This window comes from Streptohalobacillus salinus (assembly GCF_003201605.1).
In the GTDB taxonomy this organism is placed as follows: Bacteria; Bacillota; Bacilli; order Bacillales; family Amphibacillaceae; genus Streptohalobacillus; species Streptohalobacillus salinus.
Map to the genome: position 1 here is coordinate 89,475 of NZ_QJJR01000002.1, position 57,671 is coordinate 147,145.

At 38.2% G+C, this 57,671-nt stretch carries 66 protein-coding genes (2 of these 66 cut by a window edge); 1 reads left to right on the forward strand and 65 read right to left on the reverse strand.

The window, feature by feature from the left end; genetic code table 11:
- The 61 genes from DES38_RS01835 to smc form a co-directional block, all read right to left on the reverse strand.
- On the reverse strand, positions 1–325 hold the start of the coding sequence (locus DES38_RS01835) for a phosphatidate cytidylyltransferase (RefSeq protein ID WP_110250379.1). The gene continues 461 nt to the left of window position 1, outside the view; only the first 325 of its 786 coding nucleotides appear in the window; its start codon is at positions 323–325; its stop codon lies beyond the left edge, outside the window.
- A 4-nt stretch (positions 326–329) separates the two neighbouring features.
- Complete coding sequence (locus DES38_RS01840) at positions 330–1,109, reverse strand: undecaprenyl pyrophosphate synthase (RefSeq protein ID WP_110250380.1); 780 nt, start codon at positions 1,107–1,109, stop codon at positions 330–332.
- A gap of 216 nt (positions 1,110–1,325) precedes the next feature.
- Complete coding sequence (gene frr / locus DES38_RS01845; protein WP_110250381.1) at positions 1,326–1,883, reverse strand: ribosome recycling factor; 558 nt, start codon at positions 1,881–1,883, stop codon at positions 1,326–1,328.
- A 2-nt stretch (positions 1,884–1,885) separates the two neighbouring features.
- Positions 1,886–2,608 (reverse strand): UMP kinase, encoded by a 723-nt coding sequence (pyrH, locus tag DES38_RS01850; protein ID WP_110250382.1) that lies wholly within the window; start codon positions 2,606–2,608, stop codon positions 1,886–1,888.
- A 137-nt stretch (positions 2,609–2,745) separates the two neighbouring features.
- Positions 2,746–3,630, reverse strand: coding sequence for a translation elongation factor Ts (gene tsf / locus DES38_RS01855; protein WP_110250383.1), 885 nt, complete (start codon positions 3,628–3,630; stop codon positions 2,746–2,748).
- A gap of 90 nt (positions 3,631–3,720) precedes the next feature.
- Positions 3,721–4,458 carry a 30S ribosomal protein S2 gene (gene rpsB / locus DES38_RS01860; RefSeq protein ID WP_110250384.1) on the reverse strand — a complete coding sequence of 246 codons (738 nt, stop codon included), beginning with the start codon at positions 4,456–4,458 and terminating at the stop codon, positions 3,721–3,723.
- Between the two features lie 205 nt (positions 4,459–4,663).
- On the reverse strand, positions 4,664–5,200 hold the full coding sequence (locus DES38_RS01865) for a DUF6115 domain-containing protein (protein WP_110250385.1): 537 nt from the start codon (positions 5,198–5,200) through the stop codon (positions 4,664–4,666).
- A gap of 11 nt (positions 5,201–5,211) precedes the next feature.
- Complete coding sequence (locus DES38_RS01870) at positions 5,212–5,514, reverse strand: hypothetical protein (protein WP_110250386.1); 303 nt, start codon at positions 5,512–5,514, stop codon at positions 5,212–5,214.
- A 14-nt stretch (positions 5,515–5,528) separates the two neighbouring features.
- Positions 5,529–6,899 carry a flagellar assembly protein A gene (locus DES38_RS01875; protein ID WP_110250387.1) on the reverse strand — a complete coding sequence of 457 codons (1,371 nt, stop codon included), beginning with the start codon at positions 6,897–6,899 and terminating at the stop codon, positions 5,529–5,531.
- 34 nt (positions 6,900–6,933) lie between these two features.
- Positions 6,934–7,695, reverse strand: coding sequence for a FliA/WhiG family RNA polymerase sigma factor (locus tag DES38_RS01880; RefSeq protein ID WP_110250388.1), 762 nt, complete (start codon positions 7,693–7,695; stop codon positions 6,934–6,936).
- Positions 7,696–7,718: 23 nt separating this feature from the next.
- Positions 7,719–8,219: a chemotaxis protein CheD gene (locus DES38_RS01885; protein ID WP_110250389.1), complete on the reverse strand. Its 501-nt coding sequence runs from the start codon at positions 8,217–8,219 to the stop codon at positions 7,719–7,721.
- Positions 8,216–8,851, reverse strand: coding sequence for a chemotaxis protein CheC (locus DES38_RS01890; protein ID WP_110250390.1), 636 nt, complete (start codon positions 8,849–8,851; stop codon positions 8,216–8,218). Before DES38_RS01890 ends, DES38_RS01885 begins: the two co-directional genes overlap by 4 nt.
- 10 nt (positions 8,852–8,861) lie before the next feature.
- Positions 8,862–9,326: a chemotaxis protein CheW gene (locus DES38_RS01895; RefSeq protein ID WP_110250391.1), complete on the reverse strand. Its 465-nt coding sequence runs from the start codon at positions 9,324–9,326 to the stop codon at positions 8,862–8,864.
- A gap of 13 nt (positions 9,327–9,339) precedes the next feature.
- Complete coding sequence (locus tag DES38_RS01900; protein WP_110250392.1) at positions 9,340–11,343, reverse strand: chemotaxis protein CheA; 2,004 nt, start codon at positions 11,341–11,343, stop codon at positions 9,340–9,342.
- A gap of 1 nt (position 11,344) precedes the next feature.
- Entirely contained in the window at positions 11,345–12,430 is a 1,086-nt protein-coding gene (locus DES38_RS01905; RefSeq protein WP_110250393.1) for a protein-glutamate methylesterase/protein-glutamine glutaminase, read from the reverse strand.
- A gap of 6 nt (positions 12,431–12,436) precedes the next feature.
- Positions 12,437–13,303, reverse strand: coding sequence for a MinD/ParA family protein (locus DES38_RS01910; protein WP_245881941.1), 867 nt, complete (start codon positions 13,301–13,303; stop codon positions 12,437–12,439).
- Positions 13,290–14,435 (reverse strand): flagellar biosynthesis GTPase FlhF, encoded by a 1,146-nt coding sequence (gene flhF, locus DES38_RS01915; RefSeq protein WP_110250394.1) that lies wholly within the window; start codon positions 14,433–14,435, stop codon positions 13,290–13,292. Before flhF ends, DES38_RS01910 begins: the two co-directional genes overlap by 14 nt.
- Entirely contained in the window at positions 14,435–16,465 is a 2,031-nt protein-coding gene (gene flhA, locus DES38_RS01920; protein WP_110250395.1) for a flagellar biosynthesis protein FlhA, read from the reverse strand. The genes flhF and flhA overlap by 1 nt, the downstream gene beginning before the upstream one ends.
- Before the next feature lie 25 nt (positions 16,466–16,490).
- Positions 16,491–17,573 (reverse strand): flagellar biosynthesis protein FlhB, encoded by a 1,083-nt coding sequence (flhB, locus tag DES38_RS01925; protein WP_110250396.1) that lies wholly within the window; start codon positions 17,571–17,573, stop codon positions 16,491–16,493.
- Position 17,574: 1 nt separating this feature from the next.
- Positions 17,575–18,354: a flagellar biosynthetic protein FliR gene (fliR, locus tag DES38_RS01930; protein WP_110250397.1), complete on the reverse strand. Its 780-nt coding sequence runs from the start codon at positions 18,352–18,354 to the stop codon at positions 17,575–17,577.
- Positions 18,355–18,357: 3 nt separating this feature from the next.
- Positions 18,358–18,627: a flagellar biosynthesis protein FliQ gene (gene fliQ, locus DES38_RS01935; protein WP_110250398.1), complete on the reverse strand. Its 270-nt coding sequence runs from the start codon at positions 18,625–18,627 to the stop codon at positions 18,358–18,360.
- 15 nt (positions 18,628–18,642) lie between these two features.
- Positions 18,643–19,311, reverse strand: coding sequence for a flagellar type III secretion system pore protein FliP (gene fliP / locus DES38_RS01940; protein ID WP_110250399.1), 669 nt, complete (start codon positions 19,309–19,311; stop codon positions 18,643–18,645).
- On the reverse strand, positions 19,304–19,981 hold the full coding sequence (locus tag DES38_RS01945) for a flagellar biosynthetic protein FliO (protein ID WP_110250400.1): 678 nt from the start codon (positions 19,979–19,981) through the stop codon (positions 19,304–19,306). Before DES38_RS01945 ends, fliP begins: the two co-directional genes overlap by 8 nt.
- 1 nt (position 19,982) lies before the next feature.
- Positions 19,983–20,345: a response regulator gene (locus DES38_RS01950; protein WP_110250401.1), complete on the reverse strand. Its 363-nt coding sequence runs from the start codon at positions 20,343–20,345 to the stop codon at positions 19,983–19,985.
- A gap of 21 nt (positions 20,346–20,366) precedes the next feature.
- Positions 20,367–21,554 carry a flagellar motor switch phosphatase FliY gene (fliY, locus tag DES38_RS01955; protein WP_110250402.1) on the reverse strand — a complete coding sequence of 396 codons (1,188 nt, stop codon included), beginning with the start codon at positions 21,552–21,554 and terminating at the stop codon, positions 20,367–20,369.
- Positions 21,544–22,545, reverse strand: a complete 1,002-nt coding sequence (gene fliM, locus DES38_RS01960) for a flagellar motor switch protein FliM (RefSeq protein WP_110250403.1) — start codon at positions 22,543–22,545, stop codon at positions 21,544–21,546. The genes fliY and fliM overlap by 11 nt, the downstream gene beginning before the upstream one ends.
- A 28-nt stretch (positions 22,546–22,573) precedes the next feature.
- Positions 22,574–22,990 carry a flagellar basal body-associated FliL family protein gene (locus tag DES38_RS01965; RefSeq protein ID WP_110250404.1) on the reverse strand — a complete coding sequence of 139 codons (417 nt, stop codon included), beginning with the start codon at positions 22,988–22,990 and terminating at the stop codon, positions 22,574–22,576.
- Positions 22,980–23,201: a flagellar FlbD family protein gene (locus DES38_RS01970; protein WP_110250405.1), complete on the reverse strand. Its 222-nt coding sequence runs from the start codon at positions 23,199–23,201 to the stop codon at positions 22,980–22,982. Before DES38_RS01970 ends, DES38_RS01965 begins: the two co-directional genes overlap by 11 nt.
- A 42-nt stretch (positions 23,202–23,243) precedes the next feature.
- Entirely contained in the window at positions 23,244–24,128 is an 885-nt protein-coding gene (gene flgG / locus DES38_RS01975; RefSeq protein ID WP_110250406.1) for a flagellar basal body rod protein FlgG, read from the reverse strand.
- A gap of 76 nt (positions 24,129–24,204) precedes the next feature.
- Positions 24,205–24,576 (reverse strand): TIGR02530 family flagellar biosynthesis protein, encoded by a 372-nt coding sequence (locus DES38_RS01980; RefSeq protein WP_110250407.1) that lies wholly within the window; start codon positions 24,574–24,576, stop codon positions 24,205–24,207.
- An 18-nt stretch (positions 24,577–24,594) separates the two neighbouring features.
- Positions 24,595–25,041 (reverse strand): flagellar hook assembly protein FlgD, encoded by a 447-nt coding sequence (gene flgD / locus DES38_RS01985; protein WP_110250408.1) that lies wholly within the window; start codon positions 25,039–25,041, stop codon positions 24,595–24,597.
- A 4-nt stretch (positions 25,042–25,045) separates the two neighbouring features.
- Positions 25,046–26,311: a flagellar hook-length control protein FliK gene (locus tag DES38_RS01990; protein ID WP_110250409.1), complete on the reverse strand. Its 1,266-nt coding sequence runs from the start codon at positions 26,309–26,311 to the stop codon at positions 25,046–25,048.
- A gap of 38 nt (positions 26,312–26,349) precedes the next feature.
- Positions 26,350–26,925 (reverse strand): MotE family protein, encoded by a 576-nt coding sequence (locus tag DES38_RS01995; protein WP_110250410.1) that lies wholly within the window; start codon positions 26,923–26,925, stop codon positions 26,350–26,352.
- A gap of 4 nt (positions 26,926–26,929) precedes the next feature.
- Positions 26,930–27,376 (reverse strand): flagellar export protein FliJ, encoded by a 447-nt coding sequence (gene fliJ, locus DES38_RS02000; RefSeq protein ID WP_110250411.1) that lies wholly within the window; start codon positions 27,374–27,376, stop codon positions 26,930–26,932.
- Positions 27,377–27,381: 5 nt separating this feature from the next.
- The gene (fliI, locus tag DES38_RS02005) at positions 27,382–28,689 is read right to left on the reverse strand and encodes a flagellar protein export ATPase FliI (RefSeq protein WP_110250412.1); all 1,308 of its coding nucleotides are present in this window, start codon (positions 28,687–28,689) and stop codon (positions 27,382–27,384) included.
- A complete protein-coding gene (gene fliH, locus DES38_RS02010) occupies positions 28,679–29,458 on the reverse strand; it encodes a flagellar assembly protein FliH (protein ID WP_170114307.1) in 780 nt (259 codons plus the stop codon). The genes fliI and fliH overlap by 11 nt, the downstream gene beginning before the upstream one ends.
- Positions 29,451–30,461, reverse strand: a complete 1,011-nt coding sequence (fliG, locus tag DES38_RS02015) for a flagellar motor switch protein FliG (protein WP_110250414.1) — start codon at positions 30,459–30,461, stop codon at positions 29,451–29,453. The genes fliH and fliG overlap by 8 nt, the downstream gene beginning before the upstream one ends.
- An 11-nt stretch (positions 30,462–30,472) precedes the next feature.
- On the reverse strand, positions 30,473–32,077 hold the full coding sequence (gene fliF, locus DES38_RS02020; protein ID WP_110250415.1) for a flagellar basal-body MS-ring/collar protein FliF: 1,605 nt from the start codon (positions 32,075–32,077) through the stop codon (positions 30,473–30,475).
- A gap of 41 nt (positions 32,078–32,118) precedes the next feature.
- Positions 32,119–32,418 carry a flagellar hook-basal body complex protein FliE gene (fliE, locus tag DES38_RS02025; RefSeq protein WP_110250416.1) on the reverse strand — a complete coding sequence of 100 codons (300 nt, stop codon included), beginning with the start codon at positions 32,416–32,418 and terminating at the stop codon, positions 32,119–32,121.
- Positions 32,419–32,431: 13 nt separating this feature from the next.
- The gene (gene flgC, locus DES38_RS02030; protein WP_110250417.1) at positions 32,432–32,887 is read right to left on the reverse strand and encodes a flagellar basal body rod protein FlgC; all 456 of its coding nucleotides are present in this window, start codon (positions 32,885–32,887) and stop codon (positions 32,432–32,434) included.
- A 2-nt stretch (positions 32,888–32,889) separates the two neighbouring features.
- Entirely contained in the window at positions 32,890–33,282 is a 393-nt protein-coding gene (flgB, locus tag DES38_RS02035) for a flagellar basal body rod protein FlgB (protein WP_110250418.1), read from the reverse strand.
- A 525-nt stretch (positions 33,283–33,807) separates the two neighbouring features.
- Positions 33,808–34,596, reverse strand: coding sequence for a GTP-sensing pleiotropic transcriptional regulator CodY (codY, locus tag DES38_RS02040; RefSeq protein ID WP_110250419.1), 789 nt, complete (start codon positions 34,594–34,596; stop codon positions 33,808–33,810).
- Positions 34,597–34,615: 19 nt separating this feature from the next.
- Positions 34,616–36,001, reverse strand: a complete 1,386-nt coding sequence (hslU, locus tag DES38_RS02045; RefSeq protein ID WP_110250420.1) for an ATP-dependent protease ATPase subunit HslU — start codon at positions 35,999–36,001, stop codon at positions 34,616–34,618.
- A gap of 20 nt (positions 36,002–36,021) precedes the next feature.
- Positions 36,022–36,567, reverse strand: coding sequence for an ATP-dependent protease subunit HslV (gene hslV / locus DES38_RS02050; RefSeq protein ID WP_110250421.1), 546 nt, complete (start codon positions 36,565–36,567; stop codon positions 36,022–36,024).
- A gap of 5 nt (positions 36,568–36,572) precedes the next feature.
- Positions 36,573–37,493 carry a tyrosine recombinase XerC gene (gene xerC, locus DES38_RS02055; RefSeq protein WP_110250422.1) on the reverse strand — a complete coding sequence of 307 codons (921 nt, stop codon included), beginning with the start codon at positions 37,491–37,493 and terminating at the stop codon, positions 36,573–36,575.
- Positions 37,494–37,770: 277 nt separating this feature from the next.
- On the reverse strand, positions 37,771–39,849 hold the full coding sequence (gene topA, locus DES38_RS02060) for a type I DNA topoisomerase (protein WP_110250423.1): 2,079 nt from the start codon (positions 39,847–39,849) through the stop codon (positions 37,771–37,773).
- Positions 39,850–39,956: 107 nt separating this feature from the next.
- A complete protein-coding gene (gene dprA, locus DES38_RS02065) occupies positions 39,957–40,883 on the reverse strand; it encodes a DNA-processing protein DprA (RefSeq protein ID WP_110250424.1) in 927 nt (308 codons plus the stop codon).
- 233 nt (positions 40,884–41,116) lie between these two features.
- Positions 41,117–41,395, reverse strand: a complete 279-nt coding sequence (locus DES38_RS02070) for an EscU/YscU/HrcU family type III secretion system export apparatus switch protein (RefSeq protein WP_110250425.1) — start codon at positions 41,393–41,395, stop codon at positions 41,117–41,119.
- Positions 41,392–43,284: a hypothetical protein gene (locus DES38_RS02075; protein WP_110250426.1), complete on the reverse strand. Its 1,893-nt coding sequence runs from the start codon at positions 43,282–43,284 to the stop codon at positions 41,392–41,394. The genes DES38_RS02070 and DES38_RS02075 overlap by 4 nt, the downstream gene beginning before the upstream one ends.
- A 12-nt stretch (positions 43,285–43,296) precedes the next feature.
- Positions 43,297–44,061, reverse strand: a complete 765-nt coding sequence (locus DES38_RS02080) for a ribonuclease HII (RefSeq protein WP_110250427.1) — start codon at positions 44,059–44,061, stop codon at positions 43,297–43,299.
- A gap of 133 nt (positions 44,062–44,194) precedes the next feature.
- Complete coding sequence (gene ylqF, locus DES38_RS02085; RefSeq protein WP_110250428.1) at positions 44,195–45,064, reverse strand: ribosome biogenesis GTPase YlqF; 870 nt, start codon at positions 45,062–45,064, stop codon at positions 44,195–44,197.
- 12 nt (positions 45,065–45,076) lie between these two features.
- Entirely contained in the window at positions 45,077–45,616 is a 540-nt protein-coding gene (gene lepB, locus DES38_RS02090) for a signal peptidase I (protein WP_170114308.1), read from the reverse strand.
- 145 nt (positions 45,617–45,761) lie between these two features.
- On the reverse strand, positions 45,762–46,106 hold the full coding sequence (gene rplS, locus DES38_RS02095; RefSeq protein WP_110250430.1) for a 50S ribosomal protein L19: 345 nt from the start codon (positions 46,104–46,106) through the stop codon (positions 45,762–45,764).
- A gap of 130 nt (positions 46,107–46,236) precedes the next feature.
- On the reverse strand, positions 46,237–46,965 hold the full coding sequence (trmD, locus tag DES38_RS02100) for a tRNA (guanosine(37)-N1)-methyltransferase TrmD (RefSeq protein ID WP_110250431.1): 729 nt from the start codon (positions 46,963–46,965) through the stop codon (positions 46,237–46,239).
- Entirely contained in the window at positions 46,955–47,479 is a 525-nt protein-coding gene (gene rimM / locus DES38_RS02105; protein ID WP_110250432.1) for a ribosome maturation factor RimM, read from the reverse strand. Before rimM ends, trmD begins: the two co-directional genes overlap by 11 nt.
- A gap of 201 nt (positions 47,480–47,680) precedes the next feature.
- Positions 47,681–47,908 (reverse strand): KH domain-containing protein, encoded by a 228-nt coding sequence (locus DES38_RS02110; RefSeq protein ID WP_110250433.1) that lies wholly within the window; start codon positions 47,906–47,908, stop codon positions 47,681–47,683.
- A 14-nt stretch (positions 47,909–47,922) separates the two neighbouring features.
- Entirely contained in the window at positions 47,923–48,195 is a 273-nt protein-coding gene (gene rpsP / locus DES38_RS02115) for a 30S ribosomal protein S16 (RefSeq protein ID WP_110250434.1), read from the reverse strand.
- An 80-nt stretch (positions 48,196–48,275) separates the two neighbouring features.
- A complete protein-coding gene (gene ffh / locus DES38_RS02120) occupies positions 48,276–49,628 on the reverse strand; it encodes a signal recognition particle protein (protein WP_110250435.1) in 1,353 nt (450 codons plus the stop codon).
- Between the two features lie 12 nt (positions 49,629–49,640).
- Entirely contained in the window at positions 49,641–49,967 is a 327-nt protein-coding gene (locus DES38_RS02125; protein WP_110250612.1) for a putative DNA-binding protein, read from the reverse strand.
- Positions 49,968–50,043: 76 nt separating this feature from the next.
- A complete protein-coding gene (gene ftsY, locus DES38_RS02130) occupies positions 50,044–51,036 on the reverse strand; it encodes a signal recognition particle-docking protein FtsY (RefSeq protein WP_110250436.1) in 993 nt (330 codons plus the stop codon).
- 17 nt (positions 51,037–51,053) lie between these two features.
- The gene (gene smc / locus DES38_RS02135; RefSeq protein WP_110250437.1) at positions 51,054–54,620 is read right to left on the reverse strand and encodes a chromosome segregation protein SMC; all 3,567 of its coding nucleotides are present in this window, start codon (positions 54,618–54,620) and stop codon (positions 51,054–51,056) included.
- Between the two features lie 118 nt (positions 54,621–54,738).
- Between smc and DES38_RS02140 the strand changes: the two genes are divergently transcribed.
- On the forward strand, positions 54,739–54,963 hold the full coding sequence (locus DES38_RS02140; protein WP_110250438.1) for a DUF1128 domain-containing protein: 225 nt from the start codon (positions 54,739–54,741) through the stop codon (positions 54,961–54,963).
- A 54-nt stretch (positions 54,964–55,017) separates the two neighbouring features.
- On the opposite strand, the gene rnc is transcribed toward DES38_RS02140, so the two are convergent.
- The 4 genes from rnc to fabD form a co-directional block, all read right to left on the reverse strand.
- A complete protein-coding gene (gene rnc, locus DES38_RS02145; RefSeq protein ID WP_110250439.1) occupies positions 55,018–55,707 on the reverse strand; it encodes a ribonuclease III in 690 nt (229 codons plus the stop codon).
- Positions 55,708–55,810: 103 nt separating this feature from the next.
- Positions 55,811–56,044: an acyl carrier protein gene (locus tag DES38_RS02150; RefSeq protein ID WP_110250440.1), complete on the reverse strand. Its 234-nt coding sequence runs from the start codon at positions 56,042–56,044 to the stop codon at positions 55,811–55,813.
- A gap of 47 nt (positions 56,045–56,091) precedes the next feature.
- On the reverse strand, positions 56,092–56,826 hold the full coding sequence (fabG, locus tag DES38_RS02155) for a 3-oxoacyl-[acyl-carrier-protein] reductase (RefSeq protein ID WP_110250441.1): 735 nt from the start codon (positions 56,824–56,826) through the stop codon (positions 56,092–56,094).
- A gap of 1 nt (position 56,827) precedes the next feature.
- On the reverse strand, positions 56,828–57,671 hold the 3' portion of the coding sequence (fabD, locus tag DES38_RS02160; RefSeq protein ID WP_110250442.1) for an ACP S-malonyltransferase. It continues 95 nt past the right edge of the window; 844 of the gene's 939 nt are visible here — the last part of the coding sequence; its start codon lies off the right edge, out of view — the gene reads right to left on this strand; the stop codon is at positions 56,828–56,830.

Sequence of the window (57,671 nt, forward strand, 5' to 3'; positions counted from 1 at the left end):
TAAAACCAGCATCTTCAAAAGTGAATTTGTTTTTCACCAACACTGTATAGCTTAATAGTAATAAACTGACAAACAATAAAATCTCTTGTTGGTATTGCTTAATCCATTCAAAAGCATCAATCGATGGTACGAGTAGCACCCATAGTAACACCATTGAAAACATCATTGGTACTGGATAGTTTGTCATATCTCTCATTTTAAACAATTCATATAATCCAATTGCTGAAATAACAGCCATGATTGCGTAAAACGGCCATCCTCCAAAAATAACAAATGGGAAAAATAACAGAATTGCAGCGATTGCAGTAATAATTCTTGTTTTCATTATCTCATTCCTTTTTTGTTTCTTTTAACCCACCAAAACGCCGTTTTCTGAGCTGAAACGCATGTAGTGCTGCGCTAAATTCCGCTTCAGTAAATGCCGGCCAGTGGACGTCTGTAAACCAGAATTCAGTGTAAGCTAATTGCCACAATAAAAAATTGCTCAAGCGGATTTCTCCACTTGTTCGTATTAGCAAATCAGGATCTGGTAACTCCTTTGTAAATAAATGTGAATTAATAGTTGCTTCCTCGATTTCCGACGGTCTTAGGTTGCCGTTTTCCACTTGATGAGCAATCGATTGAACAGCGTTAACGATTTCTGAACGACTACCATAATTTAAAGCAATATTTAAAATCAGTCCTGTATTATTTGCTGTTTGATCAATCGCATATTGAACAGCTTTTTTCGTGTGTTTGGGTAGCGCATCAAAATGACCAATTGTTTTAACGCGGACATTTTCTTCTATTAGTTCTGGTAAATATACATTTAAAAACTCTTTGGGTAGTTTAAGTAAATATTCAACCTCGCTCTTTGGTCGTTTCCAATTCTCCGTAGAAAATGCATAAAGGGTTAATATTTCAATTCCTTCGCCACTTGCCATTTTTACAATGCGTCTTACATTATCCATTCCTTCTTTGTGACCGCGCATACGCGGGAGGCCTTGATCATTTGCCCAACGACCGTTACCATCCATGATGATTGCCACGTGTTTAGGCACAACTTCGATGGTTGCATCAGACTCATATGTTATTTTATTTCGTTTGAACGGCCATTTTATAAAAGACATATTGTTTTCCTCCACTTGTTCCGCTTCATAACGTTCTTATGTATTCATACCTTTTTACAGTTTATCATGTTATAGCTTTAGATTCACTATTAATAGTATAATTTTATCAAAACAATCTGATTAGAAACTTTCTCTTTGATCCCTTTATTAATGGCGATCTCTTTTAAAAAAGGAAACAGGTGTAGCATGTACGCTACACCTGTAATTAAACTAGAATCACACTTCTAAAATTTCTGCCTCTTTATCTTTGGTTAATTGATCAATCTTAGCAATAAATGAATCGGTTAATTCTTGCACTTCTTCTTGATAACCACGTAGATCATCTTCCGTTAAATCTCCATTTTTTTCATCTTTTTTCAAGTGATCATTTGCATCACGACGTACATTTCTTACTTGTACTTTTGCTTCTTCAGCAAATTTACCCACTACTTTAACCAATTCTTTCCGACGTTCTTCAGTTAATGCAGGTATCGCAATTCGAACAACATTTCCATCACTTGATGGTTGTAAACCTAAATCAGCTTTTTGAATCGCCTTTTCAATCTCTCCAATTGAAGATTTATCAAATGGCGAAATCATTAGCAAGCGTGCTTCAGGCACAGAAATTGTCGCTAATTGATTGAGTGGTGTAGCTGCTCCGTAGTAATCAACAAATACACTATTTAAAATTGCTGGGTTTGCACGACCGGCACGTACAGTAGCTAAATTCTTTGAATAAGATTGAACTGCTTGTTCCATTTTACTTTTAGCATCTTTAATGATTGCTTGTGACATCTTTATTTCCCCCTAATGATGGTACCGATATCTTCACCAGAAACGGCCCGTTTGATGTTTCCTTCTTCAGTAACTGAGAATACTAATAGAGGTATATCATTATCCATACATAGCGATGAGGCAGTTGTGTCCATGACGCCTAAGCCGTCATTTAACATTTTCATGTAAGTTATTTCTTCATATTTAACTGCAGAAAGATCCAGCTTTGGATCAGCAGAATAAACACCATCAACATTATTTTTAGCCATTAAAATGACTTCAGCATCAACCTCTGCAGCTCTTAATGCTGCGGTTGTATCAGTTGAAAAGTATGGATTACCTGTTCCAGCAGCAAAAATAACGACACGTTTTTTCTCCAAATGACGAATCGCTCTTCTTCTAATATATGGTTCAGCAACTTGGCGCATTTCAATCGATGTTTGAACGCGGGTCTCTACACCACAATTTTCAAGGCTATCTTGTAAAGCAAGTGAATTCATGACTGTCGCCAACATACCCATATAGTCTGCATTAGCTCGATCCATTCCCATTTCACTGCCTACTTTTCCTCTCCAAATGTTTCCGCCACCAACGACAACGGCAACTTCGACACCTAACTCGACGACTTCTTTTATTTGTTCAGCAATCGACTGAACAATTTTCGGTTCTAAACCGTAACCTTGTTCACCAGCCAATGCTTCACCACTAATTTTTAGTACAATGCGTTTATAACGTGCTGTGGTCATAATTACCTCCATTATGTAGAATTTAATTTAATTTTACACGACTTTTAATGATTAAACAATCCCATTCCATTGATTGCACCACTAAATTATTCATAGAAAAGGGAACACCATGTGCTCCCTTATCTTCTCATACCCTATTATTTTTTAACTTGATTCATAACTTCTTCAGCAAAGTTTTCTTGACGTTTTTCAATACCTTCGCCAACTTGGTAGCGTGTAAAGGCTTCGATTGTTGCGCCTTTTTCGCTTGCTAATTTTTTAACTTTTTGATCTGGGTCTTTAACGAAGCCTTGCTCTAATAAGCAAATTTCTTCGAAGAATTTACCTAAGCGGCCTTCAACCATTTTCTCAACGATGTTTTCTGGCTTTCCTTCGTTAAGTGCTTGTTGTTTTAATACTTCACGCTCTTTTTCAACTGTATCTGCATCAACCGCATCACGTGACACGAAACGTGGATTGATTGCAGCAATGTGCATAGCAATGTCTTTTGCGAAAGCTTCATCCGTTGTATCTTTCAGTACAGTTAAGACACCAATGTTCCCGCCCATGTGAATGTATGCACCAAATGCGTCATTATCAGTTTTAGCAGCAATTGCAAAACGACGTAGTGAAAGTTTTTCACCTATCTTTGCAATGTTATTGTTAATGAACGTTTCAACTGTTTCGCCTTCACCGTGCATAGGTTGTTGAAGTGCTTCTTCAACTGTAGCTGGTTTTTCAGCAAGGATGTGTGTAGCTAATTCCTTTAATAGTGATTTAAATTGGTCATTTTTAGTAACAAAGTCTGTTTCACAGTTCACTTCAATTAATACGGCATGGTTACCGTCAGTTAATGTGTATGCAGAACCTTCTGCTGCAATACGATCAGCTTTTTTAGCGGCTTTAGAAATACCTTTTTCACGTAGGTAATCAATTGCTTGATCCATGTCACCATCAGTTTCTTGTAATGCTTTTTTACAATCCATCATACCGGCACCTGTTTTTGCACGAAGTTCTTTTACCATAGTTGCTGTTACTGCCATCAATAATTCCTCCTTATAATAGATCTAACTCGTCATCTAATCCTTCAAAAAAGGTGATAAAAGGTTCCCCTCTTATCACCTTCGTAAACTTTACTCTTCTGAAGCTACTTCTTCTACCGCAGCTTCTTCTGCTGCCGCTTCTTCTTCGCCTTGTTTAACTTCTAAAATAGCATCTGCCATTTTTGATGTTAACAATTTAACCGCGCGGATTGCATCATCGTTAGCTGGGATCACGTAATCAATTTCATCAGGATCACAGTTCGTATCAACAATACCTACGATAGGAATATTTAATTTGTGTGCTTCCGCTACCGCAATACGCTCTTTACGAGGATCAACGATAAATAAAGCATCAGGGATTTTTTTCATTTCTTTGATACCGCCTAAGAATTTAACTAAACGGTCTTTTTCTTTAAGAAGACCAACAACTTCTTTCTTAGGAAGTACTTCGAATGTACCGTCTTCTTCCATACGCTCAATGTCTTTAAGACGATTGATACGCTTACGGATCGTACCGAAGTTTGTTAATGTCCCACCTAACCAACGTTGGTTAATGTAGTATTGACCTGAACGAATTGCTTCGTCTCTTACTGAGTCTTGTGCTTGTTTTTTCGTACCCACGAATAATACTGTACCGCCGTTTTCAGCAACTTCTTTTACAAAGTTATATGCTTCGTCAACTTTCTTTACAGTCTTCTGTAAGTCGATAATGTAGATGCCGTTTCTTTCCGTAAAGATGTATTTTTTCATCTTAGGGTTCCAACGACGTGTTTGGTGTCCAAAATGTACACCAGCTTCAAGTAGTTGTTTCATTGAAATAACTGCCATGATTAAATTCCTCCTAATTGGTTTTTCTTCCTCCGTTTGTTTCATACGTGTGAAAAGACTTCATCATTTGATCAAGCACCCTTTTCACCATCCACAAACGTGTGTATTTAACACCAAGAGCTACTATATCATATTTATTGTTCTTGCGCAAGCGTTTAACTTAACTAAATCAGGACAACTTACCTTTTTAGTCAACTTGCTTCTTTTATTTTTGAAACTTAATTGTAAGTTCGACTTCGGTTTTGCCACGATTAAGCGCTTTGGCAATCGTCGCCACCGATTCGCCACGCTGATAACGTTCCAATACTTCAGCTTGAAAGGACTTTTTAAATGTAGGACGTTCATTCATATCAACGGAATCACTCAATGGTTGATAATTTGATTCTGCTTCGGTATTATTTCCAACTTCTTTTTCAGACCCTTCACTTTTTCTCAGCTTTATCTTTTCTGGAACTGAAACAGGTGTCGTATCTGTTGCTATCGTCCTTACTGAGTCGGTCTCAACGTTCGCTTTTTTATTAGGCTGATTTATTCCTTTTCCCTTCAATTGTTCAATGAGTCGGTCATTTTCTTCCCGCATCTCAACTAAATACACAGCCAATAATTCCTCTATCTCTTTCTTTTCTTTCACCACTTCTGCTTGCTCCACTTGTAAGCGATCAATCAAACCACGATAATGTCGTAATATAATAAAGGTGAGTACATGTACAATGAAACTAAACAGTATTAAAAGATATTCCATATCCATCCCTCTCATCCATTAATATCAACACGATGACCTAAATAAGGATGATATTGTTTGATTTGTTTCTTTTTTTCTTGTTGCTCTTTGTCGCCTTGATGCTCATGCTGATTATCTTTATGCTCTTTATCTTTGAGCAAGCGGTCTTTTTCTAAATCATTAACAGAATGTTCCAACACTGCATTTTCAGCCTTCGCTTCTTTACTAATCATATTTTGCATAAATTGTCCGCGTTGTTGCATTTGTTCCTGGATTTTCCCCGCATCTTGTGTTCGCGGTAAGGCAACTTGCATTTCAACAGCTTTCCAACTCATATATAATCAGCTCCTTAAAGCGGTGTGATTTTTATTTCTCCGTCTTGAATATATACTTGTGTGAATTTATACTCTTTGTTTGTGGTTTGTTGATATTTACCGAAACATAAGTCGACATTTGGATATATGGTTCCTTTGGCAATTAATCGCGCACGGTTTTCATCGCCTAATTGAACATGAAGGCCCTCAATTTGTTCATTAATTTTTTCGAGTTTTCCTTCTGTTACCTGCATCGTGTTTTTTTGTTTTAGTAAAAATACCCGTTCTTTAGAAGATAAACCACCACCTACCTTAGCTTTCATTTCAAGCGCTTGACCTAATTTGCTAAGTTTAGTAATTTCTGCTTCTAAAGACTCCCTTGCTTGAATAAGTTTCCCCTCAAGTTGGTAAGCTTTACTGTCAATCCCAATTGCTACTTCTGTTCTCGTATCCATCTTATTACCGATATCCTTCGCTTCAATAGTAATTCCACCTGAACAGACACCACCAATAATGTTTCCCGATAAACAATACACATGTTCTTTCGCCGTGCACTCACTGTGCATGATTGAATTCTTCACATGAATGCTGCCACCTGCTTCTAATTTTGCTTGGTTAACATAACCAATGGTAATATCGCCGGCAGCTTCTATCGAGCCTTTCTTTAAACCAGCAATGCCTTCTGATATAACGACAGAACCGCCAGCTTGAATGTGCCCTGCTTCTACAAGTCCATATATCTGCACATCACCATCAGCTATGACCTGATACCCGGCAGGAACATTCCCACGAATGATTACAGATCCAGAAAAATGAACATTCCCTGTCTTCATTGATAGATCTTCACTCAATTCATATGTATCATAGACATTAATTTTACTACCACCCACACTTAGCTTCCCAATAGCTTCACTATAAAAAGATTGATCCTCTTCATCATAGTGAACGTTTTTTCCTGCCTTATATCGTACTGCTTTTCCCTTTTTAGCAGGTAGAGGTTTCCCAGTTACCGTATGACCCTCTTCTCCTTCAACCGGATCAATAATCACAGCAATCTTTTCACCTTCGGCAACCGATGGAATCTTTTTAACATCTCTAAAGCTACGGCGTTCTTCAACTGAAAAATAATCATCCTGATCACTGACAAAATCAATCTTTCCATCAATTCCGTTAACTGCTTCTTTCCCTAAAGCAATAGTCATTGGGAAGTTCAACGGTTCATAACTTGAAATGACTTTTTGAACCGCCTCCTCGTCGATGCCAAAGTTAACTTTTTCGTTTTTTAAAAATGTCAATAATTGCTCTTTTGTTATAGCGTCTGCATCGTATTCATCTCTCAATTGTAACGATGCTCGCATTAAATCCTCAGCGATTAATAACTCAAATATTTCTCCTAAGTCTGGCATAAGATCGGCTCCTTCATTCCTTTACATCACGTATTTAGGACTCAATATAACCACGTAATTTAAACACAGCTTGTTTATGAATTTGTGAAATGCGCGAGGTCGTAAGTGTAAGCACTTGACCAATTTCAGTAAAGGTTAATTCATCATGGTAGAATAAACTAACAACCAATTGCTCATTTTTATTTAACTGCTTTATAGCATTCGCCAAATCTTGATAATTTTCCTGCTTCAAAATCGAATCTTCGGGGGTTAATTGCTGATTATCAATTACCGAATGACCGATCCCTTCTTTAAAATCTTCATTTTGATCTTTTGCTTTTTCTTCAATCGAGAGCAAGTTAGAAAAGAGCTGATCTTTGACACTATCTTCAACGTCACTAACGGCAACATCTAAGTACTCAGCAATTTCCTTGACCGTTGGTTCCCGTTGTAACGTTTGCAATAAATGTTGTGCCGCCGTTTCAATTTTTTTGGTCCGATCACGTGATGATCGCGGCAACCAATCTTCTTTTCTTAGCCCATCAATAATTGCCCCCCTAATTCTAAAGGAAGCATATGTATCAAATTTTAAATCCCGTGCGGGTTCAAACTTTTTAATTGCATCATATAAACCTAAAAGCGCCAGGCTTTTAATATCATCACGTTGGACGCTTTTCGGTAAATGGACACTGACACGCTGAGTATGGTAGTCAACTAAATACATATAAAAAGAAACGAGCCGATTGGCTACGTCTGTTTCATGCGTCGTAATCCAATCCTGCCACAATTGTTCTACGTCGATGTTTTCTGTATCCATCCCAATCGCCTCGCTTTCTCACATTATATCTCTTTCGTTCCTTTGTTAACCGTACGAACACTGAGCATCGAATTTTCTGTTGAAAATTCAATTGTTCGTCCACTACTTCCATGGATATCTTCGCTTAGAATAGGAATACGTACTTCAGCTAAGAATGCTTTAACTGCTTCGACATTTCTAGCACCTACACGCAACATATCATTTGAAGAGCTGAAAGCGAACATTTGTGCGCCTCCAGCGATTTTTGCTTTCAAAGCAAATCTTCGAGCACCTTGTTTAATGAGTGTATCCACCAGAATGGGTAAAGATGTGTCAGCGTATTTATGCATATTTAAATTTTCTTGCTTAGCTGACTTTGAATCAGGTAACATGACGTGCGCCATTCCTGCAACTTTAATATTAGGGTCATAAATCACGACGCCAACACAAGACCCCAATCCTGATGTCCGTAAATGGTCAGCGTCCCTCGCAAACTGTAAGTCTGCGATGCCCACTTTTATAATATTGTAAGTCTCTGTTGTCATTGGTCACTAACACCCAGCTTACTAAATATTTTATCGAAGGAGTCTGGATCAGGCAATAAGAAAAAGTGCCCCTTTATCGGATCAGTATCATCACGGTGATCATCAATCATCGTATCAATTACAATTGCAGAGTCACTAACCTGTGATAATTCTAGTAATCCTTCAGCAAGAATTGCTCCAGCCATGTCAACCGTAAGGATAGGGATTGAGGGCTGCATAAGGATATTGATAAAATCTGAGAGTGCTGATAAATAAGATCCAGCAAGAATATTACCGATTTCTTGTAAAGCAGACAGCCCCATTTCATTGTTATCCTCATCTGTTACTGAAAAATCTTCAATTCCCGTCAACTGGCGAACAAAAGCATTCGCTTCCCTTGGTGAGAGAATGAAAAACATATTACCTGGTGCTTCACCTTCGATTCTAAAAAACACTGCAGTAATCAATTCTTCAGGACCACCGACAAGCTCCATCATCTCATCATAATTGACAACCCGTACCGAAGGTACGTACATATCTATTTTTTGGTTTAACATTTTAGAGAGAGCTGTCGCTGCATTTCCAGATCCAATGTTACCCACTTCTTTTAAAGTATCTAATTGAAATTGTGTTAATGATTCGAAATATGCCAAATCATTCCACCTACCTTGTTGTTTCTTTTGCTTTTTGTTTAAATAGATCCGTCGAAAGAATCTCGTCAATATCCAATAGAATAAGTAATCGTTCTTTATACTTACATACACCTTCAATGTAATCAATTTTCACTGACCCTACCGTCTCAGGTGCTGGTTCAATTGATTCTGTCGGAATATCTATGACATCATAAGCAGCATCGACAATTAAACCTACATCCATATCATTATGTTGAATAATAATGGTACGCGTTGCATCTGTATACTCTTTGACTTCAAAAGAGAACCGTTCTCTCAAATCAATGATTGGTGTGACAACACCTCGCAGGTTTAAAACACCCTTCACAAATACCGGTGCACCCGGGATACGAGTAATCGGCATCATTCGTTCAATTGCACCGACTAAGTCTACCGGCAATGCATATTCTTCATCATTTAGTTCAAAGACAATCGATTTTAAAAATTCGTTAGCCATGTTTTCTCTCCCCCTACTTAACTAGTGCATTTGTATCAACAATTAATGCGACTTGACCATCACCTAAGATGGTAGCACCAGAAATTGCAAATATATCGGTCAAATAATTTCCTAATGATTTCAAGACCACTTCTTGTTGACCTATAAAGCTATCCACAATTAAACCTGCCATCTTTTCACCTTGTCTGATGATGACCACAGATAAGAAATCATCTTCATCAACTTCACCAGGTACATCAAAGACCTCAGTAAGTGACACGAGCGGTACCACTTTCCCTCTGAAATCAATCACTTGACGGTTGTGTGCACGCATAATATCTTTTTTGTTTACAATCGCTGTTTCTATGATTGAAGACAACGGTACGGCAAATTTCTCATTTTTCACTTCAGTCAACATGACTGAAATAATCGATAAGGTAAGTGGTAACTGAATAAGGAACGTTGATCCTTCATTATAAGTTGAATCAATCGTAATCGAACCACCTAAAGACTCAATGGTGTTACGAACGACGTCAAGACCAACACCACGACCAGAAATATCTGAGATTGTATCTGCTGTAGAGAAGCCAGATTCCATGATCAATTGATACACTTCTTGATCACTATAAGCTTTAGATTCCTCTAAAGTTAAGACGCCATTGCTGATTGCTTTTTTCAAGACTTTTTCACGATCAATTCCAGCACCATCGTCTTTAATTTCAATAAATACGTGGTTACCTGAATGATAAGCATTAAGTTTTAAAATTCCTTGTTCAGGCTTACCTTTTTCTTTACGTACTGCTGGTGTTTCCACCCCATGATCCAATGCATTTCTAATCAAGTGAACGAGAGGATCACCGATTTCATCAATAACTGTACGATCAAGCTCCGTATCGGCGCCGAAGATTTGTAAATCTACATCTTTCTTCAAATCTTTCGTTAGTTGTCGCACCATGCGTGGGAAACGATTAAAGACTTGATCAATAGGTACCATGCGCATGTTTAAAATTATATTTTGCAAGTCACCAGAAATCCGAGACATATGCTCAACCGTTTCTTGTAATTCGTTATTTTTCAAACTTTGTGAGATTTGCTCTAAGCGCCCTCGATCAATAACAAGCTCCTCGAAGAGATTCATTAATGCGTCCAAACGATCGATATTTACCCGAATCGTTTTCGTGCTAATTTGAGATTTCTTCGCTTCTTGTTCTTCAGGTTTTTTCGTCTCAGTTTGCTTAATTTCTGCATCCGCATCAACCGTATCATCTGATTCGTAAGTATCGATTTTTAAGTCATTGACAATGACATCTTCAACTTCAGAAACCTTCATCACTTTTTGTTTTACTTCATCTGCTTCATCTTTTGTTACAAGAATAATGGTAAAATCAAACTCGAAGTTTTCATCTTCCAATTCCGTCACTGTCGGCGTAGATTTAATCACTTCGCCAATCTTTTCAAAGATCTCAAAAACCATATATACTCGTGCTGCTTTTAATAGACAAGTTTTTTGAAGCTGGACAGTAACTTCATAATTATGAAACCCTTTTTCGTGTGATTGCTGCAGAACGGTTAATTCAAATTGATCTAGTTCTGTTTCTGTCGATGTACTAGCAGCCGACTTTTCTTCTGCTACTGGTGCAGAAGTGTTTACAGGTGCTTCGCCTTTTTCCATTGACTCAAGTTGAGAAACAAGTGTTTTAACATCTTTTTTACCTTCTCCACCATCAATAATATCAAGTACCATTGCTTCCAGTGCATCAACGGCTTCAAAAATAACATCGACCATGGGTGAAGTCAATTTAACTTTTTCATTACGAATAGCATCTAAGACATTTTCCATTTTATGTGTTAAGTCAGCCAGATCTTGGTAGCCCATTGTCGCCGACATACCTTTAAGCGTATGCGCAGATCTAAAAATTTCATTAACAATCGCTATGTTGGCAGGATCTTTTTCAAGCTCCAACAAATGGTCATTTAAAGCTTGAATATGTTCTTTACTTTCTTCAATAAAAACGTCTAAGTATTCATTCATTTCCACTTTATTCACCTCGTGCTTTCAATTGGTTAACAATCTCAGTAGCAATATTCGGAAGTTCAACGACAGCATCAACAAGCTTTGTTTTTTCTGCAGCTTGCGGCATACCGTAAACAACACATGTTTCTTTCGCTTCAGAAATAACGATTGTGTTTGCTTTTTTCTTTTTCATTTCAATAATTCCATTTGAACCATCTGCACCCATCCCGGTCATTATAACCCCAATCAGTTGTTTTGATTTCAGTTCAGCAAGGGATTCAAATAACACATCCACTGCTGGTTGATGCCCATTCCGATTATCTTCTTTATTAATGTTTACACGTGGGCCTTTATACGTATCAACAATTCGGAACTGAAATCCACCTGGTGCAATATAAGCTGTGCCATTTACTAAATATTCTCCATCTTCAGCTTCTTTCACTGAAATCTCAGATAACTGATCTAAACGATTAGCTAAAGATTTAGTAAACCCAGCTGGCATGTGCTGAACAATGACTACGGGTGCGGGAAGATTTTTCGGTAAATGGGTCACTACTTGTTGCAATGCACGCGGTCCCCCTGTTGATGTGCCTATTCCTATTAATACATTTGATGATTGCGTCGATACGTGTGGGTATTCTTTATTTATAATAGGTTTTGGAATACGAACGACAGGGTTCTTAACAATTGGTTTTTTAATTTGATCCATCTTTACGACTGAAGCTTCTAAGACCTTACTTATTATTTCGTCTTCTTTCTCATGAATGTTTAGCGAAATGGACCCAGAAGGTTTTGGAATAAAGTTAACAGCACCTAATTCCATTGATTCTAAAGTCTTATCTGCCCCTTCTTTAGTTAAACTCGAAAGCATAATGACTGGTCTTGGAAAGTCCTTCATAATGTGCTTAAGTGCCGTAATCCCATCCATCACAGGCATTTCGATATCTAAGGTTACAACATCAGGATTAAACTCTCGGATTTTGTCTAGAGCATCTTGACCATGTCTTGCTGTAGCGATTACATTGATTTTGATGTGGTTTTCCAAGATGTTTGAAATCATTTTTCTCATAAATGCTGAATCATCAACTACAAGAACTTTTATATCGTTCATGGTCATCTACCTTTCTTTAATAAACGACTTAAGTTTAGAAATAAATGTCTGTCCCTTTTGTTTATTTAAATTGATATCACCAGCTAAATACTGATCCACAATTGATTTTAACTGTTTTGAGACATCCGCATAAGGGTTTAGTTCAATAAATGGTGTTTGTCTAATGACAGCCCTTGATACTAGTTTATCATAAGTTAAAATGCCTAGGGGAATGATTTTTTTATTTAAAAACTGATTGACTACTTTCTCAATGCGTTGCATCGCTTTCTTGCCTTCTTTTATTGTCTCAGCGCGATTCATCATCACAAAAAAAGGAAGTGAAGGATTTCTTAAGTGAACATGTTTTATCATTGCATAGGCATCCATCATCGCCGTTGGTTCTGGTGTGGTAACCACGAAACACTCATCAGCTGCTAATATATAAAACAAACTATCTTTTGTTGCCCCTGCACCCATGTCAAAAAAGATATAATCATAGTCGCGCATTAAACTCTCAAATTGATCCAAAAAATATGAAAACTTTGCTTCATCCATATGAAAAATTTGGCTTAGGCCCGATCCAGCTGCGATATACGCTAAGCCTTGCTCTGTTCGTTCAATAATTTGATCAATTTCTAGTTGTTGCTCATACATATCAACAATTGAATGTTGCGCTTGTAATCCTAACATAATATCAATGTTACCCATGCCTATATCTAGATCTACGACAAGAACCGATTTTTCTTGTTTAATTAATGACAAGGCAAAGTTCAAGGTAATATTCGACTTTCCTACGCCGCCTTTGCCACTAATTACAGCAATCGTTTTTGCTTTATCTAATTCTTCACCGTTCATGCGTTGCCTAAGCGCATTAGCTTGGTCAAGATTCATCATGCGTAGACCCCATAACGAGTGACGCGAGATAATCAGGTGCCGCGGAAGTAATATCATCTGGTACATCTTGACCGGTTGTGATGTAGCTCACACCAATTTGAGCATTGGCAACAAGTTGAACAATCGCTCCACTAGTATCTGTTTCGTCTTTCTTAGTGAAGATAAAACCTTTCAGTGGAATCGCCGTAAACTGCTGGTAGATTTGAAGTAAATCTTTGTTTTTCGCTGTTAAGCTCAGCACTAAATACGTTTCAATATCTGTGTTCAAATCAACCACTCGACTCAAATCTTCAACATATTTTGGATCTCTAAAATTACGGCCAGCGGTATCGACAAAAACTAAATCATATTGTTGGAATTTCAAACGAGCTTTCTGATAATCCTCAATGGTATAGGCTATCTCTAAGGGAATATCTAATATTTTCGCATATGTTTTCAACTGCTCAATTGCAGCAATACGATAGGTGTCCGTTGTAATCAATGCTACCTTTTTCTTATCGTTCAATAATGCATGGGCAGCTAGTTTAGCAATGGTTGTTGTTTTTCCTACACCGGTGGGGCCAACCAAATGGACAAATCGTTTTTCAAATGCCATTTCTCCCGATTTGGTTTGAGCAAACAACGTGGTCAGTCGTTCACGCACGATTGCTTTAACTTCTTGGTACATAAGGTCTTGGTCAGATTTTTCTTCTTCAATTTGCTTTAACCAATCATAGAGAAAAGCTTCATCAATATCTTGTTCCAATAACTCACGGTAAAGTGTTTCATAGGCTGGTGAAAAGGATGCTCTTTCGTCCGTTTTGTCTTCCATCATTTTACGGAGCGCACGCAATTCTTCAAGGACAATTTGTTGTTCTTTTTCAGGCTGATTTGTTTCGTCTTTAATGTAAGTTTTTAGTTGACTCAACTTGTCATCAGATGGATTTGCTTTAGGGGCTGGTTGTTGCCTTTTTAGTGATTGATCGGTTTCAAGTGCAGCCACCACTTCTACATTGCGCTTTTTAAAAAGACCCAAGAAGCCACCAGTAAAGACAACTTTACTGTTTAAAATGACAGCGTCACTGCCTAAGTCTTTACGTACCTTGTTCATTACTTCCGGCATTGTTGGTGCCATAAACTTTTTAACTTTCATTACGTATTCACCACCCCTGCACTTTGTACATCTAAGTTTGGTTCTAGCTCATTATACGATAGGACAACCACGTGTGGAAAGAATCGGTCCAATAACTGCTTTAAATACATTCGAATTGTTGGTGAACAAAGAATAATTGGAACTTCCTCTTGAAGTGACACTTGTTCAACCCGTTCTTTTACAGAATGAATAATCTTTTGTTGGTTGTCTGGGTCAAGCGCTAAATAATTGCCGTGTTCCGTTTGTTGAACGTGATCTGCAATTGTTTGTTCCACTTGACCAGCAACGGTAATGACCCGTAATGTCGGGTTACCATTTGTATATTGTTTAGTAATTTGTGAAGAGAGTGCTTGTCTAGCATATTCCCCTAACAACTCAGGATCATTCGTCATTTTGCCAAAATCAGCTAATGTTTCAAAAATAACCGGTAAATTACGTACCGATACTTGTTCTCTTAAGAGTTTTGCTAATACTTTTTGAATATCACCAATCGTCAAAGGATCTGGTGTGACTTCATCAACCAAAATTGGATAAGACTCTTTTAAATGGTCGATTAATTGTTTTGTTTCTTGGCGTCCAAGTAACAGATGGGCATGCTTCTTAATAATTTCTGTTATGTGTGTTGAAACAACAGAAGGTGGATCAACAACTGTATAACCATTCAATTCAGCATCATCTTTATCGTCTTCAGTTATCCACTTCGCTGGGAGACCAAAGGCCGGTTCAGTCGTTTCGATGCCATCTAAATCATCTGAATCAAGACCGCCCGTCATTGCTAAAAAGTGGTCTAACATTAATTCACCTTTAGCTACCTCGTTTCCTTTAATTTTGAGTTGGTAGGCATTTGGCGTTAATTGAATATTATCACGGATGCGAACAACTGGGATGACGATACCAAATTCAATGGCTAACTGACGACGAATCATAACGATGCGGTCCATCAAATCACCACCTTGATTTTGGTCAACAAGCGGAATCAATGCGTAACCAAATTCAAATTCGATGGGGTCCATACTAATTAAATCAACAACATTTTCTTGAGACTTAATTTGTTCGCTGGCTTGTTCTTCCTCTTCAGCCGTTTGATCAACGAATTCTTCCTTAACCGGACGTTCAAGCATGATTCCGCCCCCGATTAATATAGCTGCAATCGTTGTTGTCAAGATTGGGTCAATTGGTGTGAATCCAAAAAGAAAAATTGCACCACCGGCAAGATAAAGAAGCTTTGGATATTGGAGTAGCTGACCGGTCACGTCACTACTCAAATTCCCTTCAGAGGCTGCTCGGGTAACAATGATACCGGTCGCGGTTGAAATAAGCAAGGCTGGAATTTGACTGACAAGTCCATCCCCTACAGTTAATTGGATATACGTCGTGATTGCTTCATCAAAACCCATTCCGAGCTGTAACATACCAATAATTAACCCGAAAATGATGTTAATCATTACAATAATAATACCGGCGATAGCGTCCCCTTTTACGAACTTACTCGCACCATCCATTGCACCATAAAAGTCGGCTTCACGTTCGATTTTTTGTCGACGTTCTTTTGCTTGTTGTTCATTGATTAAACCTGCGTTCAAGTCGGCATCAATACTCATTTGTTTACCTGGCATCGCATCCAAGGTAAATCGTGCACCAACCTCTGACACACGTTCACTCCCTTTAGTAATAACCAAAAACTGAATAATGATCAAAATAACAAAGACGACAAAACCAACGAGTGCATTTCCACCAATTACGAAGGTACCAAATGTCTCAACCACGTTACCAGCTGATGCTGTTCCTAATATTGAACGTGTGGTTGACACGTTTAGTCCTAGCCGAAATAGCGTAAGGAGTAATAGTAAGGAAGGTAGAATGGAGAACTCTAATGGTTCAGATGTATTCATCGCTACTAAGATCACTACAAGTGAAATTGAGATATTCGCTAAGATAAGAATACTTAATATGAAATCTGGTAATGGGATAATCAACATAACAATGATGACTAAGACAAATAGTAAAACAGATAAATCTTTTGCTCTCATGACGTTCTCTCCTTACGAGCTTGTATCAAGCACGGCGCTCTACTTTGTAAACATACGCTAAAACTTCTGCGACGGCTTGATAAAAATCTTCATTAATTTCTTGGTTAATTTCAACTTCGGCATATAATGCTCTTGCTAAAGGGCGATTTTCTACAATCATAACATTGTTATGTTTAGCGATATCTCGAATTTTAAGTGCTACATAATCCACGCCTTTAGCAACAACATAGGGGGCACTTGATTTTGCTTCATCATATTTAACGGCAATCGCATAATGGGTCGGGTTTGTGATAATCACATCAGCCTCTGGAACTTCATTCATCATACGTTGCATCGCCATTTGACGTTGCTTCTCCTTCATCTTTGACTTGATGAGCGGATCCCCTTCAATATTTTTATATTCATCTTTAATGTCTTGTTTAGACATACGGATATTTTTTTCATAATCAAAACGTTGATAGGTAAAATCAACAAGAGAAACAATTAATAGGGCAATCGCAGCTGCAATACCGATTGTCACCGTTGTATTTCCGTAAAAACTTAAAGCCGCATCTAAATTGCCATGGGCAAGCATCATCATATCATCTTTATTCATCCACAATATTGAAAAAGTTACCGTTGCTACAACCGTAATTTTAAGTAGTGATTTCACCAATTCAACTAAAGCACGTGGTGAGAACAACCGTTTCAACCCCGCAATTGGATTGATTTTATCTAGTTTAAATTGCAAAGGTTCAGATGTAAATAAGAATCCGACTTGGATTAAATTAGAGGCGATCGCAGAAATCATTGCTACGCCTAAGATTGGCGCAACGGTTATACCAACATAAAAAACCACTTCAACAAAAATCGTATGAATTTGATCATAATTTAACGTCCATAGCGTATACTCACTAAACACTTTGCTAAACATACCGGTTAACCGCATTTTCCAGTAAGGACCTAAAAGCATGAACCCCATAAACATAAAAAATAATGTGATGGCCGTGTTTACATCTTGACTCTTAGCAACTTGTCCTTTTTTTCTAGTATCTTCACGTTTTTTTGGTGTTGCTTTTTCGGTTTTTTCACCGGAGAAAAACTGTAAATCTAAAACTAAATAAGACATTTTATATGCCTCCTAATAATCGCATAAACACTTGCATCATTTCTATCACATACCTGAACAGTCGTTTAACTAAGTCCATATAAATAACCATAAACATACTCAAGACAAATAATGAGACGAAAATCTTTAACGGAATTCCTACAACGAACACATTCAATTGCGGGACGGTTCTTGCAATTAAACCTAACGTAACATCAACTAGAAATAAAGTTCCTACGATTGGAATAGCCATTTGAAAAGCCATTAAAAAAAGTTGATTAAATGTTCGTAGAACCGTTAAAATGATTTGTTCATCACCTAAATTAATTAATTGATCAAGTTGAATTAAATCAAAACTATAGATCGCCCCTTGGATCAATAAATGATGGCCATCTACTGCTAAGAGAAAAAGTAAGGCGAATGTATAAAAATACTGTCCGATTACTGGCCCTTGAGCTCCCGTTTGTGGATCAATAACGTTTGCAATCGCAAACCCCATTTGAAAGTCAATAAAGCCCCCAGCAATTTGTATCGCTGCCATAATAATATAAGCAATTAAGCCAATAATTAAACCAACAACTGCCTCTTTAAAAACAAGAAAAACAAACGTTAGATCTAATGTAAGTTCAGGTAAATCCAAAGTGACAACAATGATTAGACTCATAAAACCTGCAATACCCAATTTATAAGGTGTTGGAATGTTACGATAAGAAAATATTGGAATCGTTACAAAGAATGCAACCATTCGGGCAAAGATGAGGAGAAAGCCAGGTAAGTAATTAGCATCGAATAGCGTTAGCATGGATTACCCAATCACTGTTGTTAAATTCGTAAGAATATTCGTTGTAAACTCAACCACGCGGGTAAGCATCCAAGGCCCAAAAAAAACAAGACCAAATAACACTGCAACAATCTTTGGAATAAATGCAAGTGTTTGTTCTTGGATTTGTGTTGTTGCTTGGAAAATACTCACTAACAAACCAACAACTAATGCTAATATTAGTAATGGTCCAGCAACCATTAACACGGTAATAATGCCTTGTTCAGCTAAAGATATAACAAATTCTCCACTCATCGTCTTCTCCTCTTTCTAACTAAAACTTGATAATAATGCTTCACTAATTAGATACCAACCATCAACTAAAACAAAAAGCAATACTTTAAAAGGCAATGAAATCATGACCGGTGGTAGCATCATCATCCCCATAGACATCAATACACTTGCAACTGTCATATCAATGACTAAGAACGGAATAAAAATCATAAAACCCATTGTAAAGGCGGTTTTTAATTCACTGATAGCAAAGGCTGGGACTAAAGCTGTTAAAGGAATATCTTCAATTTCTTCAATTGGCTCATGATCCACATAATTTAAAAATAAATTCAAATCTTTATGTCTCGTATGATCAGACATAAAATACTTAATCGGTGTACTTGCTCGTTCATACGCTTCATCAATCGTTATTTCCTCATCCAATAATGGCGTCAGTGCTTGTTCATTAATTTCTTGAAATGTAGGCGCCATAATAAAAAATGTCATAAACAGAGCAAGAGCAATCAAAATTTGATTTGGTGGCATTTGTTGTGTTGCTAGTGAGGTTCGTGTGAAACTCAACACAATGACCACTCGCGTAAAACTTGTCATTAATATCAACAAACCTGGGGCTAATGAAAAAACCGTTAAGAGTAACAATAATTGTACTGAATTAGATACGGACTCTGGATCTGTATTGGTAAATACATCAATAAATTCATTCATGACGATCATCTTTCTTTATCGAATTTCTCAAATCGGCTTGTTTCTGTTTCATGGTTTCAAGCTCACCTTTAAATAACGAAGCAAATGCACGATCTTCTTTCGGTTGCGACTTGCGCTCAGTTGTCGACGCCGCATTTTTATTGAAACTACTTTTGAAATGCTCGACAAAACTACTCATTGATTCATTCGATGGCTGGCGTTCTTGAAAACTTGCAATAACACCTGGATCAGTAACTTCTGTCAACAACTCAATTGTATTTGCCACACCGACCATATAAATTTTCCCACCAACACGAATCATTTGGATCGATTTATTTGATCCAAGAGGAATTCCCCCCATGTTTTCTAATTGATTCGTATGTTTTTGCGGTGCACTGAATTTCTGAATGAGTTTCAACAAACCATATACTAAAGCAACGATGAGTAGTAACGCTAGAATAACCCTTCCTGCAATTAACCACAAACTTTCACCCTCATCTTCGCTCTCTGGCATCACAGACTGAGGCGCTTCTTGTTCTGTTTCAGCTGGCTGGGAATCCGCTTGGTCTGTTTCGTTTGAATTCTCATATTGTTCGAGAACAGACCCTTCACCATCAGTCTCAGCTAATAAGACCGATGGATTAAGCATGTAGGTAAACATTAACACGAGGACAATAATTTTTTTCATCATTTTAACCTAGTGCTTTATTAATGGCCTCAAGTACGCGTTCTGCATTAAAAGGTTTCACAACAAAGTCTTTCGCCCCTGCCTGAATTGCATCAATAACCATCGCTTGTTGTCCCATTGCCGAACACATAATAACAATTGCATTAGGATTCATCGCTTTTATTTCTTTTAACGCTTGAATTCCATCTTTTTCAGGCATTGTTATATCCATTGTTACTAAGTCAGGTTTAAGTTCCTCATATTTTTCGACAGCAACTGAGCCATCTTGTGCCTCACCTACTACTTCAAATCCATTTTTAGTTAAAATATCTTTAATCATCATTCGCATAAATGCTGCATCGTCTACAATAAGAACTTTATTCGCCATTGGTAAAACCCTCCATTTAATCTACTTCAATTTTTTTAATCGATCGGTTTGACTAATTATTTCAGTAACTCTAACCCCGAAGTTTTCATCGATAACGACAACTTCACCTTGGGCAATTAATTTATTATTGACATGAATATCGACAGGTTCACCCGCTAATTTATCTAATTCTAAAATTGATCCTGAAGATAGCTCTAAAATATCTTTCACCGCACGTTTTGTGCGTCCTAACTCAACGGTTACTTGTAAAGGTATATCCAGCAACATATCTAAATTACGTTTTTCAGATTGAGGGAGGTCTACTTGCTCGAATGCACTAAAGCTTGCTTGTTGCGCTTGAGTGTTCTCCATCACTGGTTCTCCGATGTTGCGTGGTGCTTTAGTTGCTTGCGGTGCATAGTTCTGTTGTGGTGGTGCAGCTTGCGCTTGTGTACTCGCCTGCGGAGCAGATTGTCTTTGCTCAGCTTTTGGTGCCGGTTCCGGCTCTGGTTCGTTTGCTTCTGCTGGTCCATTGAGTAACTCATCAACCATTGCCTTGGCAAAATGGGTTGGCAAGAGTTGCATAATGTTTGAATCAATCAATGTTCCGATTTTTAGTTGAAACGAAACTTTAACGAGAACATCATCACCTGGAATATGTTTTTCACTCTCTGCACTATGAACATCTAACATCAGTGTTGAAGGTGGTGAGATATCAATGCGTTTAGAAAACATCGTCGACATGCTTGTCGCTGCTGTCCCCATCATTTGATTCATCGCCTCTTGTACCGCACTCATGTGTATTTCATTCAGTTCAGTGTTTTCAGTTGAACCATCACCACCAAGCATTAAATCCGCGATAATTGCGGCATCGTTTGCTTTGAGCACAAATAAGTTCACACCTTCAAATCCATCTGTATATTCTACTTCCACCCCCACATGTGGCTGCGGAAACTCTTCTTCTAATTCATTACGATCAATAATAGAGATTGTCGGTGTCGTAATGTCAACTTTTTGATTTAATAACGTTGCTAATGTTGTTGCAGAACTTCCAAATGATATGTTTCCAATTTCACCCAATGCGTCAAGTTCTAATTCCGATAAAACAACTTCGGTCTTTGTTGTTTGATTTTCAGTTGATGCCTGGTCCTCGGTATCAACATCTTCATCGTCTGTTCCGTTTAATAGTGCATCAATCTCATCTTGAGATAGCATTCCATCACTCATCATCTAAGGACCCCCCTTTAATTTCTTCAATGACTTGAACCGCTACTTTATTTTTTTGTTGTCCTGGTTGAACAAGATATAAAGGTTCTTCATCTGAACGCATGATGAGCGGATCTTCAATTGACTGATTTAATTTCAACACATCACCTTGTGTGAGTTCTAATAAGTCATTAACCGAAATTTTAGTCTCGCCTAACACAACACCTAATTCTAATATTGTAGAAGATAAATTATCTGTTAGTTTCTCATACTCACCTGGTTTACGCTCTTTTTGACCTTCATTTTGCATCCAATAGTGGACCGACAGTCTTGGAATAATCGGCTCCAATACAACGTGCGGAATACAAATGTTAATCATACCACTCGTTTCACCAATCGTTGTATTTAAAGACACGACGACAACTGTTTCATTTGGTGAAACTAGTTGTAAAAACTGTGGATTTACTTCAAATTCTTCAAGCAGAGGATCAATATCTGCTACTGATGACCACGCTTCTTGTAAATTATCTAATGACTTTTCGAACAAATTCGACATAATTGTTGATTCAATTTCAGTTAAATTTTCTATCTTATTCAAACTATTACCCTTTCCTCCCAGAATGCGATCGAGCATTGAATAGGCAATGTTTGGATTGATTTCGAAAATGATGCGTCCATCTAGTGGCTCCATACTAAAAATATTCAGCACGGTCATGGTCGGGATTGACCTGATAAACTCTTCATATGGTATTTGGTCAACAGATGCAACAGAAATGTGTACATATGTACGTAACTGTGCTGAAAAATAAGTCGTTAACATGCGTGCATAGTTTTCATTTATTCGAGAAATACTTCGAATCTGATCTTTAGAAAATCTTAATGCCCGTTTAAAGTCATAGACGCGTACTTTCTTCTCTTTTTCTTCTTCTTTCAATTGATTGGCATCCATTTCACCAGAAGATAATGCGGATAATAACGCATCTATTTCATTCTGGGATAAGACCTCATCAGCCATAAAAGTCACCTCCTACAAAGGAGCCATCCTACTGTACAATCTTACTTACAATATAGATGTCTGTAATCTCTCCTTCTTCCATTAACTTGTTCATTTCTTCTTTTAATGTGTTTTCAAAATCACTTAAATTATTTTGCAATGTCTCTGAATCCATTTCAACACTTTGCTTAATTAAAATGTTTCTGAATTGGAACATGCGCTTTTCAATTTCAACACGTGCTTCTTCACTATCAGTGATAATGTTAAATTGTATTTGCGCATAGCGTCTATCACTTAAATCAATGCTGTATGCTTCAGTCATATAAGAATATTCAATCTGTTCATCAAGTGTTGGTGGTTGGTCATCATCCGCTTGATTATAAAGAATATATATGATTGCAGCCATCCCTATGATTGAGACGATAACTAATCCAATAATAATTGATTTAAACACTTTACCTGCCATCTTCTTCACCTGCCTGCATGTGCCAAGATTTAAAACCAATCGCTTGATAAAATGCGGTTGATAATTGAATAACATCTGTTTCTGATTCTTGGACAAAATATTTCCTGCCATTGACTAAGGTAATGGTCGTATCGGGCAAGGATTCAATCTTTTCAATATACATTGCATTAATCGTAAATGTCGAACCTTTAAAGTTTGTAAGCTGGATCATTGTTAGTTAGGAGTAAGCTTTAATAAGCTTACTCCTTCCCCCCTATCGTTTTAGGTTAACAAGTTCTTGCAAGATTTCATCTGATGTTGTGATGATACGCGTATTAGCCTGGAAACCACGTTGAGAAACAATCATGTTGGTGAATTCTTCTGCTAAGTCAACGTTCGACATTTCAAGTGAGCCCGAGACAATTGTTGCCGTACCTTCTGTTTCGGGTTCAATCAATTCTGGTAAGCCAGAACCAGGTACGTCTTCAATCATACCGTCATTCACACTGGCACGGTACATGTTGTTCCCAATCTTCTCAAGTCCACCTGGATTAGAGAATTTCGCAACTTGAATCTGACCCGCTACTTCTGTTTGACCAGTTTCATCAATATAATTAACAACACCATTCCCTTGAATACTAAAACTTGCTGCGCCTTCAGGAATCCGAATAAGACCTGTAGCACCTCCGCTGTTTTCACCTAATAAGTATTGACCTTGAGCATTAACAACATAGCCGTTTTGGTCTAAATACATATTTCCAGCGCGCGAATAACTTAAGTTAACATCACCATTAAGATCAACATCAGTTGTTGCGCCAACAGCCGGATCTGCTGTAATATTGTTTCCAAAAACAAACATCCCATCACCTTCAAGCGCAAGATCGAGGACGCGGTTAGTCGTTTGGCGATTCCCTTGCGTGTGGATATTGTCAATTGCCCCAATCGAACTACCTAAACCTACTTGTTGGGCGTTGATCCCCCCGCGTACATCCGTCGGTGCAGATGCCCCTTGTACCGTTTGGCTCATCATATCTTGAAAAGTTACGCGTCCTTTTTTATAACCTGACGTATTGACGTTAGCAATATTATTACCAACAACATCTAATTGTGTTTGAAACCCTTTCATCCCTGCGATACCTGAATACATTGATCTTAACATTTAATATTCCTCCTAATCGTGTATGTTGTATCCATCAGTCAACAACATACCTAGGCTTCCCGGTCTGGGTCCAGCCTTAATCAATTAATATTGTTCCATTAATATTGGTGAAAATTCGTTCGGTTGCTTCTTTACGATCCATTGCGGTAATGACGGTCTGATTCTTAGCACTCACAACAAGTGCAGCTTCATCCGTTAAAACTAATGAGTCGGTGACACCTTTACCTTTAGCTAGGCTAACTTGTTCGGCAATTTGTTGCCATTTCATGTCCGTAATCTTAATGTTTCTTTCACTCAAACGCGCTTCTGCATGCTTTGAAATCGTTAAAGATTGCTGAGTGTCTTTTAGAATTTTCTCAAACGACTTATCTTGTTGTGCGACTTTATGTTCAAGTGTTCGTTTCGGGATCATGACGTGAGGTGGCAATTGATTTATCCGATAATCCATCATCATTTCCCCCAATATTTAATTGTTAGGTTCTTGAATCTTGAGTACTTCATCTGTGTAAATTTTTTGATTGTTCTCAAGTTCAATAACAGCGTAACCTTCTTTTTCACTAATGGCTACCACACTACTTTTATTTACCTCTTTAGGCTCTAACACCTCACCTGTTTCCTCATCAACCGCATAGTAGCTGACTTCTTTACCTATCAGGTGACTATACTGTATCACGGGTGACATCATTTGATTACTCACTAATTTGGTAATTGACTCATTCATGTTCATCATTTGCTCTAATGATGAAAAAGTACTCATCTGTGAAATGAACTCTTTATCATCCATTGGATCAAGTGGATCCTGATTCTTAATCTGAGCCATCAATAATTGTAAAAATTCATCTTTACCTAAATCACTGCTTGGCTGTCTTTTTTCTACATTGCTTAAATAATACGACGGATCAATTTTCAAAATGCGTTCACACCCTTTCGTTTAACAATACATCTTCAAAATTAAGTGTAGTTTCGGTATCGCCATCTTGCTGTTCATCAGTGTTTTCTTGATCTGACATCTGATCTTCTTGTTCTAACTCAGTTGACTGTGATTCAACAGTGGTTGGCACAACCGCAGCAGCTTCTTTTTCAACCACAACATTATGTGGTGAGAACATATGACGTAATTCCTTCATATTTGCTTCCAAAGCTTCTTTCGCTGCATCAGTGGTCGCAATTAATTTAACCATCATTTCACCATTAACTTCCGTTAGTTCAACATTAATTTGACCAAGGTTATGTGGCGTTAGTTGCATTTTTAATTGCATATTGCCTGCAAGTGTTTTACCAAAAATACTCTTTGCCATCACTTTTTCAAAAGCTTGAACTAAATCTTGATTTAATTGTTCTGAGTTTCCACTGGTATGCACGGTAAACTGTTCCAGCTGGTGATTTGATTGTCTTTGCATGAACGCTTGTCCAAAGCCTGATGATTCAACTGTTACATTACTGTTAGTAAATGACGTTAACCATTTCGATACATCCGTTGTAGTCACTTTACCTTCTGAGCGATACCCTTGCGATGCTAATTTTTGTTTCGCTTCAAAATTCGCCAGTAACTGTTTCAGCATATCTACACCCTTTGATTGATTCTGTTCATTAAACACCTGATTCACTTGCGATTTAGATAGTGTACTCAGTTCTTTTAAGGTAGCGAGTAGTGCCTTCATATCAACTGAATCTGTGTTTAAGTTCTCAACCGCTTGATTAACTTTAGCCTGTACACTTGCGTCAACACTTTCTCTGCTGTTAGTTTGCGTTGTAACCGGAAATTGTATCATCGCTACTTGTTTAAGTGCCATGGCCAATGGGTTACTTTCCGCTTCATTGTTTAATAATGCCTGTAGTTGGTCAGCTAAAAGCAACAAAGACTCATCAACTTCGCCAGTGTCTTTAGCTAGCATCTCTTCTAATTGCGTTAAAAGATCCTCACTATCTGTTGAATTTCCAACTGCCTCTTTCAGTTCAGCTAAAAGTGCTGCTAATTCTGTATCGGCACTTACATCCTGATTTCCTTTCAGGTGATTACTTAAAGGAGCCAACTCCTGATCCGTATCAGCTCCGCTGACAACAGATGAAAGCAATTGATTAAAACCAGTTGGCATCTCCTTGTTAGCGTTGGACATTCCTAAAACGTTTTTGCGAATGGATGGCATGTTCACTTGATTCGACATCATAAATAATCCCTGCATCTTTTTATTTCACCTCCCTTCAAATATGAAACCTAGCATTAATTGGCTAATAAATTCGTATACCGTCCAGCGTCTTCAGCTGGCATCGCACTTAATATGGCACTTCTTTGTTCTGGACTTAACTCTTGCAGCACCGCTAAGACGATATCCTGGTCAGTATTCATTAAAATATTAGCAGCACTAATCGCTTCCATCGTGGCATACGTCTCAGTCAGGGCCTGAATGCGTTCTTCTCTTGTCGCACGATCATCTAGGTTATTGAGATACTGATCGATTTCTGCGTTAAGTTGCTCTATTTGAGCGTTTAGATCTGCTATTTCTGCATCTTTACCACTTAATTCCTGTGATAAGCGGTCAATTTCTGTTTGATAGTTCTCAATTTGGCTTTGATAATCTGCTTCACGTTCAGCAAACGCTGCTTCTTGATCTGTCACGACTAAACTTTCTAAAACAGGAACGTTATTCATGAAGTTTTTTGTTTTTGAAATTGGTTCTAGCCCCAATAAAGATAATACAATATATATGATTGTAATTGATAGTATTAAGGGGACTAGAATTAATAACAACGTTTGTAATAAACGTTTCTTTTTCGGTGGTGCCTTTTTATTAGCCATTGTCTCACCTATTTCCGTGATTAAAATACTGTCGGTTGGATGCTTCATCCATCACTTGATTTTCTATATATTTTTGTTTTTCTTTAATTTGCTCTTGTTTTTTATCAATAATTGATTCGAATTTTTTTACTTCAACATGTTCTTCAGTTAATTTCGCTTGTTTATGCTCCATTACTGAACGCTTTTGATTCACTTCTGTTTGAACAGTCATAATCTCACGTTTAATTTGTTCAATATAAGCATAATGCGTTGCCAAGTTCGTCACTGTTCCATTAGTCTCTAAGTAATCATTGTAGCTTTTTTCGACTATTTCTTTCTTTTTCAGTAACTGATATAATTTTTCAGCGACAACCTCAAACGATTGAACCGACTCTTGATATGCAAGATGAGCTTCATTTTTTTTGTTCTCTTGGTGGTGTAATATTTTATGAAAAGCCCGAATACTGGTCATCACAATCAGCCCCCATATAATACCTCTTCCATTTGTTGAATGGCTTCTTCTCTCGTACATGTCTCATCAATGCCTTGCTTTAAAAAGGCAACAATTTTCGGATGTAGCTGAATGGCACGATCAACTTGTGGGCTTGAACCGCGTTTATAAGCGCCAATTTGAATGAGTTCATAATTCTCTTCATACGTAGAAATACATTCTCGCATCTCATTTGCTAATTTTTGTTCTTTTTCTGACGTTATTTGTGGCATCACTCGACTAATTGATTTTAATACATTCAAAGCAGGAAACTGGCCTCGCTCTGCAAGTTTACGATCTAAGACAAAGTGACCGTCTAAAATACCACGCGTCGTATCAGCAATGGGATCGTTCAGATCATCGCCATCGACAAGGACGGTATAAAATGCCGTGATCGTCCCTAAATGACTCGTTCCAGTTCGTTCGAGTAATTTGGGTAAAATCGCAAATACTGAAGGTGGATAACCTTTCGTTGTTGGTGGTTCACCCGTCGCAAGGCCTACTTCTCGCTGTGCCATCGCAACGCGGGTCACTGAATCCATCATTAAATTAACATTGTAGCCTTGGTCTCTAAAATACTCACTAATTGCTGTTGCAGTGTAAGCCCCTTTAATCCGCATCAATGCTGGTTGATCTGAGGTTGCAACGACTACAATTGAACGTTTTAGACCTTCTGGACCTAAATCTTTTTCAATAAACTCTCGAACTTCACGCCCACGCTCACCAACCATTGCAATAACATTAATATCAGCCGCACTGTTTCTGGCAATCATACCAAGCAATGTACTCTTGCCTACGCCACTGCCCGCAAAAATACCAATCCGCTGACCTTTACCAACCGTTAGTAAACTATCAATGGTCCGGACACCTAATTCAATCGGTTCTAAAATTCTCGGCCGTGTTAACGGATTAGGTGGGTTTTGTTCCGTATTACTGTTGACGAGCCCTTTTGGAAGCTCTGATAAATCTAACGGTTCACCGACTGCATCAATAACACTTCCTATTAAACGTTTTCCAACTTTAATCGTTAATGGACGCTGCGTTGCTTCAACTAAACTCCCTGGGCCAATATCATTGATTTGGGTGTAAGGCATTAAGATGACCACTTCGTCGTTAAATCCAACAACTTCAGCCATAATCGGCTTACCTACACTTGGATGAATATAACAAACATTCCCCATCTTCACATCTGGACCAATTGATTCAATCATTAGTCCAACAACGCGCTTAATTTTCCCGAAACGTTTATACGTGTCGCTTGTTGCTATTTTTTCTAGATACGCATCAATCTTCACGATGCATCTCCTCCATATATTCCATCAACGTTCGGTTGATTTTGTTTAGTTGAACATCAACTGAAACATCTAATTTACCGTTTGGTGTTTCAATAATACAGATACCTTCTTGTTGTGTTTCATCTGGGTGTACCGAAAGAGTTACACCTTCATCTAACATTCGTAGTAAATCATCAGTATGTGTATTCACCAGTTCAAAATCATCGACACTGACGTAGATGCGAATAATCGCTTGATTGTGACACTCTTTTATCGCTGCTTTCACAAGCTCTAGCGCTGCATCTTTTTCAATGAGTGATTGTTTTACAATTTTTTCAGCGACAGACATGGCTAACTTTAAAATGTCAGCCTCAGCTTGATCAATAATCACTTCACGTTCTTCTTCAGCTTGATGAATGATTGCAGTCGCTTTTCTAATCCGTTGGTTGAAATCTTGAAACGCCTGATTTTCACCCTCTTCATAGCCAAGTTGATACCCTTTTTTTCTTGCCTCTTCAATCCATGATTGCTTTTCTTCATCCCAAGCCGCTTGTTCTGCTTGAATTGTTTCTCTAGCGAGGGTCAACTCATTTTCTGCTTCAGTTTTTATTGACTGCAACTTTAGTTCTTGTTCCTGAATCGATTCAGCTAATTGTTGGTGCTTATGTTTAAGTTGCTCCTCTTTGGAAATTCCCTCACCAGAATCAGCGTGGGGAAAGGTCTGTTTTAACTCTTTGAATTTGATTGGTTTGATCCCTATTTTACGTGGTTCAAGAGAAGAATTAGACAATAATATCATCTCCTCCACCACGTGCAACAACAATTTCGCCTACTTCTTCTAAACGTCTAATTGCGGCAACGATTCGTGTCTGAGCTTCTTCAACATCTTTTAGTCGTACAGGACCCATGAATTCCATTTCTTCTTTGAATGTCTCCGCCATACGGTTAGACATGTTACTGAAGACAACTTCTTGGACCTCTTCACTCGCAACTTTAAGCGCTAAACGTAAATCGTCATTTTCAACTTCTCTAATAACACGTTGAATCGCACGGTTATCAAGGGTAACAATGTCTTCAAAGACAAACATGCGTTTCTTGATTTCTTCAGCAAGTTCAGGGTCTTGAATTTCTAACGCATCGAGAATCGTACGTTCTGTACTTCTGTCAACACCATTCAATACTTCTACAACCGCTTGAATACCACCTGTTTGAGTATAATCCTGTGTGGCTGTCGCCGAAAGCTTTTGTTCTAATATCCGTTCAACCTCATAAATAATTTCTGGTGAGGTTGAATCCATCAGCGCAATTCTTCGTGCAATATCGGCTTGCATTTCTTGTGGCAACTCTGAAAGTATTTGGCCCGCTTGCTCGTTATCTAAATAAGATAAGATTAATGCAATCGTCTGCGGGTGTTCACTTTGGATGAAATTTAAAATTTGTGCTGGGTCTGTTTTACGAGCGAAATCAAAAGGTTTCACTTGTAAACTTGATGTCAATCGGCCAATAATTTCTTGAGCTGCATCAGAACCAACGGCTTTTTCTAATACCGTTCTCGCATAACCAATTCCACCTTGTGCGATATAATCTTGCGCTAAGGCCAATTGATGAAATTGCTCTAAGATTTCTTCTTTTTGATTACCTTCAACTTTTTTAACAGAAGAAATTTCTAACGTGAGTTTTTCGATTTCTTCTGCTGTTAAATGCTTATATACCTGGGCTGAAACGTCGGGTCCGAGGGATATCAGCAATATAGCCGCCTTTTGACGCCCTGTCAGCTCTTGTTGTCTAGCCATATATGACCCTCCTACTCTTCTGAAATCCAGCTTCTAAGTAATTTAGCAAAGTCGTCTGGTTTATCAACTGCCATTTTTTCAAGCTGTTTACGTTTAATTGAACTTTCGGTATCTTCAGGTTCTTCAATGTCTGGAACTTCACGACTTGTTTGCTCAACTGTTTCTTCGGCTATTGTCAGTTCACTTTCAGCTTCTTTTCTGCGGCGCAGTAATAAGCCGATTGCAATAATTGCGCCAAGTAATAAACCACCTAATAGAAGGTAAGCCCATGTAGGCAGATTAAAGCCTTGACCTTGACCAAATTGTTGATTTTGTAACCCTTGGAATGTTTGGAAGACGACAGATGTGTTGTTGATAAGGTCTTCTGCATCGACATCCTGATTAATAGACGTGGTAATAATTGAATCGAGGATTGATTGTATACTTGCTTCTACATCCGCTTGTTCCGCTGCTGTTAATAACTCTGCTTCACCATCAGCATCTGCTCTTGTGTTATCTACAGCTACTTGGATACCTAAATCTCTTAATCGGTATGGACTTTCACTGATTTCTCGTTGAATACGATTTACCTCAAAATTAATTGAATCTTGCTCTAATGCGTAATCGCCATTGCCATCGCCATCCGCTAACGGGTAGTTTGTGACATCTTCATCACCGGCACCAACCGCACCTTCAGCTGCTCCTACGCCCGAGTATGTCTCTCTGATCGTTTCAACGCTGATAGGGATTCCTTCCATTGTTTCCGGATCCACTGGTTCAACTAATTGCTCCACACGATTTTCCTGCGTGAAATCAATATCTGCGGTTACAGAAGCTATCACTTTTTCAGGACCAATCATCGCTGACAACATTTGTTGAACACGACGCTGAATATCACGCTCGATGTCTTGCTTGATTTGTTGTTGGGTCGCATATACATTGCCAGTCGATAAATCATTTTCTTGATTTAAATCGTAATAATTAAAGTATTGATCCATAATGACGATATTATCAGTAGATAAGTTCGGTACAGATTTTGAAACCAAATGATACAAGGCCCGAATCTGTTCGTTTTCAAAATTGTAACCTGGTGTTAATGATAAATTAATTGCAGCAGTTGCTTCACCGACTTGATCTCGGATAAAGACCTGTTCTTCTGGCAAATTAATCATGACACTTGCACTATCTATTCCTGAAAAGCTCGTTAATAAATTCCCTAATTCAGATTGCATCGCATCAAGTCTGATCATCCCAAATTCATTATCAGTTACGCCCCAAGAAGTGTTCTCACTAAAAAATGAATAATCGATACTGCCCGAATTCGGAATGCCTTGTGCGGCTAGTTCCACGAGTAAAGATTCAGCTGATGCTTCAGGAACATATACGGTTGTTCCACCATTTGCTATTTCATGTTCGACTCCTCGCGCATCAAGCTCTAACTTAATTTGACCAGATTCTTGTGTCGTTAAATCTGTGTAGAGCGGAACCATATTCGAACGTGAAAAGAAAAGGCTACCTCCTATTACAATTACAAAAATAATTAGTAAGGAAGAAAGAAGCAGGCCGCGTTGTTTCTTTGACCGTGCTTGCCATATTTCTGTTATTTTTTGTCGGTATTGATTCATCTTTTCTTTCATTCTTTGCCTCCATACTATCTAACCTCAACGCGTGTAGATCTTTAGATTTGCATTCTCATCATTTCATTATAAGCATCGATGACTTTCCCTTGTACTTGCACCGCTAAGTTTAACGATACTGAAGCTTTTTGAGAAGTGATCATCACATCATGTAAATCATCAATTTCACCATTAACTAACATCTCTGTTTTTTGTTCAGAAGCTAGTTGCGCCTGATTGACCTCATTTAACGCCCCTTTTAATGTGTCGGCAAATGATGTGTTTGACGTTGCTTCAGTTGTAGGTTTTAAGAATGATTGTTGGGGTTGAATAGATTGAAGCATATTAAGTTGAATACTCATTTATGCGCCTCCTTTAACGTCCTATTTCTAGTGCTTTCATTAGCATGCCTTTTGTTGCATTTAGCGCAGTTACATTTGCTTCGTACGAGCGCGTCGTACTCATTAAGTCTACCATTTCTTGGAGTGGATCGACATTAGGCATTTGAACATAACCTTCTGCATCTGCATCTGGGTGATTAGGATTATAAACCGTTATGAACGGCGCATCATCTTCTTCGATGCTTGATACTTTAACCCCATTTAATCCCGTATGCTTACCTGTTCTAATTCGAGAAAGTTGATCTTTGAAAGAACTACCCTCTTCTTGAAAACGGACTGTTTTTCTCCGATATGGCTCAAACTCTCCATCGTCATTTATTCTTGCACGTGTGGTTTCTGCATTAGCGATGTTCGCTGATACCGTATCCATCCGCAACCGTTGCGCTGTCAAAGCAGAACTGCTTGTATTCATTGCATTAAAAATACTCATTATTATCTACCTCCTCTAATCACTGTTTGAAGGTTATTAAATTGACCATTGATCCGTTCTACTAACGCTTGATAGTAGATCTGATTCGTTGCCAAGTCAGACATTTCTTTATCAATATCGACATTGTTACCATTATGATTGTATTGTGTATCCTGTCTAACGGTAACCGGAAAACCCGTCGCTCGTTGCCCGAAATGAATGTGTCGAGGGTCTGTTCGTTTCGAAGTAAAACCTTTGCTTGTTTCGTTTTCAAGTAGTTGTTTAAACTGTACATCTTTTGCTTTGTAATTAGCCGTGTCAACATTTGCTATATTATTACTAATTGTTCGATTCTTTAAACTCGCATAATCCAAGCCATTTTGCACTTTATCAATTGACTGTCCAAAAAATGACATCTCTTGACCTCCTAACCTATTTCACCTAATTCATTTTATTCTTGTTCAATTGTAGTTTAAAAGCATGATTATGTCTATGTTTGAAAGCGTTTTCCTTATATCTTCCATCTTATTGGAAAATAGATAAATAAGTCTTATTTCCTATTGATTTAGCATCGATTTTAAAAGCATCAAATCATGATTTTTGACTTAGTTTATTTATTTTAACAATAAGTCTAGCATCAAGGGATTTCTCTATATATTATTAGAATTACCAACTTCTAGTTACTACCAGATATTTGATATAAATTATCAAATACTGCTAGCAAGACGCTTAAATAGTTCTTATGTACCTTTTTTACTCATTTAGTCATTATCACGTTTAAAATAAAGGATTGTGTGGGACATCCTAAATGTTTTATTCGTTTACAGAATCTTTGCTCTTTTCTGCTTTACGCTTATAACTTTAATTAGCTTTTATTTCTATTTTAAAAACAAAAAAATAACCCATGAATCCCACCTAAGGATCCACGGGTTATTTCTATGTTAATCGTTGTCCGTTGATTTTAATTTGTGCAATTCATTCAAGAATTTGTCATTAAGTACTTTAATGTAAGTCCCTTTCATCCCTAATGAGCGTGATTCGATCACACCTGCACTTTCGAGTTTACGGAGTGCATTAACAATTACTGAACGCGTAATCCCAACGCGATCTGCTATTTTGCTTGCCACAAGCAAGCCTTCTTTGCCATCCAGTTCATTAAAGATATGTTCTATTGCTTCTAGTTCACTATATGATAGTGAACTAATCGCCATTTGAACAACTGCTTTTGAACGCGCTTCTTTTTCGATTTCGCCAGCCTTTTCATGTAAGATTTCCATCCCAACAACGGTTGCACCATATTCAGCTAGCAACAGGTCATCATCACTAAAATCAGTATTTAAGCGGCTTAGGATTAACGTTCCTAAACGATCACCACCACCAACGATTGGCACAATGGTTGTTAATCCTTCTTTAAATAAATCTTTATTTTCGACAGGAAAGGCCGTATAAGGACTTTCGATATCAATATTTGCAGTGGTATCTTTTATGTTAAATAAACTATCTGTGTATTCCGTAGGAAATTGGCGTTCTTCTAGCATCGCTTTCATCCGCGAGTTTTCAATTTGTTGATTAATAGAAAAACCTAATAATTTACCTCGACGACTAACAACAAAAATATTGGCACTAATAATTTCCTGTAACGTAGATGCCATGTCATAAAAGTTCACCGATTTCCCAGTTGTCTTTTGTAAAATAGAATTAATTTTTCTAGCACGTTGTAATAATTCCATGTTCATCCTCCATTCATCATTATAAGATGTATTGACTTAAATCTTTATTTTTTGCAATTTTCTCTAATTTCTCATCAACATATTTTGGCGTAATATCAATCGTAGGCATCGTGATACTGTCCGCCTCATATGAAAGATCTTCTAATAACTTTTCTAAAATCGTATGCAATCGCCTTGCCCCAATATTATCCGTCTCCTGATTAACGTGATAAGCAATTTCGGCAATCCGCACAATTGCATCATCAGTAAAGTTAATCTGTAAATCTTCGGTACCTAGTAATGCTTGATATTGCTTAATTAATGCATTGGATGGTTCTTGCAATATTTTCACAAAATCATCGACGGTCAATTTCTCAAGTTCAACACGAACTGGAAATCGTCCTTGAAGTTCAGGAATTAAATCAGAAGGCTTTGCCATATGGAAAGCGCCAGCTGCAATAAATAGTATATGATCTGTTTTAACTGTGCCATATTTCGTCACAACCGTCGACCCCTCAATAATTGGTAGGATATCCCGTTGCACACCTTCTCTCGATACATTAGCTTCAGATTGGGTTTTTCCAGCGACTTTATCAATTTCATCAATAAAGACAATCCCCATTTGTTCAACACGATCAAGTGCAATCTGATTAACTTCATCACTATCGATAAGTTTACTTGCTTCTTCGTTTTTCAGGACTTCGCGAGCTTCTCGAACCGTTAATTTTCGTTTCTTCGTTTTCTTCGGCATCATACTGGAAAACATATCTTGCATGTTCATGCCCATTTGTTCCATCCCTGGCATCGCATCAAACATTGAGGCTTGTTGTTCTTCAACTTCAATGGTTACCAGGCGATCTTCTAATTCACCCAGTTCGAGTTGTTGCTTAATTTGCTTGCGTTTGGTTAACTTTTCTTCACTCGGCTCTTCAGGTTCCGGTTCCGTTTGATCTTGTTGATTGAAAATCATCTCAAATGGATTTTTAATCGTTGCCTGACTTTTTTTCTTTAACGGAACTAACAAATCGACCAATCGCTGATTTGCCATCGTTAATGCTTGATCTTCAACTTCAGTGATTTTCTCTTGTTTCACTATTCTTACTGATACCTCAACTAAGTCACGAATCATTGATTCAACATCACGTCCAACATAACCCACTTCCGTGAATTTTGTTGCCTCAACTTTAGTAAAGGGGGCACCGACTAACTTAGCCAATCGACGAGCGATTTCAGTCTTACCCACACCCGTTGGACCAATCATCAAAATATTTTTTGGCGCGATTTCATCACGAAATTCAACAGATAATTTCATTCGTCTCATCCGATTCCTTAAAGCAACTGCGACAGACTTTTTCGCTTGTTGTTGACCGATAATATAGTGATCGAGTTCAGCAACAATTTCTTTTGGTGATAAATTATTTTTCAAGTCTGTAAACCTCCACTTCTTTACTTCAATTCTTCGATTACTATTTGATCATTTGTGTACACACATATTTCACCAGCGATGGTTAGTGCATGTTCTGCAATCTCACGTGCTGATAATTCACTTGCGTAACGTTTTAAACTTCTCCCGGCGGCAAGTGCATAATTTCCACCTGAGCCTATGGCTAAGACATCGTCGTCAGGTTCAATCACTTCACCCGTGCCTGACACCAACAAAATAGTATTTTTGTCCATGACAATTAACATTGCTTCTAGCTGACGTAACGCTTTATCACTCCGCCACTGTTTCGCAAGTTCGACACTTGCTCTGGTTAAATTACCGTCATAAGTCTCAAGCATGGACTCAAATTTCTCGAATAATGTAAACGCATCCGCTACAGAGCCTGCGAAACCTGCTAACACTTGACCTCCAAATAAACGACGGACTTTCTTTGCTTTATGTTTCATTACTACTGCATTTCCCATCGTCACTTGACCATCACCACTCATGGCACACGTCTCGTTGTGCTTCACGGCGAAAATAGTTGTTGCATGAAATTGTTGTGTCATCTCATTCACCTCTTTTTATTACGTTTAGCTCGTGGATGACTGTTCATATAAACATCACGTAAGCGATCTTTTGTTACATGAGTGTATATTTGTGTTGAAGATAAATGCTCATGTCCTAAAAGTTCTTGTACCGACCTTAAGTCTGCTCCTTCATTTAATAAATGCGTCGCAAACGTGTGACGAAGTACATGTGGATGAATATGAATACTCACGGCTGCTTTTTCAACTAATTTATTTAAGATTAAGCGCATCCCTCGCGTTGTTAATGGATTCCCTCTTGCATTAAGAAAGACCGCTTGGTGTGATTCCTTTGCCTTTGCTAAAAGTTCCAATCTTCCTTTATCTATGTATCTTTTTAGCGCTTGTTCAGCAAATGAACCAAATGGGATATAGCGTTCTTTTCTTCCTTTACCTAACACTTTTACCGTATGAAGATAAAAATCAAAATCTATTAATTCCAATTGTTGACATTCACTCACCCGCATACCTGTTGCATAGAGTAGTTCGAGTAATGCTTGGTTTCTTTGACCCGTTGGCGTTTCTAAATCACTCACCAAAAACAACTTTGTGAGTTCTTCTTGGTATAAAAAGTGTGGTAATTTTTTATCTTGTTTTGGTAAGTGTGTAAGTAAAAATGGGTTTTCAGTGACCTTATTCTCTCGTTCTAGAAAACGATAAAACATACGCAATGTTGAAAGTTTTCTTGCGACCGTTCGTCTGTTAAGCTTTTCGTCATATAATTGCATTAAAAAAAGACGAACAACAGCCTCGTCAACGAGTGATAACTGATCGATACCTTCAGTTTCTAAAAAAATAAAAAACTGATCCAAGTCTTTTAAATAGTGTGTAAGCGTATGAATTGATGCGTTTTTTTCAACTTGTAAATATAATTTAAATGATTGTTTTTCTGAAGAAAAGCTACGCAAAACCTCACCTCTTTTATTTAACTTGGCGATTAAAACGTACCATATTAAACAAGATTTAGCAACTAATTTACCGAATTGCTTTAAAGTTCTGAATCCTTTCACAGTTTATTCTATCATACCATTTCTCTGTCAAGCAAATTCACTTACCAAACGGAAATTATAAACTGATTTCAAATGAATGTCAATAACTATCCTTAAAAGAGTGAAAGTGTTCACTTACTCAACGATTATCCATGCACAAAAAGAAGCATGGTACAAAATTGCACCATGCATCAGCTTATTTTTGCGGTTCTTCTTTATAGTCACAAGAAGAACATTGTATTTGTGTTCCTTTTTTAGATTTTTTCTCAACGAGCATTTCATTACATTTAGGACATGGACGTGAGATTGGCTTATCCCAAGATAAGAAATCGCACTCTGGGTAACGATCGCAACCATAGAAGGTTCGTTTCTTTTTCGATTTTCGCTCAACAATTTGTCCTTCTTTACACTTCGGACAATCGACACCAATTTCTTTTAAGATTGCCTTTGTGTTGCGGCATTCTGGAAAGTTGGAACACGCCATGAACTTACCATAACGGCCCATCTTATAAACCATCTCATGTCCGCATTTCTCACAAGTCTCTCCCGCCGGTTCATCCTTAATCTCCACTTTTTCCATCTCAGCTTCTGCATAGTCCAACCGCTTTTTAAAACCACTAAAGAAATCATCAATGATTTTAACCCATTCAACTTCACCTTCTTCTATCTTATCTAAATCACTTTCCATTTGGACAGTGAAATCGATGTTGATGACTTCAGGGAAGAATTCTTTAACAAGCTCAATCACAATTTCTCCAAGTTCGGTCGGCACAAATCGCTTATTATCCAACGTTACATAACCTCTTCGCTGGATGGTATCAAGTGTTGGCGCATAAGTTGATGGACGGCCGATTCCTTTTTCTTCCATCGTTTTGACCAATCGCGCCTCCGTATATCTCGGTGGTGGTTGGGTGAAGTGCTGATTCGGCTCAATCTTTGCTGATTTTACCGTCATGCCTTCTTCTAAGTCCGGTAACAATTTATCTTCTTCTTTTGTATTGTCATCGTTACCTTCAATATATACTTTCATAAATCCTTTAAACTTGATTTTAGAACCGTTCGCTCTAAATTGAACGCCATTTTGTATCATCTGTACCGTCATTGTATCAAGCACTGCTGGCGCCATTAAACTCGCAGTAAAACGATCCCAAATTAATTTGTATAAACGGTACTGATCCCTTGACAAAACGCTTTTTAATTTTGCAGGATCACGATATGCACTTGTCGGTCGAATCGCCTCATGGGCATCTTGAGCCTTTTCGTTCGTTTTCGTTTTACGAGGTGAACCCAAATATTCTTCACCGTACGTTGCTTTAATATAGCTCTGCCCTTCTTCTTGGGCAGTATTAGATAACCGCGTTGAATCCGTACGCATATAGGTGATAAGACCATTGATGCCCCCGTCTTTTTTCCCTAAATCAATACCCTCATATAACTGTTGAGCTACCATCATTGTTTTACGTGCTCTAAAATTCAATTTACGGGCCGCCTCTTGTTGTAGTGACGACGTCGTAAACGGTAATGATGGATTTCTTTTACGTTCCTTTTTCTTTACAGATTCAATATAAAACTCATCATTTTCTAAACGTTTCAATACCTTATCAACGTCAGCTTTTGTTGTTAGTTTTACCTTTTCATTGTTTATCCGGTAAAATGACCCTTCAAAACTCTCTTTATCTTTTTTAAAGAGACCATCGATAGACCAATATTCTTCAGGTGTAAATGCCTCAATTTCTCGTTCACGATCGATAATCATCTTAACCGCAACAGATTGTACCCGTCCTGCACTCAAGCCTTTTTTGACTTTCTTCCATAGTAAAGGACTTATGTTATAACCCACAAGTCGATCTAAAATTCGTCGACCTTGTTGCGCATCGACAAGATTCATATTGATATTTCGTGGTTGTTTAAATGCATCTTTGACTGCATCTTTTGTAATCTCATTAAAGACGACACGACATTCAGAAGTTTCATCGATGTTCAACGCATGGGCCAGGTGCCATGCTATTGCTTCCCCTTCACGGTCCGGGTCAGCCGCGAGATAAACTTTCTTAACTTTTTTAGCTGCTGATTTTAAATCCTTTAGTACAGGACCTTTACCTCGAATGGTAATGTAGCGTGGTTCAAAATTATTATCATAGTCGATGCCCATTTGACTTTTGGGGAGATCACGTACGTGACCCATCGATGCCTTTACTTTATATTTCTTTCCCAAGTAACGTTCAATAGTCTTTGCTTTTGCAGGTGATTCTACTATTACTAAATAATCTGCCATAAACTTCCCTCCAAGAGGTTTCATTTTAAAATTATAAATTTATCGAATAAATCTTCACTATTATTAAATACATTTTAGGCATTTGTCAAATTATTGTTGAAAAAACGTTAAGATTTTTTTCGAAAATCACTTGATTTTGTTGCAATTTCCGCCCAATTTAAGGCTTCGGCGTCCCATTCCTCAACAATATCATAGGTATTTCGTACCAACTTTGCGCCTGATTGTAATAGGGTATGACACCCTTCTGTATGAATATCTAGGATTGAACCAGGTACTGCCATCACAATCCGACCTTGTTCTAAAGCTTGATCAGCTGTAATCATCGTGCCGCTTTTTTGTTTTGCTTCAATTATCAATGTAGCAAAACTCAGCCCGCTTATCAATCGGTTCCGCTCTGGGAACATATATTTCTTGATGGGTTCATTGATGGGATATTCTGAAATTATTAAGTGTTTTTCTCCGAGGTGATGAAACAATTGAAGGTTTTCTTTCGGGTAGGGATGACTAAAACCACCTGCGATAATTGCTATTGTTTTGCCGCCATAGTAGCTAGCTAGACGATGGACATAACTATCTATCCCTTTTGCTAAACCAGAAACAAGAATAAAGTCTTGATTGATAAGCGGTTTCAATAAATAATAGACAATCGATTTAGCTGAAGCTGATGGTTCACGCGTGCCAATGACACTTAAGCGTGAGGGGTGATGAATTAGCATCGCATCGCCTTTCCCATACAGAATCACAGGTGGATCTGGTATCGTTCGGAAAACTGGCGGATAATCATCATCAAGATACGTCCATGTTTTATACGGACGTGCTGTTGTTAAAAATGCGTGAAGACGTTTTTGGTTTCTTAAAGCTTCTTTTATCGTGTTCAATTGTTTACAGGGTATCATTCGACTTAACCAAGCCGGTGGTGACATAAAGTCATCAAACGTAAATTTTTTTGTTTCGTTAATAAGTTGATGGAGCTGGTGACGATTCAATAAATGATCTTCATATAGATAAATAAGTAAGTCGCGCTCAGTTAGCATGACTAACACCCCTTTCTTTTAATAAAAGGGTAAAAAAAGTCAGGAGAATTGTCTAGTGCTTTTTATTTTCAAATACACCATGAATTCGTTTGCTTTCGGGTTGATCAGTTGCCTTTTTGGTTCATTTGCAGAAACATAGAGAAAACACCTTATTCTTTGTTATGTTTATTTTATTTTGTTTTTAAAAATTAATACCGTGCAATCCTCAACTAACGTGATGATTGCACGGTGATTTATTTTTGCTTGATTTGTTGGTCGACGCGGTATATAAAAGCAAATACCTCCGCAACTGCTTGATATAACTCTTCAGGAATTTTATCGTTTACATTAATATTGGCTAACATTTCGATCAAACTTTGGTCTTCTTGGATTGGTACATTGGCATCTTTTGCTCGTTTGATAATTTCTTCCGCTACATAACCTTTCCCCTTTGCTGTCACCATTGGGGCTTGATGTTTTTCTTGATCATACTTCAGCGCAATGGCGGACTTTGGGTTATACTTTTTTGTCATGCCTTAAAATCCCACCCTTTCTGCTCAAATGTGGCATTTAGTGGTTGTTTTTCCATGGTTTTCTCATAATGTTGATAAGGCTTATACCGGACTGATCCCAGTTGATAATCAAGGGCCTGTAAGCCTTCTTTCAATGACGTTTTCAAAGGAGCGAGTAAACCGGTCAAATCATGGTCATTAACCACAGTCAGTTGTACATGACGATTTTGCACGGTCATGTCAATCACTGTATCGCCCAATCCACTTAATTGCAAATAGAAAGCAATCCGACAGTAGTTAGGATCAATCGCTTCATCTTGATTTTTTTGACCATAAAAATCAAGTCGTACCTCTTCTTGATTCTCTAAGTGCACGGGCACTTCCATAGAATAATGGATAAAATGTTCATTCTGGTTGACCATTGTTAGCTGTTGTTTACTAATAATTTGTACGAGTTCTTCCGCTTGGGGAAATTTCCCAGATTGGGTCGTTAGTAAATCCAAGAGCAGTTGTTTGAGCGGTTGCACTTCTGATTGATGTTTCTGCATCAACTGAAACTCATAATCAAGCCCTGTGTTCAGTAAGGTATCTTTCAGTTGCAAAAGGAATTGATCTTTAACAGCCAATTGGTCAACCCATTGCATATTTTTCATAACGTGACTAACTAGTGATTGTTCATGTTGAGATAATTGAGCCGCACTAATGGCTGATAAGTCAGGTTGAACCTGAGCAAATGTTGCTTGTGAGGGAGTGGCTACAAATTGTTCAAAGGCTGTTTGACGCGTTGCTGATAATTGATGTGAAATCTTTTGCATCAAAACTGAATCTTGTTGCAGTAATTGTGCCAATTGTTGCATTTGCCGATTTGATGGCGCTACTTCCTGAGCATTTATTTGTTGTTGGAACGGTTTTAAAATTGCCTGTAACTGTTCAAACCTTTGATCGTTACCTTGGGCTAACTGGTTGATTAATTGTTTTCCTTCCGCAGGAAGTGTCTCAAAGACTCTCGTGGATTGCTGAGTCGCTGTCCGGAAGAAGTTAACAACGTCTGCTTTTTTGAGCGGCTGTTCAGAACTATTCAAGAATCGCTCCAAGCTCAATTGTTGTTTTTCTGTAAGCCCTAACTGTTGCCGCAATAGCTGTTTTGTTTCTTCAACCAAGCGGGTGCCATCTTGTACCGGTGCACCTGACTTTTGTTCAATCATCTGTTGTAAACCCTTAAGTAATTGAATATCATCGGTGCTTTTTTGATTTAACGCCGTCATCTCTGGCGTTTGTTCTGATGCATGCATCGCGACTAATTGGTTTAGACGATTGATTAATGATTGGTTACTTTTAATCTCACCTTGTGACACCAATTGCTTGATGAGCCCGTCTGCAACTTTCTCTGTTTGACCACTATCCGTCAGAAGCGTATCAACGAGTGTATTTGTAAGGGGCCAGCCGTTCTTTAAAATTGTTACAATTGCATCTGATTTTTCCCCTGATGGGGCAACACTCATGAGTTGAACTGCTTCTGAAAGTTGACTTGGTTGAACCGGGATGCTTTCTCTAAGAATCCGTTGTAAAATTGCTTGTGTATCCTTGTTACTTGGCACCCCTAATTGTTTAAGTAAACCCTCTAGCGCTTTTGATGATTCATGAAGGGGTTGTTCTTGAACAATTCTTAGCTTCGGTACATCACCAGAAGAAGTAACTTCAAAGATAAACGACTGATCCCGTTCAGCTGGTGCTTCCATTTTAGCCGTCACTTGCTTGCCACCCATCTGAATCGTTGCGAGTTGTTCTGGGTGTAACTTAACAATTTTACCTTGGATGAGCTGACCTTCTTTTAACGACAAGCCATGTTCACTTTTAGACATTGATTGTGTGTGCACTTTTGATTGAAGCTGATTAAAAACTGATGGCATAATGACAACTCCTTATGTTGCATTTTTCACAGGTTGAAATGAAAAACGATGAATCGGTGACGGGCCATGGCTTGCTAAGCCTTCTAAGTGTTCTTTTGTCCCATACCCTTGATTTTTTGCAAAGCCATAATAGGGATAGGTTTCATGGAAGGATTGCATCATACGATCACGTGTTACTTTAGCGATAACACTCGCAGCTGCGATTGATACACTATGATCATCACCTTTAATGATGGCATCTTCGGCAATATTTTTATAATGAAGCGAGACAGCATCAACCAATAAATAATCCGGGGATTCCGATAAATCATCTATGGCTCGTTTCATCGCTTCAATTGATGCATTTAAGATATTTATCTCATCAATACGCGCAGCCTCAACGACACCAATACCAATTGCTAGTGCTTGGTCTTGAATGACATGATAAAACTGTTCACGCTGGGCAAATGATAATTGCTTCGAGTCTCTTAATCCAGGTAAAAAAACATCCTTCGGTAAGATAACCGCACTTGCTACCACTGGACCGGCGAGTGGTCCGCGGCCGACTTCATCGACACCAGCGATTAATTGAGCACCCTTTCCGTAAGCAGCCCGTTCATAGGTTAATCGGCGCTCGTGGTCAGCATGTAATTGTTTTTTCCTAGCAACTTCTTTATCATAGCGTCTAATTAATGTTTGTACGCCTTTTCTTTCATCCTTTCTCAGTGCATCTAATGCTTGATTTGAGACACCTGCCTCAATCGCTTGTTTTATTGCTTGAATCGATTGTTTTTCCAATCTGATCATCTCTCCTATCGCGCTTATTAATTATATCGGCATTCTCGATAAATGATAAATTCTAATTGTTGATTAGATAGAAAGAAGTCGTATCTTTTAAACGAAAAGATACGACTTCTCTTGCTATTATACATTACGCATCTTCAATTACGCGATGATCTTCCGGTGTTTCTAATGTGATTAAGCCTAGTTTACCACTTCTAAAATCTCGAATAATTAATTCTGCTGTTTTTGTATAGTCAACATCTCCACCAGGTTGCAATGCACCCCTAAGCGCCCCAATATGTTCAAATAATTCTACTACTTCATAATCTCTCGCATCAATTTGATAGCGCTCAACTAACAAGTGAAGATATCGCGCCTGTAAATAACGTAACAAGTAGACAACAATATCTTGGATCGACAATATTTGATCTTTAATCGTACCAATTGCTGCTAAGCGGTAACCAATGATTTCATCTTCAAATTTCGGCCAAAGAATTCCTGGTGTATCTAATAATTCGAAATCTTTTTTGACTTTAATCCATTGTTGACTTGTCGTAATCCCTGGTCGATCACCCGTTTTAGCAATTTTCTTTTTCGCTAAACGATTAATAAGGGTCGATTTCCCCACATTTGGAATCCCAATAATCATTGCTCGACTTGGGCGCGGACGAATACCTTTTTTACGCATCCGCTCTAATTTCTCATGGGCCATTTCTTTTGCTAAATCAACGACAGCCTTAATATCTTCTCGTCTTTCCACATTTACTGCGATCGCTTTAATGCCTTTCGTCTGATAATAATCGATCCATGCCTGTGTTTGTTTTGGATCAGCTAAATCTTTTTTCATTAAAACTTTCATTTTTGGTTTTTGATTTAAAATTTGATGCAACATCGGATTCTCAGATGCGAGTGGCGCACGCGCATCCACCAATTCAATCACAAAATCAACCAGTTTAAGTTTTTCTTGTACTTCACGTCTAGCTTTTGCCATATGTCCAGGAAACCACTGTATTGCCATATCACAAACCCCCTAATTAATCATGCTTATCTTCTTCAATGGCCAATACCTGATAAAGGCTCGTCCCTTGATTTGTTCTTTATGAATTAAACCAATCGTACGACTATCTTGCGAATTATTACGGTTATCTCCAAGTACTAAATAATGATCATCAGGAATCTGTGAATTTTTGTCATCAATGTCTTCAAGTATAAAATCGTCCGTTTTGGCATGACCTTTTCCGGTGACTGTTAAAAACGGTTCATCTTCTTGTTCACCGTTGATATATAAGTTATTATCCTGATAATAAATGTCCTCACCCGGTAACCCGATCACCCGCTTGATATAATCCTTAGATTTGCTTGCTTCAAAAACAATGACATCAAACCGACGTGGTTCATTAAACCAATAACTTACCTGTTCCATCATCAACTTTTCTCCATTATAAAACGTAGGTTCCATCGATTTCCCATCAATTTCAATCGGTGTCAAAACAAATTGTCGAATACCTAACACGATAACTAATGCCAATGTAACAAGTGCTAATTGATTAAGCCAAGCTCTTTTGTTCATGTTTTGCCCCCACATTCAGGTTCTCTCTGTAGTATATCCCTAGTTTATCATAACCACTATACGATGTATTGGATTTAACGTTGTATCTCTATATTTTTACATTAAAAAAGGAGCTTGACGAATCAAGCTCCTTTTTACTGTTTGATTATCGAATTTCTTTAATACGTGCAGCTTTACCACGTAAATTACGTAAGTAATAAAGTTTTGCACGACGTACGCGTCCACGACGACTAACTTCGATCTTATCTACGCGTGGTGAATGTACTGGGAACGTACGCTCAACACCAACACCGTAAGAAATTTTACGAACAGTAAATGTTTCGCTAATGCCGCCATTTTGACGCTTGATGACAACACCTTCAAATAGCTGAATACGTTCACGTGTGCCTTCGACAACTTTCACGTGTACTTTAACCGTATCACCTGGTTTGAATGTTGGGTGATCTGTACGTAATTGATCTTTTGTAATGTCTGCAATTAATTGTTGCATGTGTATACACTCCTTCTTCACTAATGTTCATAAAAGAAAAGTTCTTAAAGCGGAACACCGTTTTAGTTTGAGTTTTCACTCAAGTCCATATGCTAATATACCATAGTTATCGATGTTGTTCAAGTCTGTTTTAAATATTATCGTCTTTCAACCATTGTTTTTCTTGATCTGTCAGCGGATAAGCTTCAAGAAGATCCGGGCGACGTTCTTGTGTGCGTTTTAGCGACATCTTCTTACGCCATTCCTCGATTTTGCCATGATGCCCCGACCGCAAAACTTCGGGCACATCGTAGCCTTTAAATGTCGCTGGACGGGTATAGTGTGGATGCTCAAGAAGACCGGTTGAAAATGAATCTTCTTTTGCCGAGTCCTCGTTTCCAAGACTATCCGGTAAAAGTCTAACGACACTATCAATCACAACCATTGCACCTAGCTCACCACCAGTCAAGACAAAGTCACCAATCGAAATTTCATCTGTCACAAGGTGTTGTCGAATACGTTCATCGTAGCCTTCATAGTGACCACAAATAAATATCAAATGCTCTTCTTGAGCAAACTCTTCCGCTTTCTTCTGGGTGTAACGTTCACCTTGAGGACACATTAAAATAATTCGCGGGGGGCGCTCAGCTGATTTTTCTATCGCATCCACAGCAGAAAAAATCGGTTGTGGCATTAACACCATTCCCGCTCCACCACCATAAGGATAGTCATCAACCTTCAGGTGTTTACTCTCCGTGTACTTTCTAAAATCAATGGCCTCGTATGAAAAGATATTTTGTTCTTGAGCTTTTTTCATAATCGATTGATTAAGCACACCCGTAAACATATCAGGAAATAACGTTAGGATATCAATTTTCATCCGGTAACAATCCTTCTAATAATTCTATCGTCACTATTTTGTTCTCAACATCTACATCTTTAACAACATCTTCAATATAAGGAATTAGAATGTCTTTTTTTCCTTTATTTTTAATTACCCAAACATCGTTTGCACCAGGCGCCAAAATTTCTTCGATTTTTCCAAGTTCTTCTCCATCAGTCGTCTTAACTATGCAGCCTAAAATTTCATGATAGTAAAATTCATGCTGATCTAATGGTGCTTGTTTGTCCGCCGTTATTTTAAGAATACCCTCTTTAAAATGTTCCACTTCATTAATATTTGTGAACCCTTCGAATTGCAACATATCAAACCCTTTGTGAACCCGATGATTATTTATTGTCAACGTCAGTGGTTCTTCCTTACCTTTTAAAAACAAAAAAAGCGTTTGCCCTTTTTTAAAGCGATCTTCAAAATCCGTGATACGTACTACTTTAACTTCACCTTTAATGCCGTGTGTATTAACGATTTTCCCAACGTTAAAAAATTCATGCATTTACTTCACCTCTTTTTCAAAGTCTCTTAATTTTTTTATTCTTTCTCATCAATAACCCAATCCTACTCATGGGAAAGAATAAATAGACACCTATTATAATAACAGTTAGGGCCATTGCTCTGTTCCACTGATATCCAGTTTTAGACCAAGCATTTAGTTCATTACATGCAGAAAACAGGGAAAGGATACCCTTCCCCTGTTTTACATAATGTCAAGATAAATACGTTTTTTAGTATCCGTTCCTGCCGCATAAACAATCGTACGAATTGATTTCGCAATTCGTCCATTCTTACCGATCACCTTACCAACATCAGCTTGATTGACTGTTAAATGATAAACAATTTTACTTGCTTCTTCTTTAACATCAATGCTGACATCATCTGGATGTTCTACAAGCGGTTTAACGATTGATGTAATCAGAGCTTCCATTTCATCTCACTACCTTATTTTTGGTTTTTTGAATCGTGGAATTTCTTCATGATGCCTTCATTAGAGAATAAGTTGCGAACAGTGTCTGATGGTTTTGCACCATTAGCCATCCAGTTCAATGCTTTTTCTTCATCTAATTTCACTTCAACCGGTGATACTACCGGATTGTATGTGCCGATTTGTTCGATGATACGTCCGTCACGTGGCGCACGCGCATCTGCAACAACTACACGGTAAAACGGGTTACGTTTAGATCCCATACGTTTTAAACGAATTTTTACTGCCATAATTTCGCACCTCCATTAAAAATGTTTTTCACAAGTCTAGATTGTATCAGACTTTTTAAAGTCTGTAAAGTGTTTTTACATTACATGAACGGTAAATTCATACCTTTTTTTCTTTTTCCTTTTTTACCGCTCTGCATGCCTGACATTTGTTTCATCATTTTCTTCATTTCTTCAAACTGTTTCAACAAGCGATTAACTTCCGAAACTGGGCGGCCAGACCCTTTTGCAATTCGCTTCTTACGCCCAGCATTCATTAGGCTCGGGTCTTTACGTTCTTTCTTCGTCATTGACTGAATAATAGCCTCAACGTGGACCAATTGTTTTTCATCAATTTGAACATTTTTAAGACCCTTCATCTTACTTGCTCCCGGTAACATCCCAAGAATTTCATCAAGCGGACCCATGCTTTTCACTTGGTCCATTTGTTCTAAAAAGTCATCAAAGGTAAACGTCTGCGAGCGCATTTTTTCTTCAAGTTCTTTCGCTTTTTTCTCATCAACATTGTCTTGTGCTTTTTCTATTAATGTTAAAACGTCACCCATTCCCAGGATGCGAGATGCCATGCGTTCGGGATGGAATGCTTCGAGTTCGTCAAGCTTTTCACCCATACCGACAAATTTAATTGGCTTGTTAGTAACAGCGCGAATAGAAAGGGCTGCCCCCCCACGTGTATCACCATCTAATTTAGTTAAGACAACACCCGAAACATCTAAGACACCATCAAATGTTTCAGCAACATTCACCGCATCTTGACCGGTCATCGCGTCGACAACTAAGAAGATTTCATCGGGTGAAACATTATTCTTAATCGTTGTCAGTTCATTCATAAGGTTTTCATCAATATGCAACCGTCCAGCAGTATCAATAATGACATAATCCAGATGTTCATCTTTCGCATGCTGAATCGCTTCATTAGCAATATCAACGGGATTCGCTTCTGTTCCTTGACTAAATACAGGAATACCCAACTGTTTTCCAACTGTTTCTAGTTGATCAATCGCTGCAGGTCGGTAGACGTCACAGGCAACAAGTAACGGTTTGCGGTTGTGTTTTTTACGCAATAAATTAGCAAGCTTACCAGAGGTCGTTGTTTTACCAGCACCTTGTAAACCAACCATCATAATGACTGTTGGTGGTCGCTCACTAACGGCGATTTTACTTTGTTCGCCACCCATCAACGCGGTCAATTCTTCTTTAACAATTTTAATAACTTGTTGGCCAGGCGTTAAACTATCTATTACCTCGGCACCAACAGCACGTTCTTTAATTTTCTTGACAAAGTCTTTGACAACTTTAAAGTTTACATCCGCCTCAAGTAAGGCAAGACGAACTTCCCGAGCCATTTCTTTTACATCTTGTTCTGTTACTTTCCCTTTACCCGTCATTTTTTTAATCGTACTTTGTAGACGGTCTGCTAAACCTTCAAAGGCCATTAGGAAACCCTCCTAATCTAATTCTTTTAATCGTGTTATTTGATCTAATAGCATCTGATCATCGTGTAGCTCGGCCCGTTCAATTGCTTGATCGGTCAATGCTTGCCGCTTTTGAAATCGCTCATAGAGTTTTAATTTATCTTCGTAAGATTCCAACAATTTCTCGGTCCGAGTGATGTTATCATAAACAGCTTGACGTGATACCGAAAAAGTTTCGGAAATCTCACCGAGTGAGTAATCTTCTAGATAATAAAGTTCCATATAATTTCGTTGTTTCGGTGTGAGTAGTGCTTGATAAAAATCAAATAAGAAATTCACGCGTGTTGTTTTTTCAAGCATCATTATAACCACTCCTTGTTAAGTATGAAACCTTTACGTAATGAATATTAGAGGATTATTGCTTCTGCGTCAAGCGTTACTCCTCTGTTAACATATCAGAAAACAGACCATAAACAAATGCTTCCGGATTAAACGGTTCAAGATCGGTCATTTTTTCACCGAGTCCAACGTATTTCACAGGAATATTTAATTCTTTACGAATTGCCAACACAATTCCGCCTTTAGCGGTACCATCAAGCTTTGTTAAGACAATCCCCGTTACATCTGTTGCTTCGGCAAAGGTTTTTGCTTGAATCAGCGCATTTTGACCAGTCGTCGCATCTAGTACTAATAGCACGTCATGAGGTGCGCCAGGTATTTCACGTTCAATGACTCGTTTTACTTTCGTTAATTCATTCATTAAATTCACTTTGTTTTGTAAGCGACCTGCCGTATCACATAAAAGCACGTCAGCACCGCGAGACTTAGCTGCTTTAATACCGTCAAACATGACCGCCGCCGGATCACTGCCTTCACTTTGCTTAATCACATCAACACCTACACGTTCTCCCCAAACTGAAAGTTGTTGGATTGCGCCAGCACGAAAGGTATCTCCAGCCACAAGCAAAACTTTTTTCCCTTCTTGTGAGAGTTGGTAAGCTAACTTACCAATTGATGTTGTTTTCCCTACACCATTCACACCTACAAATAAAATAACACTTAAATCGTTTTCTTGTAAATTAAGCGGGACTTGTTTACCAAAGTCTTCTCCTGCATAAATAGCTACCAGTTTTTCTGAAATCACTTCTTTTAGATCGCGGGCATCTTTGATATTTTGACGTTTGGCTTCCATCTCTAATTCTTCTACGAGTGTCATCACCGTATTAACACCGACGTCAGCACTAATTAGAATTTCTTCTAAATCCTCAAAAAAATCCTCATCAACTTTACGGTAACGTGCAACGAGGTCATTTAGCTTCGTTGAAAACGATGCGCGCGTTTTTGATAATCCTTCTTTATACTTATCTGATATTTCTTCACTTTCCTTTGATTGCGCAAAGGTATCTTTTAATTTTTTAAAAAAACTCATCATTATCCCTCTTTCTACTATGATTCTAGCAATGCTTCTGTTTCAGCTAATTTAACAGAAACAAACCGTGAAACACCCGATTCTTGCATCGTTACTCCATATAAAACATCTGCGCCTTCCATCGTGCCTTTACGGTGCGTGATTACGATGAATTGTGTTTCTTGGCTATAATCTTTTAAATAACGGCTAAACCGATCAACATTCGCTTCATCCAGCGCAGCTTCTACCTCATCCAATACACAAAACGGCACGGGTCGCACTCTCAAAATACTAAATAATAAAGCAATCGCTGTGAGGGCTCGTTCACCACCAGAAAGTAACGCCAATTGCTGCGCCTTTTTCCCTGGAGGTTGTGCTTTGATTTCAACACCTGTTTTTAATAAGTCAGTGGGGTCGGTTAGTTCTAGCGCCGCGTGACCACCACCAAACAGTTGCCGGAACACTTCTTCAAATTCTCCTTTAATTGCCATAAACGTCGAACGGAACCGTTTTTCCATTTCTTTGTCCATTTCATTTATAACTGCATATAGGGTTGCTTTTGCTTCATTCAAATCATCCCGTTGGGTTGTTAAAAAGGTAAACCGTTCATTAATTCGTTCAAATTCATCGATTGCACCGAGATTAATTATGCCGAGCTCTTCAATGCCCTTTTTGATTAATTTCACTCGTTTTTTTGCTGTTTCGGTGTCTTCAATCTCAGCTGTAGATTGTTTTAAACGTTCAAAGCTTGTTTCATAGGTCTCTTGCAAGTAATTCAGTTGATTCTCTAGTTCAACATCTAAACGGTTCGTTTTCACTTCCTGCATGCTTATTTGCTCGATGAGCGCCTGTTGTTTATTGCGATTTAATTTATAGGCATCTTCTTTTTCTTGCAATAAGGTTTGTAGTTGAAGTCGATATTCACGTTTTGATTGAATGTCTTTTAACACATCTGTCTTTTCTGCAGTTAAAGATGCAATTTCTTCTGAAAGCAATGTCTCAGAAACGGCTTTTTCTTCATCATCGATAAGCGTCTGATACAAGGCTTCATTTTCTTTTTGTTCGGCGAGGTAATTCGCTTCAGACCGTTTTAGATCATCACGCTTTTCAACTTGGTAGGCATATGATTTTTCGAGCGTCGCTTGTTGAATTTTCAATTGATTGATGGCGTCTTTATTTTTTTCACTGATTGTTTGGTGATTCTTACGCTGATCCTCCAGACCTGCAATCTTCTCTTTCACCTGTTCAATTTCAGCTTCACGGGTAGCTAAGTCTCTTTTTGCTTCAGTTAACTGTTTCGTGATCGCCTCTTTGTCTTGATCAAGATGATTTAGCGTTTGCTGCTCATTCTTCAACTGTTGTTGCTGATGTTTTAAGGTTAATGCCTTTTCATGATAGGCTTGTTCAACTTGACGCAACTGTTGCGTGTGTTGATTTACTTTTTCTTCACATGTTGCTAATTTTCCCTCAACCTTTTTTTGTTCATCTTCTTTTTCGGAAATGTCGCTCAAGAAACTATTCAAGCGCGTATGGTATGCGGATAACTTTTCAGTTAACGTTTGTAACTCTTGATCTCTAGAAAATAATGAAGAGCCATTTTTCTTCTGCGCACCACCGGTCATTGAACCGCCAGGGTTGACTATGTCACCTTCTAAAGTGACAACACGGTATTTTCGATCAACAAGTCGCGCAATTGCGTTAGCATCCGCTAAAGATTTCGCAATAATTGTATGGCCCAACAAATAGTCGAGGACATGCTGGTACCGTTTATCAATGGTGATGACTTCAGCAGCAATGGCAACAAACCCTGTTTGTTGTGTGAGTTTTGTTAAATAAGATGGAGCAACTGCACGACCACGGATGGATTCAAGCGGATAAAATGTCGCTCGCCCTGCATTTGCTGTTTTCAAAAACGCAATTGCTTCACGGGCTGCTTTTTCTGTCTCAACAATAACGTGTTGAGCTTGCCCGCCAATAGCGGTTTCTATAGCTGTCATGTACGCTTTCGGAATGTCAATTAACTCAATGACCGCTCCGATCACCCCTGCTACTTCTTTTTTGTCACGGGCTGCTAAAACAGCTTTTACTCCTTGGAAAAAACCTTGAAAACTATCTTTCATCTCCGTTAAGACATCCTTACGCGATTCAAGTTTATCGATTGTCCGGTTGGCTTCTTGTTGCTTTTGATACATATCCGTCAAGGTCGTACGAAGCATTTCATGATCATGCTTTAAAGCTTCGTACGCTGAGTTCAGCTCAGTTTTAACGCTCTCTTCTTGTTTAAAGGAGACTTGCAATTGCTCAACTTCATCGCGAAGCGTTAGTTGTCTTGCTTCCTGTTCATGAACTTGCGTTTTGTTTGCAATTGAACGTTCATTCAGTTGCTTTAATTGATCTGTTGATGATTGCATCGTATGTTTCAAGCGTGCGACATCGTTCAACAAATCAATGTAGTCGCTTTTACTGTTTTCGATCGATCGATCGAGGTCACTTGTGGTTAACGATGCCTGTTTTTCTTTTTCCTTTAATTGCTGTTTAATGCCTTCTCGTTCCTCAGCTAATTGATCTGTTTTTTTCGTTTCTCGTTCCACCTCTGTCCGTAATTTGGCTAAAGTGGTTTTTAACTGATTACGTTCGTGTTCAACTTTATCTTTATTCTCACGCGTGTATTTCTTACGTTCAAGCCAAACATTTTTTTCACCGGTCTTTTTTTCAATCAATTCAGTGATTCGCAATAAGTCTTGTTGCAGTGACTGTACCGTTTGTTCAGCGCTTTCCATTTCAGACTGCGTGTTGTCAATTTCGGTTTCTTCTTTACCTAAGCTAATCGAAAAAGCCGTACGCTTATCTTTTAATGTCGCTAACGTTTGACTCATTTCTTTCCAATCTTCATGCATGTTCGCGATATCTGTGCGTAACAGTTTCAATTCCGTCTCTTTCAATTCTTTTTTCTTCGCCAAATAGTCTTTAGCTATCGATGCCTGTTCAGCTAAAGGTTCACGTTGTGTTTCAATTTCATTCAAAATATCTTCGACGCGGTGCAAGTTATCTTCCGTTTCAATCAACTTGAACTCTGCTTTTTTCTTGCGGTTTTTATATTTCAAAACACCTGCTGCTTCTTCAAAAATACTACGGCGTTCTTCTGCCTTAGAACTTAAAATTTCTTCAACTTTCCCTTGACTAATGATTGAGAAAGCTTCTCGACCGAGGCCAGAATCTAGGAACAGATCAACAATATCTTTTAATCGACATGATTCTTTATTAATATAAAATTCACTGTCTCCCGACCGATACACACGTCGTGTCACACTGATTTCCTTATAGTCAAGCGGTAACGATTGACTTTCATTATTGAGCGTCAAAGTTACTTCAGCCATGTTTAATGCTTTGCGTGTATCACTTCCTTGAAAAATGATATCTTCCATCTTCGTTCCGCGCAATGATTTTGCTGATTGTTCACCTAATACCCAACGAATCGCATCCGTGACATTACTTTTCCCGCTTCCGTTTGGACCTACCACTGCGGTAACCCCTGGAACAAAATCAACCGATATTTTTTCTGCAAAAGATTTAAAACCAACTGATTCTAGTCGTTTTAAGTACATAGCGCTCACCTGTTTCAGTTATATTCTGTCTTACAATGGTTTCTTTTTAGCAGGATTTATCTTATCATAGTATCCATGCTAGACTAAAGGATTAAATAATTGGAGGAGGGACAATCAATTGGACTTATCACAACCAACTCAAGCAAATCTCGAATATGTATTAAATGGATTAGCTAAAAAAGTAAACATTGTTAATGAGGGTTTACTTAATCCCGAAGATTATGATTTAAATCAATATGAAGAATTGAAAATGCTCTACGATTACTGCATGCGACAGCAGCATCTATCCGTTTCTGAGACCGAAGCATTTGTCGATACATTAAAAAAATGTCGTAAAGCTTAATAAGCGTTGGCTCGCTATTATGAGTAAATCATAACGACGAGCCAACGTTTATTTTTAAGAATTGACTTTGTGTTTATCGAGCGCTTTCTTTGCCGCGCGTTGTTCGGCTTCTTTCTTCGTTCTCCCATGGCCTTTTCCAGTAACTTCTTGATTTATCTTGACGTGAGCGACAAATTCACGATCGTGAGCTGGGCCGTGCTCAGCAACAATTTCGTATTCAATTTCAGCATGTTTATTTTGTTGAATCAACTCTTGCAACTGACTCTTATAGTCAAGTGCATGAGAGAATGCCCCTTCTTTTACTTTGGGATAGACATGCTGTTTTAAAAACGAAACCACAACTTCAAAACCTTGATCAAGATACAATGCACCGATAAACGCTTCAAAAACATCGGCTAGCAAGGCGGGACGTTGTCGTCCACCTGTTCGTTCTTCACCCTTACCTAAAAGAACATATTGATCAAAATGTAAGTCTTTAGCAAATTTCACTAGTGCTGGTTCGCAAACAATGGACGCACGTAACTTAGTCAATTCACCTTCCGCTTTGTTCGGATACGTTCGATATAAGTACTGCGAAATACCTAATTCTAGTACTGCATCACCAAGGAATTCCAACCGCTCATTATCTTGTTGAATTCGATTTTTATGCTCATTGACATAAGATGAGTGCGTAAAGGCTTGTTCTAAAATCCTTTGATCGGTAAAGAAGATATTCAATTCTTTTTGCAAACTATCAAATTTCATTTTTTATCCACCTCCTTTTCAGTTATTCCCTTTATATATTATCTGTTCTCTGTCAAAAATGCAAAGGTCTCGTAAAAATTTACGAGACCTTTTACAATTATTTTTAAGCTTGGCTGTTTATGTAGTTTACAGCGTCTGCTACAGTTTTAATGTTTTCTGCTTCTTCATCAGCGATTTCCATATCGAACTCATCTTCTAATTCCATTACAAGTTCTACAACATCTAATGAATCTGCTTCTAAGTCATCTTTAAAAGAAGCCTCCATTGTTACTTTATCCTCTTCTACATCTAAACGGTCCACAACGATTTTCTTAACACGGTCGAAAGTGTCTGCCATTTCCATTCACCTCCTTTCAAAATGTATAATGATTGTTATCCTCATACCTATATTGCCATACCACCATCGACAGAAAGTGTCTGTCCTGTAATATATGACGCTGCATCAGAAGCTAAGAATCGAACAGCTTGAGCAATGTCCTTTGGCTCCCCTAAACGATGCAATGGAATATGACTCAACAAGTTATCTTTTGTTTCTTGATCCAATTGATCTGTCATGTCTGTTGTAATAAACCCTGGTGCTACGGCATTCACTCTTATGTTTCTGGCTGCCAACTCTTTCGCTGCTGTTTTTGTCATCCCCACAACACCGGATTTAGCTGCTACATAATTGAGTTGCCCAGGATTCCCTGTCAACCCAACAACGGAAGACATATTGATAATCACCCCAGCTTTTTGCTTCATCATTTGCCGCGTAACTGCTTTCATACAAAGAAAGACACCTTTTAGATTAATATCTATTACATCATCAAATTCTGACTCTTTCATACGCATCAATAAATTATCACGGGTAATTCCAGCATTGTTGACCAAGACATCAACGGATCCAAACGTATCAATGGTCTGTTTGACCATCGCTTTAACTTGATCACTATTGGATACATCTGCCTGCACCACTAATGCCTGTCCACCTAACGTGCTAACTTCTTCAGCAACCGCTTCTGCTTTTTCTTTATTGCCTTGATAATTAATCACAACTTGATAGCCATCGTTCGCAAGTGTGAGCGCTACTTCACGACCAATCCCGCGAGACGCACCTGTAATAATTGCAACTTTTGACAAATCATTCGCCTCCTTCTCTATACCAATCGATAAAGGTCGTAAACGATTCTGTATCTTCAATCGCAAAGATCGTTTGACGTCGATTTATTTTCTTAACTAATCCAGAAAGAACTTTTTTGTTGCCAACTTCCACAAAAGCATCAACACCCTCATCAATGAGCGCTGTGATACTCTCTTCAAAGCGTACTTTATGATACAACTGTTCTTCTAGTCGTTGTTTAATAGCTGAAACCGATTGGATGGGAGCAGCCGTCACATTTGCATAAACAGTGGGACCTGGCGTATGAAAGGTTGCATCATCCAAGACTTTTTTAAATGCTGTTGCGACTGGACGCATAAAGCTTGAGTGAAAAGGTCCGCTTACATCAAGTGGTAAAACACGTTTTGCTCCTTTTGCTTTTAATGGAGCTATTAATGCATCAATATCTGCTTTTACACCTGAGATTACAATTTGTCCTGGACAGTTTAAGTTCGCAACTTCCACTTGCTTCTTGTCCTCATCAATCACAGACTGAATCGTTGTTTCATCCAATCCGAGTACAGCAGCCATCCCACCTTTACCTTCCGGATCGGCATCTTTCATTAATTGACCTCGCGTACGAACCAATCTTAAGGCATCGTTTCGTGATAAAACACCACTAGATACCAACGCACTATATTCACCAAGGCTATGACCAAGTACAGCATGAGGTTTAATGCCTTCTGCTTTGAGTAACTGGTCAATTGCGCTACTAAGTAAGACAAGCGCCGGTTGAGCAATATCGGTTGCTGTAAGGGCTTCTTGAGGACCATTTAACATGATATCAGACAGTGGTAAATCTAACAGATCATCTGCTTCAGTGAAA

Excerpts from the sequence above, each read along its gene's own strand:
- DES38_RS01980 (WP_110250407.1), bottom strand. The coding sequence starts at position 24,576 with ATGGATTATCGGATAAATCAATTGCCACCTCACGTCATGATCCCGAAA.
- frr (WP_110250381.1), bottom strand. The coding sequence starts at position 1,883 with ATGTCACAAGCAATCATTAAAGATGCTAAAAGTAAAATGGAACAAGCA.
- ylqF (WP_110250428.1), bottom strand. The coding sequence starts at position 45,064 with ATGGCAATACAGTGGTTTCCTGGACATATGGCAAAAGCTAGACGTGAA.
- flgB (WP_110250418.1), bottom strand. The coding sequence starts at position 33,282 with ATGTCATTTTTTGGACAGTCAATTGATAAAGTGCAAAATGGCTTGGAT.
- DES38_RS02075 (WP_110250426.1), bottom strand. The coding sequence starts at position 43,284 with ATGCCATCAGTTTTTAATCAGCTTCAATCAAAAGTGCACACACAATCA.
- lepB (WP_170114308.1), bottom strand. The coding sequence starts at position 45,616 with ATGAACAAAAGAGCTTGGCTTAATCAATTAGCACTTGTTACATTGGCA.
- DES38_RS01970 (WP_110250405.1), bottom strand. The coding sequence starts at position 23,201 with ATGATCCAGCTTACAAACTTTAAAGGTTCGACATTTACGATTAATGCA.
- dprA (WP_110250424.1), bottom strand. The coding sequence starts at position 40,883 with ATGCTAACTGAGCGCGACTTACTTATTTATCTATATGAAGATCATTTA.
- DES38_RS02110 (WP_110250433.1), bottom strand. The coding sequence starts at position 47,908 with ATGGAAGCTCTGATTACATCAATCGTTAAACCGCTTGTAGAACATCCA.
- DES38_RS01990 (WP_110250409.1), bottom strand. The coding sequence starts at position 26,311 with ATGCAGGGATTATTTATGATGTCGAATCAAGTGAACATGCCATCCATT.
- DES38_RS01865 (WP_110250385.1), bottom strand. The coding sequence starts at position 5,200 with ATGGAATATCTTTTAATACTGTTTAGTTTCATTGTACATGTACTCACC.
- rpsP (WP_110250434.1), bottom strand. The coding sequence starts at position 48,195 with ATGGCAGTAAAAATTCGTTTAAAACGTATGGGATCTAAACGTAACCCG.
- flgG (WP_110250406.1), bottom strand. The coding sequence starts at position 24,128 with ATGTTAAGATCAATGTATTCAGGTATCGCAGGGATGAAAGGGTTTCAA.
- fliQ (WP_110250398.1), bottom strand. The coding sequence starts at position 18,627 with ATGAGTGGAGAATTTGTTATATCTTTAGCTGAACAAGGCATTATTACC.
- fliM (WP_110250403.1), bottom strand. The coding sequence starts at position 22,545 with ATGGCTGATGAGGTCTTATCCCAGAATGAAATAGATGCGTTATTATCC.
- fliJ (WP_110250411.1), bottom strand. The coding sequence starts at position 27,376 with ATGACCAGTATTCGGGCTTTTCATAAAATATTACACCACCAAGAGAAC.
- DES38_RS01945 (WP_110250400.1), bottom strand. The coding sequence starts at position 19,981 with ATGATGAAAAAAATTATTGTCCTCGTGTTAATGTTTACCTACATGCTT.
- ffh (WP_110250435.1), bottom strand. The coding sequence starts at position 49,628 with ATGGCCTTTGAAGGTTTAGCAGACCGTCTACAAAGTACGATTAAAAAA.
- rpsB (WP_110250384.1), bottom strand. The coding sequence starts at position 4,458 with ATGGCAGTTATTTCAATGAAACAACTACTTGAAGCTGGTGTACATTTT.
- flhF (WP_110250394.1), bottom strand. The coding sequence starts at position 14,435 with ATGAAAGTTAAAAAGTTTATGGCACCAACAATGCCGGAAGTAATGAAC.
- topA (WP_110250423.1), bottom strand. The coding sequence starts at position 39,849 with ATGGCAGATTATTTAGTAATAGTAGAATCACCTGCAAAAGCAAAGACT.
- DES38_RS01875 (WP_110250387.1), bottom strand. The coding sequence starts at position 6,899 with ATGCCAGACTTAGGAGAAATATTTGAGTTATTAATCGCTGAGGATTTA.
- DES38_RS02125 (WP_110250612.1), bottom strand. The coding sequence starts at position 49,967 with ATGCTTGAAAAAACAACACGCGTGAATTTCTTATTTGATTTTTATCAA.
- DES38_RS01950 (WP_110250401.1), bottom strand. The coding sequence starts at position 20,345 with ATGGCGAATAAAGTTCTTATTGTAGACGATGCAGCATTTATGCGAATG.
- DES38_RS01895 (WP_110250391.1), bottom strand. The coding sequence starts at position 9,326 with ATGGCTAACGAATTTTTAAAATCGATTGTCTTTGAACTAAATGATGAA.
- fliG (WP_110250414.1), bottom strand. The coding sequence starts at position 30,461 with ATGGCTAGACAACAAGAGCTGACAGGGCGTCAAAAGGCGGCTATATTG.
- ftsY (WP_110250436.1), bottom strand. The coding sequence starts at position 51,036 with ATGAGTTTTTTTAAAAAATTAAAAGATACCTTTGCGCAATCAAAGGAA.
- DES38_RS01910 (WP_245881941.1), bottom strand. The coding sequence starts at position 13,303 with ATGATGAATCTTGACCAAGCTAATGCGCTTAGGCAACGCATGAACGGT.
- pyrH (WP_110250382.1), bottom strand. The coding sequence starts at position 2,608 with ATGACCACAGCACGTTATAAACGCATTGTACTAAAAATTAGTGGTGAA.
- flhA (WP_110250395.1), bottom strand. The coding sequence starts at position 16,465 with ATGAGAGCAAAAGATTTATCTGTTTTACTATTTGTCTTAGTCATCATT.
- DES38_RS01870 (WP_110250386.1), bottom strand. The coding sequence starts at position 5,514 with ATGAGTTGGAAAGCTGTTGAAATGCAAGTTGCCTTACCGCGAACACAA.
- rplS (WP_110250430.1), bottom strand. The coding sequence starts at position 46,106 with ATGCAACAATTAATTGCAGACATTACAAAAGATCAATTACGTACAGAT.
- smc (WP_110250437.1), bottom strand. The coding sequence starts at position 54,620 with ATGTACTTAAAACGACTAGAATCAGTTGGTTTTAAATCTTTTGCAGAA.
- DES38_RS01880 (WP_110250388.1), bottom strand. The coding sequence starts at position 7,695 with ATGGATACAGAAAACATCGACGTAGAACAATTGTGGCAGGATTGGATT.
- flgC (WP_110250417.1), bottom strand. The coding sequence starts at position 32,887 with ATGAGTATTTTTAATGCAATGAATACAAGCAGTTCTGCTTTGACAGCG.
- hslV (WP_110250421.1), bottom strand. The coding sequence starts at position 36,567 with ATGACACAACAATTTCATGCAACAACTATTTTCGCCGTGAAGCACAAC.
- DES38_RS01995 (WP_110250410.1), bottom strand. The coding sequence starts at position 26,925 with ATGGCTAATAAAAAGGCACCACCGAAAAAGAAACGTTTATTACAAACG.
- DES38_RS01905 (WP_110250393.1), bottom strand. The coding sequence starts at position 12,430 with ATGAACGATATAAAAGTTCTTGTAGTTGATGATTCAGCATTTATGAGA.
- codY (WP_110250419.1), bottom strand. The coding sequence starts at position 34,596 with ATGGAATTATTACAACGTGCTAGAAAAATTAATTCTATTTTACAAAAG.
- DES38_RS02070 (WP_110250425.1), bottom strand. The coding sequence starts at position 41,395 with ATGACAAAAAAGTATAACCCAAAGTCCGCCATTGCGCTGAAGTATGAT.
- DES38_RS01840 (WP_110250380.1), bottom strand. The coding sequence starts at position 1,109 with ATGTCTTTTATAAAATGGCCGTTCAAACGAAATAAAATAACATATGAG.
- trmD (WP_110250431.1), bottom strand. The coding sequence starts at position 46,965 with ATGAAAATTGATATCCTAACGTTATTTCCTGATATGTTTACGGGTGTG.
- fliF (WP_110250415.1), bottom strand. The coding sequence starts at position 32,077 with ATGAAAGAAAAGATGAATCAATACCGACAAAAAATAACAGAAATATGG.
- DES38_RS01885 (WP_110250389.1), bottom strand. The coding sequence starts at position 8,219 with ATGACAACAGAGACTTACAATATTATAAAAGTGGGCATCGCAGACTTA.
- fliR (WP_110250397.1), bottom strand. The coding sequence starts at position 18,354 with ATGCTAACGCTATTCGATGCTAATTACTTACCTGGCTTTCTCCTCATC.
- rimM (WP_110250432.1), bottom strand. The coding sequence starts at position 47,479 with ATGCATGAATTTTTTAACGTTGGGAAAATCGTTAATACACACGGCATT.
- fliY (WP_110250402.1), bottom strand. The coding sequence starts at position 21,554 with ATGATGAGTGATGGAATGCTATCTCAAGATGAGATTGATGCACTATTA.
- DES38_RS02150 (WP_110250440.1), bottom strand. The coding sequence starts at position 56,044 with ATGGCAGACACTTTCGACCGTGTTAAGAAAATCGTTGTGGACCGTTTA.
- flhB (WP_110250396.1), bottom strand. The coding sequence starts at position 17,573 with ATGTCTTATTTAGTTTTAGATTTACAGTTTTTCTCCGGTGAAAAAACC.
- rnc (WP_110250439.1), bottom strand. The coding sequence starts at position 55,707 with ATGAAATTTGATAGTTTGCAAAAAGAATTGAATATCTTCTTTACCGAT.
- fliE (WP_110250416.1), bottom strand. The coding sequence starts at position 32,418 with ATGAGTATTCAACTTAATATGCTTCAATCTATTCAACCCCAACAATCA.
- fliP (WP_110250399.1), bottom strand. The coding sequence starts at position 19,311 with ATGAATGAATTTATTGATGTATTTACCAATACAGATCCAGAGTCCGTA.
- tsf (WP_110250383.1), bottom strand. The coding sequence starts at position 3,630 with ATGGCAGTAACAGCAACTATGGTAAAAGAACTTCGTGCAAAAACAGGT.
- DES38_RS01965 (WP_110250404.1), bottom strand. The coding sequence starts at position 22,990 with ATGGCAGGTAAAGTGTTTAAATCAATTATTATTGGATTAGTTATCGTC.